Annotated in this window: 42 protein-coding genes, 4 tRNA genes and 1 pseudogene; 30 read left to right on the top strand and 17 right to left on the bottom strand. The window is 58.4% G+C overall.

Annotated features, from left to right (window positions below):
- Positions 1–208: 208 nt before the first annotated feature.
- Positions 209–994: a sulfite exporter TauE/SafE family protein gene (locus ACRC4F_RS27120; RefSeq protein WP_438662115.1), complete on the top strand. Its 786-nt coding sequence runs from the start codon at positions 209–211 to the stop codon at positions 992–994.
- A gap of 19 nt (positions 995–1,013) precedes the next feature.
- Here the strand turns inward: ACRC4F_RS27120 and ACRC4F_RS27115 are convergent, their stop codons facing one another.
- A complete protein-coding gene (locus ACRC4F_RS27115) occupies positions 1,014–1,382 on the bottom strand; it encodes a VOC family protein (RefSeq protein WP_438662114.1) in 369 nt (122 codons plus the stop codon).
- 180 nt (positions 1,383–1,562) lie between these two features.
- On the opposite strand from ACRC4F_RS27115, the gene ACRC4F_RS27110 reads away from it, so the two are divergent.
- Together ACRC4F_RS27110 and ACRC4F_RS27105 are read left to right on the top strand one after the other, a co-directional pair.
- Complete coding sequence (locus ACRC4F_RS27110; protein ID WP_438662113.1) at positions 1,563–2,126, top strand: DUF4174 domain-containing protein; 564 nt, start codon at positions 1,563–1,565, stop codon at positions 2,124–2,126.
- Between the two features lie 766 nt (positions 2,127–2,892).
- Complete coding sequence (locus tag ACRC4F_RS27105) at positions 2,893–3,270, top strand: DUF6124 family protein (protein ID WP_438662112.1); 378 nt, start codon at positions 2,893–2,895, stop codon at positions 3,268–3,270.
- Positions 3,271–3,487: 217 nt separating this feature from the next.
- Here the strand turns inward: ACRC4F_RS27105 and ampC are convergent, their stop codons facing one another.
- Complete coding sequence (gene ampC / locus ACRC4F_RS27100; protein ID WP_438662111.1) at positions 3,488–4,654, bottom strand: class C beta-lactamase; 1,167 nt, start codon at positions 4,652–4,654, stop codon at positions 3,488–3,490.
- A gap of 161 nt (positions 4,655–4,815) precedes the next feature.
- Here ampC and ACRC4F_RS27095 point away from each other — a divergent pair, with 161 nt between their 5' ends.
- On the top strand, positions 4,816–5,688 hold the full coding sequence (locus ACRC4F_RS27095) for a LysR family transcriptional regulator (RefSeq protein ID WP_438662110.1): 873 nt from the start codon (positions 4,816–4,818) through the stop codon (positions 5,686–5,688).
- Positions 5,689–5,719: 31 nt separating this feature from the next.
- On the opposite strand, the gene gudD is transcribed toward ACRC4F_RS27095, so the two are convergent.
- On the bottom strand, positions 5,720–7,063 hold the full coding sequence (gudD, locus tag ACRC4F_RS27090; RefSeq protein ID WP_438662109.1) for a glucarate dehydratase: 1,344 nt from the start codon (positions 7,061–7,063) through the stop codon (positions 5,720–5,722).
- 25 nt (positions 7,064–7,088) lie between these two features.
- Positions 7,089–8,435 (bottom strand): MFS transporter, encoded by a 1,347-nt coding sequence (locus tag ACRC4F_RS27085; RefSeq protein WP_438662108.1) that lies wholly within the window; start codon positions 8,433–8,435, stop codon positions 7,089–7,091.
- A 280-nt stretch (positions 8,436–8,715) separates the two neighbouring features.
- Between ACRC4F_RS27085 and ACRC4F_RS27080 the strand changes: the two genes are divergently transcribed.
- Both ACRC4F_RS27080 and ACRC4F_RS27075 read left to right on the top strand, forming a co-directional pair.
- Positions 8,716–9,429: a FadR/GntR family transcriptional regulator gene (locus ACRC4F_RS27080; RefSeq protein ID WP_438662107.1), complete on the top strand. Its 714-nt coding sequence runs from the start codon at positions 8,716–8,718 to the stop codon at positions 9,427–9,429.
- Positions 9,430–9,521: 92 nt separating this feature from the next.
- A complete protein-coding gene (locus ACRC4F_RS27075; RefSeq protein WP_438662106.1) occupies positions 9,522–9,752 on the top strand; it encodes a hypothetical protein in 231 nt (76 codons plus the stop codon).
- Positions 9,753–9,783: 31 nt separating this feature from the next.
- Here ACRC4F_RS27075 and ACRC4F_RS27070 read toward each other — a convergent pair whose 3' ends face one another.
- Both ACRC4F_RS27070 and ACRC4F_RS27065 read right to left on the bottom strand, forming a co-directional pair.
- Complete coding sequence (locus ACRC4F_RS27070) at positions 9,784–11,217, bottom strand: hypothetical protein (RefSeq protein WP_438662105.1); 1,434 nt, start codon at positions 11,215–11,217, stop codon at positions 9,784–9,786.
- An 87-nt stretch (positions 11,218–11,304) separates the two neighbouring features.
- The gene (locus ACRC4F_RS27065) at positions 11,305–12,210 is read right to left on the bottom strand and encodes a DMT family transporter (RefSeq protein WP_438662104.1); all 906 of its coding nucleotides are present in this window, start codon (positions 12,208–12,210) and stop codon (positions 11,305–11,307) included.
- 96 nt (positions 12,211–12,306) lie between these two features.
- Between ACRC4F_RS27065 and ACRC4F_RS27060 the strand changes: the two genes are divergently transcribed.
- Both ACRC4F_RS27060 and ACRC4F_RS27055 read left to right on the top strand, forming a co-directional pair.
- Positions 12,307–13,170 (top strand): LysR substrate-binding domain-containing protein, encoded by an 864-nt coding sequence (locus ACRC4F_RS27060; protein WP_438662103.1) that lies wholly within the window; start codon positions 12,307–12,309, stop codon positions 13,168–13,170.
- A 237-nt stretch (positions 13,171–13,407) separates the two neighbouring features.
- Complete coding sequence (locus ACRC4F_RS27055; RefSeq protein WP_438662102.1) at positions 13,408–14,469, top strand: AI-2E family transporter; 1,062 nt, start codon at positions 13,408–13,410, stop codon at positions 14,467–14,469.
- Here ACRC4F_RS27055 and ACRC4F_RS27050 read toward each other — a convergent pair.
- From ACRC4F_RS27050 to ACRC4F_RS27040, 3 genes are all read right to left on the bottom strand, one after another.
- The gene (locus ACRC4F_RS27050) at positions 14,466–14,648 is read right to left on the bottom strand and encodes a hypothetical protein (protein WP_095128871.1); all 183 of its coding nucleotides are present in this window, start codon (positions 14,646–14,648) and stop codon (positions 14,466–14,468) included. The two genes, ACRC4F_RS27055 and ACRC4F_RS27050, sit on opposite strands and share 4 nt — an antisense overlap.
- Before the next feature lie 100 nt (positions 14,649–14,748).
- Positions 14,749–14,943, bottom strand: coding sequence for a hypothetical protein (locus ACRC4F_RS27045; RefSeq protein WP_003179723.1), 195 nt, complete (start codon positions 14,941–14,943; stop codon positions 14,749–14,751).
- Between the two features lie 235 nt (positions 14,944–15,178).
- Complete coding sequence (locus ACRC4F_RS27040) at positions 15,179–15,544, bottom strand: hypothetical protein (protein ID WP_094468152.1); 366 nt, start codon at positions 15,542–15,544, stop codon at positions 15,179–15,181.
- A gap of 246 nt (positions 15,545–15,790) precedes the next feature.
- Between ACRC4F_RS27040 and ACRC4F_RS27035 the strand changes: the two genes are divergently transcribed.
- Together ACRC4F_RS27035 and ACRC4F_RS27030 are read left to right on the top strand one after the other, a co-directional pair.
- A complete protein-coding gene (locus ACRC4F_RS27035; protein ID WP_438662101.1) occupies positions 15,791–16,609 on the top strand; it encodes a shikimate 5-dehydrogenase in 819 nt (272 codons plus the stop codon).
- 242 nt (positions 16,610–16,851) lie between these two features.
- Entirely contained in the window at positions 16,852–17,370 is a 519-nt protein-coding gene (locus ACRC4F_RS27030; protein ID WP_438662100.1) for a cupin domain-containing protein, read from the top strand.
- A gap of 185 nt (positions 17,371–17,555) precedes the next feature.
- Here the strand turns inward: ACRC4F_RS27030 and ACRC4F_RS27025 are convergent, their stop codons facing one another.
- A complete protein-coding gene (locus tag ACRC4F_RS27025; RefSeq protein ID WP_438662099.1) occupies positions 17,556–18,203 on the bottom strand; it encodes a YceH family protein in 648 nt (215 codons plus the stop codon).
- A 139-nt stretch (positions 18,204–18,342) separates the two neighbouring features.
- Here ACRC4F_RS27025 and ACRC4F_RS27020 point away from each other — a divergent pair, with 139 nt between their 5' ends.
- Positions 18,343–18,852 carry a DUF1993 domain-containing protein gene (locus tag ACRC4F_RS27020; protein WP_109629256.1) on the top strand — a complete coding sequence of 170 codons (510 nt, stop codon included), beginning with the start codon at positions 18,343–18,345 and terminating at the stop codon, positions 18,850–18,852.
- Between the two features lie 200 nt (positions 18,853–19,052).
- Here the strand turns inward: ACRC4F_RS27020 and sstT are convergent, their stop codons facing one another.
- Positions 19,053–20,285 carry a serine/threonine transporter SstT gene (gene sstT / locus ACRC4F_RS27015; protein ID WP_438662098.1) on the bottom strand — a complete coding sequence of 411 codons (1,233 nt, stop codon included), beginning with the start codon at positions 20,283–20,285 and terminating at the stop codon, positions 19,053–19,055.
- A gap of 279 nt (positions 20,286–20,564) precedes the next feature.
- On the opposite strand from sstT, the gene ACRC4F_RS27010 reads away from it, so the two are divergent.
- Complete coding sequence (locus tag ACRC4F_RS27010) at positions 20,565–21,719, top strand: MFS transporter (protein WP_438662097.1); 1,155 nt, start codon at positions 20,565–20,567, stop codon at positions 21,717–21,719.
- Positions 21,720–21,723: 4 nt separating this feature from the next.
- Here the strand turns inward: ACRC4F_RS27010 and nhaR are convergent, their stop codons facing one another.
- Positions 21,724–22,623 (bottom strand): transcriptional activator NhaR, encoded by a 900-nt coding sequence (gene nhaR / locus ACRC4F_RS27005; RefSeq protein ID WP_438662096.1) that lies wholly within the window; start codon positions 22,621–22,623, stop codon positions 21,724–21,726.
- Between the two features lie 135 nt (positions 22,624–22,758).
- On the opposite strand from nhaR, the gene ACRC4F_RS27000 reads away from it, so the two are divergent.
- From ACRC4F_RS27000 to ACRC4F_RS26980, 5 genes and pseudogenes are all read left to right on the top strand, one after another.
- Entirely contained in the window at positions 22,759–23,001 is a 243-nt protein-coding gene (locus ACRC4F_RS27000; protein WP_438662095.1) for a hypothetical protein, read from the top strand.
- 28 nt (positions 23,002–23,029) lie between these two features.
- The gene (locus ACRC4F_RS26995) at positions 23,030–23,779 is read left to right on the top strand and encodes a TerC family protein (protein ID WP_438662094.1); all 750 of its coding nucleotides are present in this window, start codon (positions 23,030–23,032) and stop codon (positions 23,777–23,779) included.
- Between the two features lie 412 nt (positions 23,780–24,191).
- Positions 24,192–24,919: pseudogene (locus ACRC4F_RS26990) on the top strand (peptidase C39 family protein).
- 93 nt (positions 24,920–25,012) lie between these two features.
- Positions 25,013–25,219, top strand: coding sequence for a DUF6021 family protein (locus ACRC4F_RS26985; protein ID WP_010458694.1), 207 nt, complete (start codon positions 25,013–25,015; stop codon positions 25,217–25,219).
- Between the two features lie 17 nt (positions 25,220–25,236).
- Positions 25,237–25,452, top strand: coding sequence for a hypothetical protein (locus ACRC4F_RS26980; protein WP_438662093.1), 216 nt, complete (start codon positions 25,237–25,239; stop codon positions 25,450–25,452).
- A 54-nt stretch (positions 25,453–25,506) separates the two neighbouring features.
- On the opposite strand, the gene pbpG is transcribed toward ACRC4F_RS26980, so the two are convergent.
- Positions 25,507–26,445, bottom strand: coding sequence for a D-alanyl-D-alanine endopeptidase (gene pbpG / locus ACRC4F_RS26975; protein WP_438662092.1), 939 nt, complete (start codon positions 26,443–26,445; stop codon positions 25,507–25,509).
- Between the two features lie 236 nt (positions 26,446–26,681).
- Positions 26,682–27,536, bottom strand: a complete 855-nt coding sequence (gene folD, locus ACRC4F_RS26970; protein ID WP_438662091.1) for a bifunctional methylenetetrahydrofolate dehydrogenase/methenyltetrahydrofolate cyclohydrolase FolD — start codon at positions 27,534–27,536, stop codon at positions 26,682–26,684.
- 275 nt (positions 27,537–27,811) lie between these two features.
- Between folD and ACRC4F_RS26965 the strand changes: the two genes are divergently transcribed.
- From ACRC4F_RS26965 to ACRC4F_RS26915, 11 genes are all read left to right on the top strand, one after another.
- Positions 27,812–27,888, top strand: a tRNA-Arg gene (locus ACRC4F_RS26965).
- 32 nt (positions 27,889–27,920) lie between these two features.
- Positions 27,921–27,996 (top strand) — tRNA-His (locus ACRC4F_RS26960).
- A 54-nt stretch (positions 27,997–28,050) separates the two neighbouring features.
- Positions 28,051–28,135, top strand: a tRNA-Leu gene (locus ACRC4F_RS26955).
- Between the two features lie 78 nt (positions 28,136–28,213).
- A tRNA-His gene (locus ACRC4F_RS26950) sits at positions 28,214–28,289 on the top strand.
- A gap of 401 nt (positions 28,290–28,690) precedes the next feature.
- The gene (gene tig, locus ACRC4F_RS26945; protein ID WP_150653066.1) at positions 28,691–30,001 is read left to right on the top strand and encodes a trigger factor; all 1,311 of its coding nucleotides are present in this window, start codon (positions 28,691–28,693) and stop codon (positions 29,999–30,001) included.
- Positions 30,002–30,094: 93 nt separating this feature from the next.
- Entirely contained in the window at positions 30,095–30,730 is a 636-nt protein-coding gene (gene clpP, locus ACRC4F_RS26940) for an ATP-dependent Clp endopeptidase proteolytic subunit ClpP (protein ID WP_438662090.1), read from the top strand.
- 112 nt (positions 30,731–30,842) lie between these two features.
- Entirely contained in the window at positions 30,843–32,126 is a 1,284-nt protein-coding gene (gene clpX / locus ACRC4F_RS26935; RefSeq protein ID WP_007946893.1) for an ATP-dependent Clp protease ATP-binding subunit ClpX, read from the top strand.
- 163 nt (positions 32,127–32,289) lie between these two features.
- Positions 32,290–34,686 (top strand): endopeptidase La, encoded by a 2,397-nt coding sequence (gene lon, locus ACRC4F_RS26930; protein ID WP_010458711.1) that lies wholly within the window; start codon positions 32,290–32,292, stop codon positions 34,684–34,686.
- Between the two features lie 147 nt (positions 34,687–34,833).
- Complete coding sequence (locus tag ACRC4F_RS26925; protein WP_002552737.1) at positions 34,834–35,106, top strand: HU family DNA-binding protein; 273 nt, start codon at positions 34,834–34,836, stop codon at positions 35,104–35,106.
- A gap of 233 nt (positions 35,107–35,339) precedes the next feature.
- Entirely contained in the window at positions 35,340–37,211 is a 1,872-nt protein-coding gene (locus ACRC4F_RS26920) for a SurA N-terminal domain-containing protein (RefSeq protein WP_438662089.1), read from the top strand.
- Positions 37,212–37,442: 231 nt separating this feature from the next.
- Positions 37,443–38,282 carry a DUF2242 domain-containing protein gene (locus tag ACRC4F_RS26915; protein WP_438662088.1) on the top strand — a complete coding sequence of 280 codons (840 nt, stop codon included), beginning with the start codon at positions 37,443–37,445 and terminating at the stop codon, positions 38,280–38,282.
- Positions 38,283–38,629: 347 nt separating this feature from the next.
- On the opposite strand, the gene ACRC4F_RS26910 is transcribed toward ACRC4F_RS26915, so the two are convergent.
- Positions 38,630–39,670: an AraC family transcriptional regulator gene (locus ACRC4F_RS26910; protein WP_438662087.1), complete on the bottom strand. Its 1,041-nt coding sequence runs from the start codon at positions 39,668–39,670 to the stop codon at positions 38,630–38,632.
- A gap of 3 nt (positions 39,671–39,673) precedes the next feature.
- Positions 39,674–40,804, bottom strand: coding sequence for a carbon-nitrogen hydrolase family protein (locus ACRC4F_RS26905; RefSeq protein ID WP_438662086.1), 1,131 nt, complete (start codon positions 40,802–40,804; stop codon positions 39,674–39,676).
- Positions 40,805–41,012: 208 nt separating this feature from the next.
- Here ACRC4F_RS26905 and ACRC4F_RS26900 point away from each other — a divergent pair, with 208 nt between their 5' ends.
- Together ACRC4F_RS26900 and ACRC4F_RS26895 are read left to right on the top strand one after the other, a co-directional pair.
- Positions 41,013–43,052, top strand: a complete 2,040-nt coding sequence (locus ACRC4F_RS26900) for an oxidoreductase (protein ID WP_438662085.1) — start codon at positions 41,013–41,015, stop codon at positions 43,050–43,052.
- 156 nt (positions 43,053–43,208) lie between these two features.
- A complete protein-coding gene (locus ACRC4F_RS26895; protein WP_438662084.1) occupies positions 43,209–44,135 on the top strand; it encodes a 1-aminocyclopropane-1-carboxylate deaminase/D-cysteine desulfhydrase in 927 nt (308 codons plus the stop codon).
- Positions 44,136–44,299: 164 nt separating this feature from the next.
- Here the strand turns inward: ACRC4F_RS26895 and ACRC4F_RS26890 are convergent, their stop codons facing one another.
- The gene (locus ACRC4F_RS26890; RefSeq protein WP_438662083.1) at positions 44,300–44,848 is read right to left on the bottom strand and encodes a cytochrome b; all 549 of its coding nucleotides are present in this window, start codon (positions 44,846–44,848) and stop codon (positions 44,300–44,302) included.
- Positions 44,849–45,073 lie beyond the last annotated feature (225 nt).

The raw sequence follows: 45,073 nt of genomic DNA, 5'->3' as shown, positions 1-45,073 counted from the left end.
CGAGCCTGCTCGCGATAGCGGTGGCACATTCAATATCAATGTGACTGAAACACCGCCATCGCGAGCAGGCTCGCTCCCACAGGGAATTGGGGGCCTAGAGAAAATGGTGTGTTGTGGAATAACGATAGTCCGCATCGATATAAGTGGTTATAAGAAAAATCGCTATGCTGCGGGCCAGTTTTTTCATGTGTTTTTTGTGGGCGTGTTAATGGATTTCGTTAACTTCGGGTTGGTGGTTGCAGGATTGGTCGTGGGCTTCATCGTCGGCATGACCGGCGTGGGCGGTGGTTCGTTGATGACCCCGATTCTGCTGTGGTTCGGGATCAACCCGGCCACGGCGGTGGGCACCGACTTGCTGTACGCGGCCATTACCAAATCCAGCGGTGTGCTGGTTCATCGCAAGAACAACAACATCGACTGGGCAATTACCGGCTGGCTGACGCTCGGAAGCGTGCCTGCGGTGGCACTGACGCTGTGGTTCCTGAGCAGTTTGCAGACCTCGCCCGATGCGATGAACGCTGTCATCAAACAGGCGCTAGGCTTTGTCCTTTTTGCCACGGCGTTGGCGATTTTCTTCAAGAAACGCCTGCTCGACTTCGCCCACAAACGTGCGGGCGGCCAGTACAACCCCAGCGGTTCGCGCCTGAATGTATTGACGGTCATCACCGGCCTGGTGCTGGGCACCATGGTCGCGCTGACCTCCATTGGTGCCGGCGCCCTCGGCACCGTGGCGCTGTTCATCCTCTATCCGCTGTTGCCGACGCGCCGCCTCGTCGGCACGGAAATCGCCCACGCCGTTCCCCTGACCCTGGTCGCCGGCCTGGGCCATGCGAGCATGGGCAACATGGATTGGCATGTGCTGGGTTACTTGCTGATCGGTTCGCTGCCGGGGATTTACCTGGGCAGCCATTTGACCGGTCGCATCTCTGACGAAGTGCTGCGCCCGTGCCTGGCCACGATGCTGGTGCTGATCGGCTACAAACTGGCGTTCTGAACCGCCACGACTTGCCGCGTCAGGGACGCGTGAGAATCTCCAGCAGATGCCCGTCCGGGTCATCGAAATAAATCCGCCGGCCACCGCCGTAATCATTGATCTCGTTCGGCCGTTGCTTGCCGGGATCGGCCCACCAGGGCTGCTCGCGCGCTTGCAGGCGAGCGAAGGCCGCATCGAAATCCTCCTCGGCGATCAAAAACGCATAGTGCTGGGAGGTGATCGGCGGGTCGTTGTCGTAGAAATCCAGCGACACGTCATTGTCGAGCTTGACGATCAGCATCGGTCCGAATGGCTCGGGACCGGGCAGGCCAAGGATCTCGGCGAGGTAATGGGCGGAGATTTGCTTGTCTCGGCACCAGACGATGGTGTGGTTCAACTGAGCGCTCATGGCAGGGTCCTCACGGCGGGTCAGGCGGCTCATTATGAGCGATGAGATTAGCTCAACCTGTTGCGCAATGACCGCCCTGACCTAAGCTTGGGTCAAGGCGGAACACAATTGCGGTGCGTCACCCGGAACGATCGCCGCGATGCGCAATCATTAGAGCGTGGATATCAAAAGGAGATGCGCATGCTCATCAGGTCTTTGACCCTGACTACCTTGCTGGCTTTCGCCGGCCCCTTGCTCGCCGCCGAAGACGGCTCACCGCTGGACATAGACAAGGGCAGGGCACGGCCACTGATTGTGATTGCTCCCAGCACCGTTGACCCGGTCTGGACGGGCCTGAAAAAGTCGCTGAATGATCCGGCCAACAAGGAAGGTATCGCCCAACGCAATATCAGGGTCTACACGGTGCTGAATATGTTCGGTCAGCTCGACGGCAAGGACCTTGGCCAACAGGACACCATGGCACTGATCCGCTCGCTGAAACTCGGTGCGGGGGCGTTACCCAAAGTCATCCTGGTGGGCAAGGACGGCGAGAAGAAGTTCGAGAGTTCGGGGGATGAATCAAAGTCGGTCGATCTGAAGAAAATCTTCGACACCATCGACGCTCTTCCGGCAACCGAGAAAGAAGCCGCACCGCCGACAGTCGTGACACCCGTTGTCGCCGAACCGGCCGCCAAAGGCGTCAAAGGTGCAAAACCAGGTAAACCGGCAAAACCCACCAAGCCCCCGGAAATGCCCGACGATTAAAGATTCATTTGAACAACTCCAAACCTGTGGCGAGGGAGCTTGCTCCCGCTCGGCTGCGTAGCAGTCGTGAATTCAGGCGGCGCGGTCATTCTGAAAGATTTTGGCGGCAGGTTTGGGGCCGCTTCGCAGCCCAGCGGGAGCAAGCTCCCTCGCCACAGCTTTGCGCCAACGCGGTTACCAGGTGTAGCGATAACTGACTGTCACAGGCCAAGGCTGTTCGATGTTGCTGCCTTTGGTGTAGCCCGCCTCGGCGAAGAAGTTGTGCTGTTCAGTTGCCGTGATGGTTGTGATTTGATGGATGTGATCGGGCGACGATAGCAGGCGCAGTGAAGATGATGGGCGACCTTAATGGGTCGCCCTTTTTTTGCTGCGCAGATCTGTAGCAGCTGCCGAGCCTGCGAGGCTGCGTTCGGCTCGGTCCGCGCTCGGGCGAAGCAGTCGTGAAATCAGGCACTGCGGTCTATCAGGTAAACCGCGTGCGCAGAATTGGCGACTGCTTCGCAGCCGAACGGGGATAAATCCCCTCGCCACAGCGCGTTGCTCGGCAGCTGCTACAAAAAACGCGTGCTCCGCGGGGGAGATGTGTTGATTTCATTGGTCTCGGAAATTTCCTGCAAGTCCTGTCGGACTTCATGAACTGGTTTCTGTCAGAGCGCGTCGTTAGCCTTTGTCAGCCACCGCAAAACTCGCGGTCGGACGTGGGAGTCCGCAACACTGAGGGATCCAGGGACGAACAATACCAATGACCAAAAAAGGAGCCTCGTCTATGAAGAAGTTCGGCAAAAATGATGCGCAAGGCACAACCGATGCCAGTCACCTGAGGCTTGTACGGCTTGGCGATACGACCGGGCGCGACACCAGCATTCGTGTGCGCAAGCCCAGACGTTCCGTCCCGATCAGCGAGATCTTGTCTGTTGCCCCGGGCGTCGACACCATTACCCTCTTGCGTCAGGCCAGCGAAACCCTTGCTTCCCTGAATGCCGTGATTGCAAATTTTGCCGGCAAGCTGGATGGCTCGAACCGTATTGTGCTCGGGGCGATTCAGCAGTTGGCGGGGATTGCGGAGTTGTTGGTAAAGCAGGCTCGGGACAATCTTGATTCGGGGAACGATGGGCCTGACGTTCAGCCGCCGACTCGGCATTGAGCCGACGTAATAACGAAAATGGGCGACCTCAAAGGAGGTCGCCCATTTTTATTGCCAACATTGACCCCCTGTGGCGAGGGAGCTTGCTCCCGTTGGGTGGCGCAGCCGCCCCAAAACAATTCAGCACGGTTCATCAAATATACCGAGGTCGTCGGTTTTGGGGCCGCTTCGCAGCCCAACGGGAGCAAGCTCCCTCGCCACAGTTAAGCAGCGTGGTTTATTCAGTCAGGGCGCTCAGTATTTTGTGGGCGATTTTGATTCGCTCCGCATTCGGGTAATTCTTGTTCGCCAGGATAACGATGCCGATGTCTTTCGACGGCACGAACGCGACATAAGCACCGAAACCGCCCGTTGACCCGGTCTTGTTGAACCATGCCGTGTCTTTCGCAGGTTGCGGCGGGTTCAGCCACTTCACTTCATGCGCCTGCATCGCCATTTCCGTCGAGTTGCCACTGAGCAAGGTATCGAGGCTGACCGGATAGTTGTAGTGCTCCCAACCCAACCCTTGCGTCATCTCGCCCACGGTGTAATAGCCGCTGTGAGTGAGAGCGATCGCTTGCTGCAATGGCTTCTCCAGTGTCGCCGGTTTCAGGTTCGCTTCAACATACCGAAGCAGATCCGCAGCACTGGTCTTCACCCCGTACGCCTCCGAATCCAGCGCTCCCGGGCTCACCCGCACCGGTTTGCCGTCCTTGCCGTAACCCTGGGCGTAAAGCGCCATCTGATCCTGCGGCACCTTGAGGTAGGTGTGCTTGAGCCCGAGTTTCGGCAACAGAGTCTTTTCCATCAATTCATCGAACGGCTGGCCCATGCTTTTGGCCGCCAGGTAACCGGACAGCCCCAGGCTGGGGTTCGAATACTGACGGTGGGTGCCCGCTGCATACACAGGTTTCCACTGCTTGAAATAGGCGAGCATTTTGTCTTGATGATCGGCCTCATCGGGGAACTGCAGCGGCAGCCCGCCCGCAGTGTAAGTGCCGAGTTGCAACACGCTGATGTTGTCGAACGCACTGCCTTTCAACTCAGGCCACACCTGGCTGGCCCGGTCAGACCAAGACAGTTTGCCGCTGGCCTGGGCGTAAGCAGCCAACGTGGTGGCAAAGGTTTTACTCACCGAACCGATTTCAAAAAGCGTGTCCTTGCTGACCTCTTTACCGTCCTCTTTCGAGGCCACGCCGTAGTTAAAGTAATGCTGCTGACCATTCACGGTGATCGCGACCGCGACGCCAGGGATATTCTCCTGCTGCATCACCGGCCCGATGGCGGCTTTGACCAAAGCGTCGAGTTGATCGTCGGATTTTGTTGCGGCCATACAGTGACTTGCACCGAGCAATAGGGCGAAAACGCTGAAGGACGCCAGTCTTGGCAGATGAAATTTGTACATGATTGGAACCACTCTCCATGAGTTGCCATTACTTTACCCGCTACACTCCGAACGGATTTCAAAACCGGACGGCTAACGGTCGCGCCAAATCTAGGCAGTCGAACGACAATCGACAAACGACGATATTTCGGGTTAGCCATTAGAAAAATTTGGGAGTGGGCATGATTCGTCCTCATCTGCCGCTGAATGCGTTGCGCGCCTTCGAGGCTTCCGCACGCCATTTGAGCTTCACTCGGGCGGCGGTGGAGCTGTTCGTGACGCCGGCGGCGGTCAGTCATCAAGTCAAAAGCCTCGAAGCCCAGCTTAACGTAACCTTGTTCAAACGCTTGCCCCGCGGGCTGATGCTGACCAGTGAAGGGGAAACCTTACTGCCGGTATTGCGCGAGTCCTTCGACCGGATTGCCGAAACCCTTGAGCGATTTGAGGGCGGGCATTTTCGTGAAGTGTTGACCGTGGGCGCCGTGGGGACATTTGCAGTGGGTTGGCTGTTGCCGCGGCTGGCGGACTTCCAGTCGAAACATCCGTACATAGATTTGCGCCTGTCGACCAACAACAACCGGGTGGACGTGGCCGCCGAAGGGCTGGATTACGCCATCCGGTTCGGCGCAGGAGCCTGGCACGGGATTGAAGCTTCAAAGCTGATTGAGGCGCCGTTGTCGGTGCTCTGCGTTCCGGAAATCGCCGGGCAGTTGCAAGAACCCGCCGACCTGCTCAAGCAGACGCTGTTGCGTTCCTACCGCACGGACGAGTGGCCCGAGTGGTTTCTGGCCGCCGGGTTGCCGGCCAATACGCCGCCACCCAAGAGCATCGTGTTCGACTCCTCGCTCGCCATGATGGAGGCGGCGTTACAGGGCGCCGGCATCGCCCTGGCGCCGCCACTGATGTTCGCCAGGCAACTGGCGGCAGGGGCGATCGAGCAACCGTTCGACATCGGCATCACCACCGGCAGCTATTGGCTGACGCGCTTGCAATCGCGCCCCGAAACGTCGGCGATGACCATGTTCAAGGAGTGGCTGCTGCAAGCGTCGGGCTGATACAAAAACCTGTGGGAGCGTTTCGAGGGGATTAGCGCACAAGACACGGCCGTTTGTTATCGAACTTCCAACCCGGAATCAGGAACTGCATGGCCACGCTGTCATCCCGCGCGCCCAGTCCCATGCCTTTGTACAGCTCATGGGCCTTGGCCAACTGATCCAGATCCAGCTCAACCCCCAACCCCGGTTTCTTCGGAACCTGCACGCAACCACCGACAATTTGCAGTGGAGCCTTGGTCAGGCGCTGGCCGTCCTGCCAGATCCAGTGCGTGTCGATCGCCGTGATTTCACCCGGCGCCGCCGCCGCGACATGGGTGAACATCGCCAGGGAAATATCGAAGTGATTGTTGGAGTGCGAGCCCCAGGTCAGGCCCCATTCGTGGCACATCTGCGCCACGCGAACCGAACCCTGCATGGTCCAGAAGTGCGGGTCGGCCAGCGGAATGTCCACCGATTGCAACTGGATCGCGTGGCCCATTTCCCGCCAGTCGGTGGCGATCATGTTGGTCGCGGTTTTCAGGCCTGTGGCGCGACGGAACTCAGCCATCACTTCGCGGCCCGAGTAACCGTTTTCTGCCCCGCACGGGTCTTCGGCGTAAGCGAGCACATGATGCTGATCGCGGCACAGCCGAATGGCTTCCTTGAGTGACCACGCACCATTGGGGTCGAGCGTGATGCGTGCATCGGGAAAGCGTTCTGCCAATGCGGTGACCGCTTCGATTTCCTCGTCGCCACTGAGCACGCCGCCCTTGAGTTTGAAGTCCTTGAAACCGTAACGGGCGTGCGCGGCTTCGGCGAGGCGCACCACGGCGTCGGCGGTCATGGCTTTCTCGTGGCGTACGCGGAACCAGTCGTTGTCGGCGTCCGGTTCGCTGCGATAAGCCAGATCGGTTTCGGTGCGATCACCGACATAAAACAGATAACCGAGCATCTTCACTTCGTCGCGCTGCTGGCCTTCGCCAAGCAGGGCCGCGACCGGTACATCCAGATGCTGGCCGAGCAAGTCGAGGAGGGCAGCTTCCAGGCCCGTGACCGCGTGAATGGTGATGCGCAGGTCAAACGTCTGCAAACCACGACCGCCGGCATCGCGATCGGCGAAGGTTTGACGCACCTGATTGAGGATCTTCTGATACGTACCGATCGGGCTGCCGACCACCAGCGAACGTGCGTCTTCCAGCGTCTGGCGAATACGTTCGCCACCCGGCACTTCGCCGACCCCGGTGTGACCGGCGTTGTCTTTGAGGATCACGATGTTGCGAGTGAAAAACGGGCCGTGGGCGCCGCTCAGATTGAGCAGCATGCCGTCGTGACCAGCCACCGGAACCACCTGCATGCTGGTGATGATCGGGGCTTTGGCGGTGTCTTGTGGGTTCATTTTCTTGTCCTTCAAAAACAGTGGTTCAGGCGTGATTGGGCGCGGGTTTGCCCAGTGCAACGGCAGGTGCGGTTTTCGGTGTATTGCGCGCGGCGAAGACAATGATCGCGGCGATGATCGACGTCGCGGCCAAACCATACAGTCCGCCCTGAATCGAGCCGGTGTGTTCTTCGAGAAGACCGAACGTGGTCGGTGCAACGAAGCCGCCAAGGTTGCCCACCGAGTTGATCAGCGCGATCACGCCCGCCGCGATTCGCGCATCCAGATAGGCCTGAGGGATCGGCCAGAACAGTGACGATGCAGACTTGAAGCCCAGCGCCGCGAAGCAGATCGCAACGAAGGCAAAGACCGGTCCGCCAGTGGTGGACATGAACATCCCGGCCGCCGCGATCAGCAGCGCAGCGGCGACCCAGGCCTGCTGGTTTTTCCATTTCGCCGACAGCGAAGCGAAGGCGTACATGCCGACGATCGACAGCAACCAAGGGATCGAGTTGAACAACCCGACCTGAACGTCGCTGAGGTCGCCCATCTTCTTGATGATGCTCGGCAGCCAGAAGGTCGCGGCGTAAATAGTCAGCTGGATGAAGAAGTAGATCAGGCAGAACAGGATGATCTGCCGATCCTTGAGCAGCGTGCCCAGCGACGGCTTGACCGGTGTCGCAGCTTCGCGGGCCAGTTGCTCGTCATCGATGGCTTTGACCAGCGCATCTTGTTCGGCGCGGGTCAGCCATTTGGCGTCGTGGGGTTTGGAATCCAGCCAGAACCACACGAACACGCACAGCCCCACGGAGAACATCCCTTCAATGAAATACATCCACTGCCAGCCGTGCATGCCGAATCCGCTGATCTGCAACAGCAACCCGGACAACGGACCGGAGATCAGCGAGGCAATGGCCGAACCGCTGAGGAAAATCGCAATCGCCTTGCCGCGCTCGACACCCGGCAACCAGCGCGTGAAGTAATAAATCACCCCGGGAAAGAACCCGGCTTCCGCTACGCCCAGCAGGAATCGCAGGATGTAAAAGTGGGTTTCGTTCTGGATGAAGGCCATGCACGCAGCAACCAGGCCCCAGGTCAGCATGATGCGGGTCAGCCAGATGCGTGCGCCGACTTTTTGCAGAAGGATGTTGGAGGGGACTTCAAACAGCGCGTAACCGATGAAAAACAGACCTGCGCCCAAGCCGTAGGCGGCAGCACCAATGCCCAGGTCGTGTTCCATGTGGGCGCGGACGAAGCCGATGTTCACCCGGTCAATGTAATTGACGATGAACATGATCACGAACAGCGGCAGGACATGACGTTTGACTTTCGAGATGGCGGACTTCAGGACCGAATCGGCGCCATCGTGCATCCCGGAAATGGATGTATTCACTTGGTTTTCTCCCACTGATTATTTTTATGCGGGGTGTAGCGGAGTGTTGCGATGTTGATAGACATCATACAACTAGTTTTTTTTGACCTGCAAGCGTTCTTGTCCAACAAAATGGAGCTAATTCTCAGATTCTTTATTATTTTTGAGGTTTTGCTTGCTCTGTTAGGTGGAGGTTTATCGGCAGTTGTTGAGTGTTGTCATACAAGTAGAGCGTTTTTTCTTGAGATTCCAGTCGGGCACGGTGCTACGATTCCGTCAGCACTGCTTATGGATGATCACCATGCAAGAAGACTTCGACGCGCCCGCGCGCAAGCGCACCCATAACCTGGCCCATGACCTGGTGGCCAAGCTGAGCCAAAGCATCTTGCTCGGGCAAATGTTGCCGGGAGACAAGCTGCCGTCGGAGAACACGATTGTTCAGGAGCACGGGGTCAGCCGTACGGTGGTGCGTGAGGCGATCTCGAAATTGCAGGCTTCAGGCCTGGTGGAAACCCGTCACGGCATCGGCACCTTTGTGCTGGAGCGCGCACCGGAACAGGGGTTGCGGTTGAATGTCGATACCGCACTGGGGGTGCGCAGCATTCTGGAGTTGCGCATGGGCCTGGAAACCCAGGCCGCGGCGCTGGCGGCGAGTCGTCGCACCGATCATCAGTTACTGCAGATGCGCGAAGCGCTCGATGATTATCAAAGCCTGCTCGCCAACAACGACAGCTGCGTCGAGGCCGACAAGCGCTTCCACCTGCTGATCGCCGAGGCCACCGGCAACGTGTGCTTCACCGAAATCATGCAGCACTTGGGCAGCGCCATGATTCCCCGGACCCGCGTCAATGCCGCCGAGCGTGGTGCGGCGGATCTGAGCAAGCTGGGGCAATTGGCAAACCTTGAGCATGAGGCGATTCTCAACGCGATCAAACGGCAAGACCCGGACGCCGCGCGCGCCGCCATGTGGCTGCACCTGACCAACAGCCGAGACCGGTTTTCGGCGGGCAGCTGACGACCGTTTGTCCATTCGATAGCACGCCATCCGGGCGCTCGCTTCCAACGAGTACGGCCCAGATTTGCTGGACCTCATCAATGAGGTGCGTCATGGCTAACGACTCAATGTTCCAGGGTGGAACACCCGATACCGACCCCACCAGACCCATGCCCGGCACCGATGAGCCGACACTGGATCAAGATGCTCCGCCCGGCAGGGACCCTTCGCTGGACCCGGCTGCCGCAGACGCTGATCGACCTGAAGACTGGAAGGATCCAGCCGCTGATGAGGACGTGCCGCCAGCGGATGAGCCAACCCCTTTATCCGATGACAGGCGATAAAAAGAACCCGGCCAATGTGCCGGGTTTTTCTTTATTCCTCGGCCTTGATCAGCGTTACGAGACTCGATGTGCCCCCTCGACCGGACGAGGACGCAAAGAAGTAAGCGTAGTCTTCAAGGTAGTAAATCTTGCTGTCGAGTTCGAGTTTCTGGCCAAGGTCAAACTGGCAGCGCAATTCTTTGGCAGCGCCTTTCAATTCGCTGTTGACCTGGGCGGCGTCAAGCACGCGCTGCACGGTGCAGCGCACACTTTCCAGGTTCATTTTTTCACCGTCGATGTTGCTTCGTTCCCGCTTGGTGGCGTGCAGTTCCAGCGACGCACCGACCGGCATGCGCTGCCAGTCTCCGGTGAAACTCAATTGCCGGGTGTCGGTGACTTTGTATCTCGGTGGTCCGCGCTTGCTGTCGGTGTGCGAGGATTGTTCTGCCAGAGGCAACAAGCCCCTGAAACTGACGGTGTACCCGTCGGATGGAGCCTTGTCCCGATGCTCGCGCAATTGTCCGCTTTGAGCGTCGGTGTCGAACACCAACGTGGCCTCCGCGCTCGATTTCGATAGGTAAAAGTGTGTGATATTGAGTTTCGACACCGTGCGCTTGAGTGTCCGGCTGGGGGGCGCAAGTTTTAAGTCGGCGATGGCCTTCAGGACCGAAGCGGGGACAGGTTCTATCTGATAGCTCAGCGCACGTTTCTCGCGGGCGGCGTATACCGGCAGCGTCGAGCGCTGCGATGGCGCGCTGCACGCGGCGTTCAGCAGGGTCTGGGTGTCCGCGAGGCCTTGGGCGAAGACTTGTTGCGGCGGGTCGTTGAGCACTCCGCCCATGGATATCCGATTGTTCGGGCCGAGCTGGAATGAGCTCAGCACCCGATAGGTCTTGCGTGCGCAATCGACTTCATAACGCTCGCGAATCTGCCCGAACAGTTGCAGGTCGGGCTTGTCGCTGAGCAGCGCGGGGTCATCGAATCCACCCCAGAACCGGCTGATGTTGCCCTCGGTTTTCAGGCTGTTGATGTCGATCATCACCCAGCGTGCTGTTTCGTTGCGATGGACAATGCGCCAGTCCGACGGTGCCGTGCGCGCACAGGCTTTGACAAACTCTGGCTTGCTGGCCAGCGTGGCTGCCAGTTCTTTGGGAATCGGTAGCGTCAGCGGTGTGTGCTCGGGACTGCCAGCAAACATCGTGAGCCGGAAATTGTCGAGAAACAGCAGTTTGACATCCGGCACCTTGCAGTCCGCTTGCAGCTGCACAACGCTCGGTACGCCATCGCGAGTGTAAGCCGGGGTATGAACCTGATAGCTGAGCGTATCGCCGTTACGCATCACTGAGTTGTCCAGTGGCGTTTTATTAAACACTTCTTGCACAGTCAGAACCGGCTGCCGGTACGGCGGTGGGGTGGGTGTCGGTGGTGGCGGGCTGGCGCAGCCGGACAATATCCCTAGCACACAGGCAGCAGCGAAACGGTTCATAAGCAATTCCAGGCGATGACGTCACGTTCATGTGAACAGAGGACGTCGGCATCGCAGGGCATTTCTTTAATCGTGCATTGCTGGCAGTCATGGCCGGGCGCGCTGCGCGGGGATCACAGCGGGGCGCCGCTCCAGATTCAACGCCAGCACACTGATCAGCACCACCAGTGCACCGATCCCGATCATCAACGTCGGCTGCTCACCCAAGGCAAACGCCGCAATGGCCATGGCGGTCGGCGGAATCAGGTACAGCGTCATGGTCGCCCGACTCAGGTCGATGTGGGCCAGCACAAATGCCCAGGCGAGATAGGCGAGGGCGCTGGGAAATACGCCCAATGCCAACACCGCCCATTGCACGGGCATCGGTGCGCTGACGACCTTGCCGGCCAACCCCGGCAGATAAATCAGCAACAACGCCGTGCCCGACCAGACCGTGTAACAGACCAGCGTCAAACCGTCGTAGCGCCCGGAATGATGCTTCTGCAAGGCGAAGTAAAAACTCCAGGACACCGCCGCCAGCAAGATCAGCAACCCGTGCGCATCGATACTGCCCAGCCCGCGATCACCGGCTACCACAATCACCACGCCGATCAATCCCGATAAAACACATCCCCAACGCCAGGCGCTGACCCGGTCCTTGAACACGAACCGCGCGAGCAAGGTACTGAACAATGGCGTCGATTGCGCCAACACACTGGAAGCGCCGGCGCTGACACTTTGCTGGCCGATGTTCAGGGCGACGTGGTGCAGGCTCACGGCAAAGAAGCCGAGGACAAAAAGTAACGGCAGATCCCGAAGCTTCGGCAAGCTGATGCCTTTGAACGCAGCAACGACCGCCATAAAGACCGAGGCAATCAGAAAGCGCAGCAGTGCCAGGTGACCGGGGTCATAGGCCTGCAAACCGATGTGGATGCCAGTCGGTGAGTAACCCCAGCAGGCGACGACAAACACCATGGCCAGGAGAATTTTGAGGGTGTGCGTGGAGGGCTTCATGGTCGATCACCGGTGGGTTTAAGCACCGAGTATCGGAAGTCGAACCGTTCGCCACAACTGACTTATACTGCGTCAACTGTTCACTTTGGGTGATGTATGGAATTGGCGCAGATTCGCATGTTCAAGACCGTCGCCGACGTCCGCAGCATCGCCCGGGCGGCGGAGCTGTTGCATTGCGTGCCGTCAAACATCACGGCGCGCATCAAGTCGCTGGAAGCGGAGTTGGGTGTGGCGCTGTTTCTTCGCGAGGGACGAGGTTTGCGCATCAGCCCGGCGGGGCAGACGTTCCTGACTTACGCTTCGAAGATTCTGGCGTTGACCGTTGAAGCCAAGCGCGCGGTGGACCCTTCGGCCGAACCGTCCGGGCCGTTGCGCATTGGCGCCATCGAGTCCTCGGCCACCGGTCGCCTGCCGCGTCTGCTGGCGAAGTTTCACAAGCGTTATCCCGGCGTCGCGCTGGAACTGACCACCGGCACATGGAGCCAACTGCTCGATGACACCCTCAACCATCGACTCGACGGCGCAATCGTCGCGGTGGATGTCGAGCGCTCGCAACTCAAGCGCACGCCGATGTACCGCGAAGAGCTGCTGCTGATTGCCTCGACATCCCTGGGGCCAGTGCGCGATATCACGGATTTGCAGGACAAGACCGTGTTCATGTGGCCGCAGGGCTGTCCTTACCGGGCGGCGCTTGAGCATTGGTTGTTGCGCCAGGGGCAGGCGCTGCCGATTGTCAGCCTGGCCAGTTATGGGGCGATTGTCGGGTGCGTCAGTGCCGGCGCCGGGGTCGCGCTGGTGCCCAAAGGCGTGTTCGATCAGTACGCCAAAGGGGCGGGGTGCGCGGGGTTTGAGTTTCCTGAGCTGACGGCCATCGACAACCTGTTTTACTGGCATGCAAACGCCGGGGTTCACCCGGCGCGGGAAGCGTTTGTGGCGATGTTGCGTGAGGAGTTCGCTTAGCCGATTACCGGTAGCGATCTTGCTCGCGCAAACCGTTCAATGCTGGAGCAAGGAGAGTCATGGCGCTGTCGGTCGCAAAAAGTCCACGAGGCTAATCGGCTTGCCGACGGGGTTCATTAATCTGGATCTATGCTTGATGAACAAACGGATGGCACTCGCGCGAACCGTGGCGGACTAAGCATCAGCACCGCTCTTCACGAGAAGGGCATTGCTCCTGCGCACTGACATGGATCGGACATGAACGAAGAGACCGTACAAAACAAATCGCTGGTGATCTTGCTTGGGGTGGTCACTGCCGCCTTCATCTGGATTTTGCTGCCGTTCTACGGCGCGGTGTTCTGGGCGGTAATCCTCGGGATTCTGTTCGCACCGCTGCAGCGCCGGATACAACTGAAGTTCGGCTGGCAGCGCAACTTCACATCGCTGCTGACCCTGAGCGTCTGTCTGGTGAGCGCAATTCTGCCGGTGATCATCCTCAGTATCTTGCTGGTCCAGGAAGGGGCCACGCTTTACAAGAGTATCGAAAGCGGCGAGCTGGACATCGCCGGGTACGTGACGCATTTCAAACACAGCTTGCCGCCGTACTTCCAGCATTTGCTTGATCGGGCCGGCGTCGGTGAGCTGGACGGGCTGCGGGAGAAAATCATCAAGAGTGCGGTGACGGGCAATGAGTTTGTCGCCACGCAAGTCTTCAGTTTCGGTCAGGGTACGTTCGATTTTGTAGTGGGCTTTTTCATCATGTTGTACTTGCTGTTCTTCTTCCTGCGAGACGGCGCTGAACTGGCCCGTAAAGTTCGCGCCGCCATACCGCTGCAGGAACACCAGAAACGCCGTTTGCAGCTCAAGTTCAATCGCGTGGTCCGGGCGACCGTAAAGGGCAACCTGCTGGTGGCAATCACGCAGGGCGCGCTGGGCGGTTTGATTTTCTGGTTTCTGGACATCCCGAGCGCGTTGCTCTGGGCAGTATTGATGGCGTTTCTATCGCTGTTGCCGGCGGTGGGGGCGGGGATTGTATGGGCACCGGTAGCGGCGTTTTTCCTGTTCACCGGAGCGATCTGGCAGGGGGTGGTGCTGGCGTTGTTTGGTGTGTTCGTGATCGGGCTGGTGGATAACGTGCTGCGCCCGATCCTGGTGGGCAAGGATACGAAGATGCCGGACTATCTGATCCTGATCTCGACCTTGGGCGGTCTGGCGATTTTCGGCCTGAACGGCTTTGTCATCGGGCCGCTGATCGCGGCGCTGTTCATGTCGAGCTGGGCCATCTTCATCGAAACCAAGCCAAGGGTGCAGCTGCCTTAGGCGCTGAGCTGCCCCTGGCCGATTCGTTGCGACAGTGCCTGGGCGGCCGGCAGCGAGGTGAGCGGTCCGCTGATCGGTTCGCCGTCCTGCACCAGATACCAACAGGCGAGCAATCCTAGCTCTCTGAGCGGTGCGGGAACGGCGCTGCCGATAACGGACATGATTTGAACCTGGGACATAAGTACCTCCATCGATCTATGGAGCTACCTTACGGACCTGCCTCTTGGACGGACAATCAACACTTTCGATAGTCGTCATTGACGCGAGTGAGTGTTGGGCTCAGTCGACCACCAGATCAAGCATATGGACCACTTCCTGCTCGTTGAGCAGGCCTTTGCGCACCAGGTTTTCTGCCAGCAGCGAAAGAAACTTGGCGCTGCGATGGCCTTCCAGGTGCTTGAGTTCGGTCAGCGCGTTGTACACCTTGCTGGAAGTGCACAAGCCGACAATGCGGTGCGGGTTTTGCGTGGGCATGAGGTCGTCCTTGTTTTTATCAACCTGTTGTTTACGGACCGGTCCAAGCTTGCGGACCTGGCATGACATAAATATGACCGTTTTCCCCGATACGGGGGAAGGGCGGTCGAGTCAATCTTGCCAACTTGAACCGTAATCACTGTCCCGACAGCGACCTTGACGCGATTTTTCCAGACCTTTGCCGACGAACGGTCACAAAAAAGCCCCGCTGATAAGGCGGGGCCTGATGAGTCTGTTACCAGCGACCATAACCGTGGGGAGGGCCGTAGTAACCGCGCGGTGGACCGTAATAACCACGTGGCGGGCCGTAGTAGACGGGCGGCGGTGCGTAGTAGACCGGTTGCTGCACGTAGACCGGCGCCGGCTGGTAATAAACCGGTGGCGGCTGTTGTATATAGACCGGCTGTGGCTGGGCGTAGACCGGTTGCTGTACGTAGACCGGCCGGTTGCTGTTGATGATGGCCGAGCCGACGATTGCCGAACCAACGATCGCGCCAAATACCGCTGGACCCTGCCAACCGTGACCGCCGCCAGCCTCTGCCTGCCCTGTGATAGCAAGAGCGCCGAGCAGCAAGGCAACTGTGGGGATTTTACGGATCATGATAATTCCTCGGTTCTTCGACCCGGCGCTTGCGTCTGCAATAGACCCAAGGATTGTCGCGGGGATACCTCTAAGACAGCGTTTTTTTGAAAATCAGCACAGCCGTTGGGTAAATTTTGTGTAAGGTCTGTACCGGCTTCCTGACGGTCCCGCGATACCTCGCGCAGACACGTCGTCATGATCGAACAGACCCGATGGATTGGCTAATCCCGTCCATCTGAAAGTGCTTATAGAAGGAGAAGTTTCATGCAGATGAATCCCAACAGAGACACCCAGCTGTGCATGTCGCTGTCCGGACGTCCCGGCAACTTCGGCCTGCGGTTTCATAATCATCTGTATGAACAGTTGGGCCTGAATTTCTACTACAAGGCGTTCAGCAGTCAGGATCTGCCGGGTGCCGTTGGCGGCATTCGAGCATTGGGCATTCGTGGTTGTGGCGTGTCGATGCCGTTCAAGGAAGCCTGTATTGCACTGGTTGATGAACTGGATGCTTCCGCCGCGGCCATTCAATCGATCAATACCATCGTCAACACTGATGGCCACCTCAAGGCTTACAACACCGATTACATCGCCATCGCCCAGTTACTGGAAACCCATCAGGTGTCGAAGGAGTCGACCTTTGCCCTGCGCGGCAGCGGCGGCATGGCCAAGGCTGTGGCCAGTGCCTTGCGCGATGGCGGCTATAAAAACGGCCTGATCGTGGCCCGTAACGAGCGCGCCGGGCGGGCGTTGGCTGAATCGCTGGGTTATCGGTGGCAGGCGGAGCTGGGCGCTGAGCGTCCGCAGATGCTGATCAACGTCACGCCGATCGGCATGAGCGGCGGGCCGGAGGCCGATCAGCTGGCGTTCGATGCTGAAACCATTGCTGCTGCCGAGACTGTCTTCGATGTGGTGGCGATTCCCTCGGAGACACCACTGATCGTGCGCGGTCGGGCCGAGGGTAAGCGGGTGATTACCGGGCTGGAAGTGATCGCGATCCAGGCGCTGGAGCAATTTGTCCTGTACACCGGCGTGCGGCCGACGGATGAGCAGTTCAAGAAAGCGGTGGAGTTTGCTCGGGGTTGATCCTTCAGATTATTGGTTGGCTGTACTGTCCTCATCGTGAGCAGGCTCGCTCCCACAAGGGATCTGCGTCGTACACACATTTTGTGTCCGACACAGACCCTGTGGGAGCGAGCCTGCTCGCGATGGGCGCACCTCGGTCCCCTGGCATGCCCAATCAGGTGCCGCACATTTCCCCGCCTATACTCCCCGCCAGCAAGCAAAGACTTGCCGCCCCAACAAACAAAACCGTGACCGAGGTTCCCATGCATCCCCCCATCCTCAACCTGCATCAGGTCGAACTCGAATCATTGCCCGAAGCCCTGGCGCCCACCGGTGAAACCGCCGGCCGCTATCAACAGCGGATAGCCCGCGTCGGTCAGCAGCTGGGTGCACAAAAGCTCGGTTATCGGTTGTACGTGCTGGAACCGGGCATGCGTGGCAGCCCGTTTCACAGTCATCGGGTCAACGAGGAGATGTTTTACGTGGTGGCCGGGGAAGGGGAGGTTCGGCTCGGTACCGAGCGTTTTCCGATTCGCGCCGGTGATGTGATCGCCTGCCCGCCGGGCGGTCCTGAAGCGGCGCACCAGATCATCAACACCAGCAATGACGAGCTGCGCTACCTGGCGGTCAGCACCCAGCAATCACCGGAGATTTGCGAGTACCCGGATTCCGGCAAATACGCGGTGATGGATGACTTCAAGATCGACGCCGAAGGCAATGCCACAGGCTTCGTCGCCATCGCCCGGCCGGGCGATGGCGTGGATTATTGGGATGGCGAATAACCTTCCAGACATGGCGCAGACCCCTGTAGCAGCTGCCGAGCCTGCGAGGCTGCGTTCGGCTGCGCAGCAGTCGTGAAGTCATGCTCTGCGGTGTGTCAGGTAAACCTTGCTTACCAGGTTTACGACTGCTGCGCAGCCGAACGCAGCCTCGCGCTGCTCGGCAGCTGCTACAGAGATCGTGGTGGTTATTCGAGGCGGGCCAGGCGTTCTTCCAGCGCTGCGATCCGCGCTTCCAGCTCTTCGATCCGCTCAACCGACACGCCGCTGCCGGCGCCGCGTTCGGCCGGGTTTTGTCGGGCGGCGAGGATGACCTCGATATCCGCCGGATCCCCCAACGCATGCATGTAACGGTCTTCGCGCTGCCCGGCCTGACGCGGTATCAACAACGCCAGCCCACGAGCAATCAATCGTTCCAGCTGATGCACCACCTGTTCGGCGTCTTCAAAATCATGCATGCGGCCGCTGCGGGTCAGCAGTTCATTGACCGTCTGCGGACCGCGCAGAAACAGCAGGCCCGCCAGAATCACCTGGGCCGGCACCAGTTCCAGTGCCTTGTCGACCTTATGCTCCCAGCGGTCGGCCCGGCTGCCCATCACCAGCTTGGTAAAGCCGCGACCTTCGAGGGCGCGCAGGCTCTGGCCGACCTGACCCTGGGTGAGGTTCATCACCGGTTCGCGGCTGGTTTTCTGGTTGCAGGCAATCACCAGCGCATTGAGGGTCAGCGGATAGGTTTCCGGGCTGGTGGCCTGTTTCTCGATCAAAGAGCCCAGAATGCGGATTTCCGTGCTGTTGAGCCGCGGCTCGTCGAAGGTCGTTTCTTGCTCAGTGCTCATCGCGCTTTTCCCTTTGCCGTGAAAGCATGCAGTCGAAGCCGCCTAGCCTAATCCTTGCTGGATAAAAGACAAGCCGCAGGAGGGGCGGGCATGGCTATAATCGGCCCACGTTTCCCTCCTGTCACCACACGAGACTGTCATGACTATTTCCCTGTACGCCGCTTCTGTTCCTGTTTTCAAACAAATGCTCAACGCCCTGAGCGACGTTCTGAACAAGGCCGAAGCCCACGCTACTGCCAAGAACATTGACCCGAACGCTTTCCTGCAAGCCCGTTTGTACCCGGATATGTTCCCGCTGGTGCGTCAGGTGCAGATCGCCGTTGATTTCGCCAAAGGCGTCTCCTCGCGCCTGGCCGAAATCGAAGTGCCGAAATACGACGACACCGAAACCACCTTCGCTGAACTGCAAGCCTTGATCGCCAAGGTTCTGGCCTACATCGGCGAGATCAAGCCTGAACAGATCGACGGCAAGGAAGGCATCGAGATCGTGACCCGTCCAGGCACACCGAAAGAGAAGCGCTTCAGTGGCCAGGCTTACCTGCTGAGCTACGGCCTGCCGCAGTTCTTCTTCCACGTCACCACCACCTACGCACTGCTGCGTCACAACGGCGTGGAAGTGGGCAAGCGCGATTACATGGGCGCGTTCTAAACCGCTCAGGTACAAAAAAGCCCCCGCAGCCTGAGGTTGCGGGGGCTTTTTCATGGATGCACATTGTTCATTTGCACCGCAGATCCTGTAGGAGTGAGCCGGCTCCGGGCGGCGTTCCGACGATGAGGGCCTTACATTTAACATTGATGTTGGCTGACAGTGCGCTATAGCGAGCAGGCTCACTCCTACAGGGTTAAGTGTTACGCCAGGCGTTCTGCTTTTGCTTCTTCACCAAGGCAAGCGGCGGCAGTGAACAGCACGTCAGTGGACGAGTTCAGCGCAGTCTCCGCAGAATCCTGCAGCACACCAATAATGAAGCCGACCACCACCACCTGCATGGCGATTTCACTCGGAATACCAAACAGGCTGCACGCCAGCGGAATCAGCAACAACGAACCACCGGCCACGCCGGAAGCGCCGCACGCACAGATCGCCGCCACCACACTGAGCAGAATGGCGGTCGGGATGTCCACGGCGATGCCCAGGGTATGCACGGCCGCCAGCGTCAGCACGGTAATGGTGATCGCCGCGCCGGCCATGTTGATGGTCGCACCCAGCGGGATCGATACCGAATAAGTATCTTCATGCAGGCCCAGACGCTTGCTCAATTCCAGGTTGACCGGAATGTTCGCCGCCGAGCTGCGGGTGAAGAACGCGGTGATGCCGCTTTCACGCAGGCACATCAGCACCAGCGGGTACGGGTTGCGACGCAGTTTCCAGAACACAATCATCGGGTTCATCACCAACGCCACAAACAGCATGCAGCCCAGCAGCACGGCCAGCAGATGTGCGTAGCCAATCAACGCGCCGAAGCCAGACGTGGCGAGGGTCGACGCGACGAGGCCGAAGATCCCCAGCGGCGCGAATCGAATGACCAGGCGCACGATCAGCGTCACGCCATTGGACAAGTCGCCGAGCACCTCGCGGGTGGTGTCACCGGCATGGCGAATCGCAATGCCCATGCCAATCGCCCAGGCCAGAATGCCGATGAAATTGGCGTTCATCAGCGCACTGACCGGGTTGTCGACCACGCTGAGCAGCAGACTTTGCAGCACTTCACTGATGCCACCCGGTGCCGTCACCGCGATGTCTTGGGTGGACAGCACCAGACTGGACGGGAACATCATGCTCGCAACCACCGCGACCACCGCGGCGGCAAAAGTACCCAGCAGGTACAAAAACAGAATTGGCCGGATGTGGGTTTCCTGGCCGTGCTTATGGTTGGCGATCGACGCCATGACCAGCACGAACACCAGAATCGGCGCGACAGCTTTCAGTGCCGAAACGAAGACCTTGCCGATGAACGCCGTGGACTTCGCCACGTCCGGCGCAAACAGCGCCAAGGCAATCCCGGCGATCAGGCCGATGATGATTTGCGTGACCAGGCTGGTGCGTTTCAAGCGGTGCAATAGGGAAGGGGATGAAGCGGTCATAAAACGGCATCTCTGATTATTAGGTGCGGGGGTATCGCGACATCAATGCCATTGAATGGCCGATGAACAGTGTGTACGTATCGCAGGGCGCGGACTTTATCACAGCGTGGTCTTGATCCTTCAGACCTGTGACGATCTGCCGCCCGCGAGATCAACAAGATCGGCAGGTTCGTGCAACCCTGATCGGAAACACTCTGTTAAGATTGCGCATCCTCATTTTCAAGTCATGCCAGTGAGCCCTCGGGCTATCGCTGGTGTCGTCGTTTTCTGGAGTTCTGCATGCTGTTGCCCATCCTTCTGTTGTCAGCCGCCGGTTTTACCGTGCTGACCACGGAGTTCATCATCGTCGGCCTGTTGCCGGCGATCGCCCGAGACCTGGCGGTCAGCATTCCACAAGCGGGTTTGCTGGTGACCTTGTTCGCCTTCAACGTCGCCGCATTCGGACCGTTCCTGACCGCGTACTTCGCGCGGTTCGAGCGGCGCAAGCTGTTCATCTCGGTGCTGATCATGTTCGGCCTGGCCAACACCTTGGCGGCGTTTGCGCCGAACATCTGGGTGATGGCCATCGCCCGGCTGATCCCCGCGTTGGGATTGCCGGTGTTCTGGGCGCTGGCCAGTGAAACCGCAGTGGACATCGTCGGGCCGGACTACGCCGGGCGCGCGATCGCCAAGATCGGTTTCGGTATTGTCTGCGCCACGGTGTTCGGCATTCCGGTGGGTACGCTGATTTCCGACGCGTTCGGCTGGCGCAGTGCCTTTGGCATTCTGGCGGTGATCGCGTTTGCCAAGGCGTTGCTTCTGTTTATCTACCTGCCGAAAACCAATCTGCATCAGCATCAGGTGAGCTTCCGCTCGCAGTTCAAAATCCTGCGCAGCCCGTTGATGCTGGGCCATGTGTTGCTGTCGATCCTGGTGTTCAGCGGCATGTTCACCGCTTATACCTACCTGGCGGACATCCTCGAGCGCCTCGCCGGTTTCAACGGCACGCTGGTCGGCTGGTGCCTGATGGGCTTCGGCGCGGTCGGTTTGATCGGCAACTCATTGGGCGGTCGTGCGGTGGATCGTCATCCGCTGATGGCTTCGATGATGTTCTGCGCATTCATGATCGCCGGCATGGTGGCGTTGGTGCCGAACATTCATTCGCCCCTCGGTCTGGCGGCGGCGATGGGGATTTGGGGCGTGACCCAGGCCGCATTGTTCCTGGTCAGCCATGTGCGATTGATGAAGGCTGCGCCTGAGGCGCCGGCCTTTGCCGCGTCGCTGAACATTGCCGGGGCCAACCTCGGCATCGGCTTGGGCGCGATGGTAGGCGGACGGGTGATCGACAGTGTTGGCCTGGGCGGGCTGGGTTTTGCCGCAGCCGCGTTTATCCTGGTTTCGATTCTGCTGGCCATGGCGCTGATGACCATGAAGCCGCGCGAAGTCTGCGCCTGACCTTTCACACCTCGGTGAACAGCTCGCGTCGGGCACCTTCGGTAATCGCCACAATGCCGGGGTGCTTGACCTTGCGTTCCACTGAAATGGCATAGAACGACTCCGTCACAGCGTCGGTCTGGCCAATCAACTCCACGCCATATTGGCGTTTCACTTCGTCGGCAATGACGCTCGGGCCAATGAAAATCCCGCTGCCCGATTGACCGAAAGCCTGCATCAACGCGCTGTCGTCGAACTCGCCGACGATGCGCGGCTGAATCTGCTGCTCGGCAAACCAGCGCTGCAAGCGACTGCGCACCACGGTTTCCGGCCCGGGAATCAGCAACGGTGCACCGTGCAGGCTGCGGGGGAAATCCTGGCCGTACTGCGCCGCCAATTGCGCGGTGGCGAAGAAACTGATTCCGCATTCACCGAGCTTCTGGCTATAGCCTTTGATGTCCAGGTGCGACGGCATCGGGCTGTCGGAAATCACCAGGTCCAGGCGCTGGATCGCCAGGTCGGCGAGCAAGCGTTCGAGTTTGTCTTCGCGACAGGTGATGCGCAGCGGCTCGCTCAATTCCATGGTCGGCGCGATCAGTCGATAGACGATGGATTTGGGCACGACATCGGCGACGCCCACCCGGAACAGGATCTGCTGCTCGTTGGGTTGCGCGCGCAGCATCAACTCCAGTTCGCCTCCCAGCTGAAACATTTGCTCGGCGTAGGGCAGGGTCTGACGCCCGGCTTCGGTCAGTTCAAGTTGCCGACCGACCCGTCGGAACAGCTCAATGCCATAGGTTTGTTCGAGCAGAGAAATCTGCCCGCTGATGGTCTGCGGCGTCAGATTCAACTGCTCGCAGGCGCGCACGATGCTGCCGGTCTTGGCCACCACCCAGAAGTAATGTAATTGCCGATAGTTGAGCATGACGACCTACAGTTCGTAAAAATCGAAGTATAACCGCTGAAAATACGAATTTTCCTGAAGTGTTTGCCTCCCTAGAATGCCTCGCTATCAACGGGCCATCGTTTAGGCCCGTTCTGTTCTATCGAGGAAAGCATCATGAAGCTTAAAACCACGGCGTTGCTGATCACGTCTTTACTGGTACTGGCCGGTTGCGACCAAGCTGAGAAAAGCGCTCAGCAATTGATGGGCAAGGCCGCCGAAACCGCCAAACAGGCGATCGACGACACCCACAAAGCCGCCGAACAAGCGATCAGTGATGCCACCGGCGGCCTGATCAGCAAGAAAGAACCATCGGCCGAAGACAAGCGCAAAACCGAATCTTCGTCCCAGGAAATCTAAACCGTTTACAACGAGTCAGGACTGACCCATGGAATACCTTTTAGAACTTGCTGCAAGCCCCACCGCCTGGGTTGCCCTGGCCACGTTGATCGTCATGGAAATCGTGCTCGGCATCGATAACCTCATCTTCATCTCGATCCTGACCAACAAACTGCCCGAGCAGCATCGGCAGAAAGCACGCCGCATCGGTATCGGCATGGCGTTGATCCTGCGACTTGGCCTGCTGAGCACCATCGCGTTCATCGTCCAGTTGACGGAGCCGGTGATCGATATTCTCGGCCATGCGTTCTCCTGGAAGGACATGATCCTGATCGCGGGTGGCCTGTTCCTGTTGTGGAAGGCGACGACCGAGATCCATCACAGCATGGACCCGGCCCCGGATGATCCGACGTCGGCGACTTCGACCGTGACTTTGGGTTTTGCTGCCGCGATCGGTCAGATCCTGATGCTGGACATGGTGTTTTCCATCGACAGCATCATTACCGCTGTCGGCATGACCGAGCACTTGCCGATCATGATCATCGCGGTGGTGGTGTCGGTGCTGGTGATGTTGCTGGCGGCTGATCCTCTGGCCAAATTCATCAACGACAACCCGACGGTGGTGATGCTGGCGCTGGGCTTCCTGATCATGATCGGCATGACGTTGATCGCGGAAGGTTTCGGTGCTCACGTGCCTAAAGGCTACGTCTATGCGGCCATGGCCTTCTCGGCAACGATCGAAGGTTTGAACATGATGTCGCGTCGGGCCAAGCAGAAGAAAATAGCGGCTGAAGCTTAAGCCGCGAAACAAGAAACGGCCGCCTGCGCTCGAAAGAGCTCAGGCGGCCGTTTTTGTTTGCGAATCCGAAAGGATCAGTGCGCGGTCGCGTGATGTGCAACGGGTTTATCGGTCTTCGCCACGGGCGCCGATTGAACGGGGTGGTGATGGTGCCGACGGGTAATCCGCAAGACGCCCCACAACATGGCGGCGGCCACAGCCAGCCAGCCGGAAATCAACATCACGATTGTCATTGTCAGGCTCATCAGTGCCTCCTCTTTGCCCTGCCGCGGGCACACACTCTTTGCAAATGACAGTCTAGTCGCTGCCGTGTTTCAGGCTATTGACCAAAGGTCGCCTGTCATCAATCAGTTCGCTCTATCGAATGCACGCAACTGCGGGTTAAGGCTATACCGGCGTCGCGTGGCGTCCTATGATCGACGGCCAAGCCGGGAGCGTGTTGCCTGGCGTCTGAACAAGAGAGTGATGATGGAGCGGGTATTTTCTCGAATTCGAACGGCGGCGCTGATTGTCGGCTGCGTTGCAGGATTGGCAGGATGCGCGGGGAGTGTGGCGCCGGAGATCAAGCGATTGCCGGAACGGGTCGAGCTGAGTGGCACGTTCTATCGGGGCCAGGACCATCAAAGCGGACCTCAGGTGCTGGCCAGCATGCTGGCGCAGCAAGGCATCGTGATTACGCCGGGATTACTCGAAAAACCCCTGCATTTGCCGGGGGCTGAAGCGCAGTTGCAGCAGAACATGCAGAACCTTGCTCGTGAGTACGGGATGGTAGTTTATCCCCTTGACAGCAATCTGCCGGCGCTGCTGACCCAGGTCGCGGCCGGCTATCCGGTCATGGTGCGCTTCACTGAAGGCTCGGCGCTGTGGGCCGAACCGCGTTATGCCATTCTCGCCGGTTACAATCGTCAGAAGCAGACAGTCCTGTTGCGGGCCGGGATGAATCGCCGGAATCTGATGAGTTTCAGTTCGTTTGAGTCTTCTTTCAAAGACGCGGGCGGCTGGGCTGTACTCATCCAGAAACCTGATCAGATCCCTGCCAATGTCGATCAGCAACGCTGGCTGAACGCGGCGAGCGATCTCGCCAAGGCCGGTCAGGAGCAGGCCGCTGCACGCGCGAAGAAGGCGCTGACCGCGCAGTAAGTTTCCGTTCGTCATCTGCCCGGCACCGTCGGGCGCGACGGGTCTCTAAAGGACAAGGCCCGGTTTCTCCGGGCCAGATCTCAGGAGGCGCCCATGGCACATTCCAATACCCCCGACGGCCCGCATTCATCCGAACATTCTTCGGGCGACGAGTTGGGTTTCGACCCCGATTCGCCGGACCTCGCCGACCCTCAGGTCGATCCCATCGGGCCCGCCAAGGCGCCGAGGGATGTGAAGCCGGGCGACAATCCCAAGGCGCCGGCGAAGCCTTATGACCCACTCGCTGATCTGAAACCCTGACCCTTGATGAGGTGCGTATGTCTACTGATTCGAGTTTCAACGATAAACGTCCGGACAGTGTGCCCACGACGCCCGAAGAAGGCGTTGATCCGGTGCAGGATCCGAACGATCCGTTAAGAGATCCTTTGGCGCGTCCGATGGTGGTCCCTACGGAGCATCCCCATGGCATGAAAGATCCAAGCGCCGGGGATGGCATTCCGGATGACGACCAGATGCCGTTGCCCAACGACTGACGCCAGACGAAAAAAGCCCCGAATGATCGGGGCTTTGTTTTTTCTGTTGCGGACTTATTTCGACGCTTCAACCACACCGCTCTGACGGTGCTTGAGATTCTTGTCCGATTTGTACTGCAAGGCTACCGACGGCACTTCTGCGCCTTTGCCAGTTTCCACCCAACTGCGGATGCGGGCGGCATCGGCAAAATGCGTGTACTTGCCGAAAGCATCGAGGATCACCAGCGCCACTTGGCGATTGCCCATGCTGGTCACCAACACCAGGCAGTGACCCGCTTCATTGGTGAACCCGGTCTTGGTCAGCTTGATGTCCCAGTTTGGCTTGCGGACCAAATGGTCGGTGTTACGGAAACCCAGGCTGTAGTTGGGTTTGCGGAACGTGACGGTTTTTTCCTTGGTGGTGCTCAGCTCGGTCAACAACGGATATTTATGTGCGGCGATCAGCAATTTGCTCAGGTCGCGTGCGGTAGAGACGTTTCGAGGGGAGAGGCCCGTCGGCTCGACGAAGTGGGTGCTGGTCATGCCCAGCGCCTTGGCCTTGGCGTTCATCGCGGCAATAAACGCGACATAGCCGCCCGGATAGTGATGGGCCAGGCTCGCGGCTGCTCGGTTTTCCGAGGACATCAGGGCGATCAGCAGCATTTCCCTGCGCGGTAATTCGCTTTTGAGTTTGACCCGGGAAAACACGCCTTTCATTTCTGGCGTGTCGCTGATGTTGATATTGATGTACTCGTCCATGTTCTGCCTGGCTTCGACCACGACCAGGCCGGTCATCAATTTGCTGACGGAGGCGATAGGGACAACCACATCGGGGTTGCTGGCATAGATGACTTTGTTGGTCTGCATATCCAGCAGCAAAGAGCTGCCGGAAGCGAGCTTGAGTTGTTTCGCTTCTCGGGGGGCCGCAGTCGTTTCCGCGGCATTGACCGTTGGCGTGATGAACGTCCCTGTAAATGCAAAAAATAGGCTCAGGATGGAAAGAGGGATTTTCACGCTGGCAGACTCATAAGGTGTTGATAAGCCGTTATGTAACGGGCTATTTCGTAAAAGCGCGACATTCTGGAGTATGGCTGAATAACTGTCGATGGTTGTTCAAGCAGGACGTAAAAGTCATTGGGAACATGAAAAAAAAGTCATTTTCCGGCGGATGGTAGAGCTTTCACTTCAGGCAAAAAGAACCCCGCCATTGGCGGGGTTCTTTTTCTCATCGCTTATGCCGAAACGGGCACTCAGCTGTGCAGTGTTTCTGCTGCATACAACGTGTTTTCCAGCAAGCAGGCACGCGTCATCGGGCCGACACCGCCCGGTACTGGTGTGATCCAGCCCGCGCGGGGCAGGGCGGTTTCGTAGATCACGTCACCGACCAGCTTGCCGTCTTCCTGGCGGTTGATGCCGACGTCGATTACGATCGCGCCTTTCTTGATCCACTCGCCTTTGACCAGGCCCGGTTTGCCGGCGGCCACGACGACCAGATCTGCACGGCCGACATGGCCGGCCAGGTCCTTGGTGAAGCGGTGGGTGACAGTCACGGTGCAACCGGCGAGCAGCAGTTCCATCGCCATCGGGCGACCAACAATGTTGGAGGCTCCGACGACCACGGCGTCCATCCCGTAAAGGTCAGCACCGGTGCTTTCCAGCAGGGTCATGATGCCTTTGGGCGTGCATGGGCGCAGCAGCGGAATGCGCTGGGCCAGGCGACCGACGTTATAAGGGTGGAAGCCGTCGACGTCTTTGTCCGGACGAATGCGCTCCAGCAACCTGGAGGCGTCCAGGTGTTCAGGTAAAGGAAGCTGAAGCAGAACGCCGTCAATCGCCGGATCGTCGTTCAGGCGATCGATCAGGTCGGTCAGTGCTTCTTGAGTGGTTTCGGAAGGCAGGTCGTAGGCTTGGGAAATGAAGCCGACCTCTTCACAGTCTTTACGCTTGTGCGAGACATAAACCTGAGAGGCAGGATCGCTGCCGACCAGGATCACCGCGAGGCCCGGTGTGCGCAGGCCTAGCTCGCGGCGCTCGGTGACTCGTTTGGCGATCTGCTGGCGCAGGCTGGCGGCGATCGATTTGCCGTCGATTAGTTGTGCAGTCATTGCGCGTGATTAACCATCGAGAGGGGAAAAAAAGAGAACGCATTCTCGCATGTCATGAGGTGAGGGCAAAGGCGCTTGGTCTGCAAATTCCCCTAACCCCTTTAATTAAATGAATTTTTTTTAAAAAGGATTTGACGCCCTACGGGGGGCTCTATACTATTCGTCGCACTTGTCGGGCACAGCCTAGCACTGGTTAAGAAGGTCAAGCGGAATAACGATTCTGCAAGACTGGAAAGCACTTAGTTTGTAGTCCTTCAAGGGTACAGATTAAAAAGGCGCCCGTAGCTCAGCTGGATAGAGCATCCGCCTTCTAAGCGGATGGTCGCAGGTTCGAGTCCTGCCGGGTGCGCCATTAGGCAGCTTTGGCACAAGTAGCGCAATATGGTGGGCGTAGCTCAGTTGGTAGAGCACGGGATTGTGACTCCCGTTGTCGAGGGTTCGATCCCCTTCGTCCACCCCATATTTCGAAAGGCGCCAGATTAACAGTCTGGCGCCTTTGCTTTAACGGCTACACGCGGATGTGGTGGAATTGGTAGACACACTGGATTTAGGTTCCAGCGCCGCGAGGCGTAAGAGTTCGAGTCTCTTCATCCGCACCAAATAAAGCTTCATTCATGCCGGTTGGTCTGGCTGGAGCTCGACGAAGAAGCTGTTTGGCTTCTTTGTTACGCAATATGGTGGGCGTAGCTCAGTTGGTAGAGCACGGGATTGTGACTCCCGTTGTCGTGGGTTCGATCCCCATCGTCCACCCCATATTCCGAAAGGCGCCAGATTTAACAGTCTGGCGCCTTTTTTGTTTCAGGGTTTTGAGTGTTTGGCGGCTGCAGGTTCTGGGTCGCAGGGCAGGGCGTTTCGTCGTATTTATGTATCTCGATGATGCCGCGTTGCCCGCCGGCCTTGTTCGCAAGATCGGCTGTCAGGGAGATGATTGGCAACCTGTTCCATACATGGAAGGGTTGGCGCAGAGCTCTGGCGTGAATGGCTGTATTTGTCACCGGGGCGAGATGCTTTCGCGCATTCGCACCTATAAATTGCCTGCTGCGTTTTTACCCGTTTTCAGTAGGGTGACTTCTTGAGTTTGACCTACTAGAATGCATGCCCTTGATTCTGGGGTCGGAAACGGCCGGCCAACGTCTGTGCAACGAGGAATATCCATGCAAGTTTCTGTTGAAAATACTTCTGCTCTTGAGCGCCGCATGAGCATCACCGTGCCGGCTGAGCGCATCGAGACTCAGGTCAACAAGCGTCTGCAGCAGACCGCCCAAAAAGCCAAGATCGCTGGTTTCCGTCCAGGCAAAGTGCCGATGAGCGAAATCAAGCGCCGTTTTGGTGCTGATGCACGTCAGGAAGCTGTCGGCGACGTCATCCAGTCCTCTTTCTATGAAGCAGTCGTCGAGCAGAAGCTGAACCCGGCTGGCGCTCCTTCGATCGAGCCGAAATCCCTGGAAGCTGGCAAAGACCTCGAATACGTCGCTATTTTCGAAGTGTTCCCTGAGTTCACCGTTGCTGGCTTCGAAGGTATCACCGTAGAGCGCCTGAGCGCTGACGTGGCTGATGCCGATCTGGACAAGATGCTGGACGTGCTGCGCAAGCAGAACACCCGTTTTGAAGTGGCCGATCGCGCCGCTCAGAATGACGACCAGCTGAACATCGATTTCGTCGGCAAGGTTGACGGCGAAGTGTTCGCTGGCGGTTCCGCCAAAGGTACTCAGCTGGTGCTGGGTTCCGGCCGCATGATCCCTGGTTTCGAAGACGGTCTGGTCGGCGCTAAAGCCGGCGAAGAGCGTGTTCTGAACCTGACCTTCCCAGAGGACTACCAGAACCTCGACCTGGCGGGCAAAACCGCTGAGTTCACCGTGACTGTGAACACTGTTTCCGAGCCAAAACTGCCAGAGCTGAACGAAGAGTTCTTCGCTCAATTCGGCATCAAGGAAACCGGTCTGGAAGGCTTCCGCACCGAAGTTCGCAAGAACATGGAGCGCGAGCTGCGTCAGGCAATCAAATCCAAGGTCAAGAATCAGGTAATGGACGGTCTGCTGGCCACCAACCCGATCGAAGTGCCAAAGGCTCTGCTGTCCAACGAAGTTGACCGTCTGCGCGTTCAGGCTGTTCAACAGTTCGGCGGCAACATCAAGCCTGATCAACTGCCGGCCGAGCTGTTCGAAGAGCAAGCCAAGCGCCGCGTTGTGCTGGGTCTGATCGTGGCTGAAGTGGTCAAGCAATTCGACCTCAAGCCTGACGAAGCCCGCGTTCGTGAAATGATTCAGGAAATGGCTTCGGCCTACCAGGAGCCTGAGCAGGTTGTGTCCTGGTACTACAAGAACGACCAGCAACTGAACGAAGTCCGTTCGGTTGTGCTGGAAGAACAAGTTGTGGATACTGTTCTGCAGAAAGCTAGCGTGACCGACAAATCGGTCTCTTACGAAGAAGCGGTCAAGCCGGTAGAAGCTCCACAAGCCGACTGATCGTTTTTGCGGTAAGAAGCACACACCATAAGCCAGCCTTCGTGCTGGCTTATGCGTATTCAAGACATAACTATTTGGGAGTGACTGCAGAGCATGTTCCGTAATTCGTATATTCAGCAGAACTCTGATATCCAGGCCGCAGGCGGCCTGGTCCCGATGGTTGTCGAGCAGTCCGCTCGTGGCGAGCGCGCCTACGATATCTACTCGCGTCTTCTCAAGGAGCGAGTGATCTTTCTGGTTGGCCCGGTAGAGGACTACATGGCTAACCTGATTTGTGCGCAACTGCTGTTCCTTGAAGCGGAAAACCCGGACAAGGACATCCATCTCTATATCAACTCCCCGGGCGGTTCGGTGACGGCAGGCATGTCGATCTACGACACCATGCAGTTCATCAAGCCAAACGTGTCGACCACCTGTATCGGTCAGGCATGCAGCATGGGCGCGTTTCTATTGACCGCTGGTGCCAAAGGCAAGCGTTTCTGCCTGCCGAACTCACGCGTGATGATTCACCAGCCACTGGGCGGTTTCCAGGGGCAGGCGTCGGATATCGAAATCCATGCCAAGGAAATCCTCTTCATTCGTGAACGTCTCAACACGCTGATGGCCAAGCACAGCGGGCGCACGCTTGAAGAGATCGAGCGCGATACCAACCGCGACAATTTCATGAGTGCAGAAGCCGCGCGTGACTACGGGTTGATCGATGAAGTGATCACTCAGCGCCCCGCTTAAAATAAGCAGCTCAAAATAAGGCGGGTCGGCTGGTCCGATCACCAGCGGGCTTGAAAAAGCCCGCAATAGCCTTCATCTTGTGTTGCAAGCCTATCGGATTTGGATCGAACGAATGACTGACACCCGCAACGGCGAGGACAACGGCAAGCTGCTCTATTGCTCCTTCTGTGGCAAAAGCCAGCATGAAGTGCGCAAATTGATTGCCGGCCCCTCGGTCTTTATCTGCGACGAGTGCGTCGACCTGTGCAATGACATCATCCGAGAGGAGGTGCAGGAAGCCCAGGCCGAAAGCAGCGCGCATAAATTGCCTTCGCCTAAAGAAATCAGCGGCATCCTTGATCAGTACGTGATTGGTCAGGAGCGTGCGAAAAAGGTTCTGGCCGTAGCGGTGTACAACCACTACAAGCGTCTGAACCAGCGTGACAAAAAGAATGACGACGTCGAACTCGGCAAAAGCAACATCTTGCTGATCGGCCCGACAGGCTCGGGTAAAACCCTGCTTGCCGAAACACTGGCCCGCTTGCTGAACGTTCCGTTCACCATCGCTGACGCAACCACCCTCACCGAGGCGGGTTACGTGGGTGAAGATGTCGAGAACATCATTCAGAAGCTGCTGCAGAAGTGCGATTACGACGTAGAAAAAGCCCAGATGGGCATTGTCTACATCGATGAGATCGACAAGATTTCGCGCAAGTCTGACAACCCGTCGATCACCCGGGACGTTTCCGGTGAAGGCGTGCAGCAGGCCCTGCTCAAGTTGATCGAAGGCACGGTCGCTTCCGTTCCGCCGCAAGGTGGTCGCAAGCATCCGCAGCAGGAATTCCTTCAGGTCGACACCCGTAACATCCTGTTCATCTGCGGCGGCGCATTCTCCGGTCTGGAAAAGGTTATTCAAAACCGTTCCACCAAGGGCGGCATCGGTTTCAACGCAGAAGTGCGCAGCAAGGAAGAAGGCAAGAAAGTCGGTGAGTCCCTGCGTGAAGTCGAGCCTGACGATCTGGTCAAGTTCGGTCTGATCCCGGAATTCGTCGGTCGTCTGCCGGTTCTTGCCACGCTGGACGAGCTTGATGAGGCTGCGTTGATGCAGATTCTCACCGAGCCGAAAAATGCTCTGACCAAGCAATATGCCAAGCTGTTCGAGATGGAAGGCGTGGACCTGGAATTCCGGGCCGACGCACTGAAATCGGTCGCCAAACGTGCCCTGGAACGCAAGACCGGTGCCCGTGGACTGCGTTCGATTCTCGAAGGTGTATTGCTCGACACTATGTATGAAATCCCCTCGCAGTCCGAGGTGAGTAAAGTAGTGATCGACGAAAGCGTTATAGAAGGCAAGTCCAAGCCACTGTATATCTACGAAAACAGTGAGCCGGCTGCCAAGGCTGCGCCAGACGCTTAAGCGTCAGGCAGCTGGAACAAAGAAGGGGCCTTCGGGCCCCTTTTCTTTTAAAGCATTTTTTAACTCCCTCTTTGTGCTTGTTTTTTTTCAAAGCAGCCCCCATCTTGGTTTCAAGCTTACTTCCATCTGTTTACGGCCATATGGCCGCCGTAGAGGCGAAATCATGAAGACAACCATCGAATTGCCTCTCCTGCCATTGCGTGATGTTGTGGTTTATCCGCACATGGTTATCCCGCTGTTCGTGGGGCGCGAGAAATCCATCGAAGCCCTCGAGGCTGCGATGACGGGCGACAAGCAGATCCTTCTGCTGGCTCAGAGAAACCCTGCTGACGACGATCCCGGTGAAGATGCACTTTATCGCGTAGGTACCATTGCTACCGTTTTGCAGCTGCTGAAGCTGCCTGATGGCACGGTCAAGGTTTTGGTCGAAGGCGAGCAGCGGGGCGCCGTGGAGCGCTTCAGCGAAGTGGACGGCCACTGCCGTGCCGAAGTGTCGCTGATCGACGAAGTCGACGCGCCTGAACGCGAGTCGGAAGTGTTTGTGCGCAGCCTGTTGGCTCAGTTCGAACAATATGTGCAGCTGGGAAAGAAAGTCCCGGCTGAAGTCCTGTCGTCGCTCAACAGCATCGACGAGCCAGGTCGCCTGGTCGACACCATGGCCGCCCACATGGCCCTGAAGATCGAGCAGAAGCAGGAAATCCTCGAAATCATCGATTTGTCGGCCCGGGTCGAACACGTTCTGGCGTTGCTGGATGCCGAGATCGATCTGCTGCAAGTCGAAAAACGCATTCGCGGTCGCGTCAAGAAACAAATGGAGCGCAGTCAGCGCGAGTACTACCTGAATGAGCAGATGAAGGCCATTCAGAAAGAGCTCGGCGACAGCGACGAAGGCCACAACGAAATCGAAGAGCTGAAAAAGCGCATCGATGCCGCCGGCCTGCCGAAAGATGCCTTGGCCAAAGCCCAGGGCGAACTGAACAAGCTGAAACAAATGTCGCCAATGTCCGCGGAAGCGACCGTGGTGCGTTCGTACATCGACTGGCTGGTTCAGGTGCCGTGGAAGGCTCAGAGCAAAGTCCGTCTGGACCTGGCTCGCGCAGAAGACATTCTCGATGCAGACCACTACGGTCTGGAAGAAGTCAAAGAGCGGATCCTCGAATACCTCGCCGTGCAAAAGCGCGTGAAGAAAATTCGCGGTCCGGTGTTGTGCCTGGTCGGTCCTCCGGGGGTGGGTAAAACCTCTTTGGCGGAATCGATCGCTCACGCCACCAACCGTAAATTCGTCCGTATGGCCCTTGGCGGCGTGCGTGATGAAGCGGAAATCCGTGGTCATCGACGGACTTACATCGGTTCGATGCCAGGAAGATTGATTCAAAAGATGACAAAAGTGGGCGTCCGCAACCCGCTGTTCCTGCTCGATGAAATCGACAAAATGGGCAGCGACATGCGTGGCGATCCAGCGTCGGCGTTGCTGGAAGTGCTCGATCCTGAGCAGAACCACAACTTCAACGATCACTATCTGGAAGTCGACTACGACCTGTCCGATGTGATGTTCCTTTGCACCTCCAACTCCATGAATATTCCGCCGGCGCTGCTCGACCGGATGGAAGTGATTCGTCTGCCGGGTTACACCGAAGACGAGAAGATCAACATCGCCGTCAAATACCTTTCGCCCAAGCAGATTACGGCCAACGGCCTGAAGAAAGGCGAGCTGGAATTCGACGCCGAAGCGATTCGCGACATCATCCGCTACTACACCCGTGAAGCCGGTGTGCGTGGGCTGGAGCGCCAGATTGCCAAGGTCTGCCGCAAGGCGGTCAAAGAACACGCACTGGAAAAACGCTTCTCGGTGAAGGTCACGGCCGAAATGCTTGAACACTTCCTGGGTGTGCGCAAATTCCGCTACGGTCTTGCCGAATCTCAGGATCAGATTGGTCAGGTTACCGGGCTGGCATGGACTCAGGTGGGTGGCGAGCTGCTGACTATCGAAGCCGCTGTCGTGCCGGGCAAGGGCCAGTTGATCAAGACCGGTTCGTTGGGCGATGTCATGGTCGAATCGATCACTGCCGCGCTGACCGTTGTCCGCAGCCGTGCGAAAAGCCTGGGGATCCCTCTGGACTTCCACGAGAAGCGTGACACGCATATCCATATGCCCGAAGGGGCTACTCCGAAAGACGGCCCTAGCGCTGGCGTAGGCATGTGCACGGCCCTGGTGTCTGCATTGACCGGGATCCCGGTTCGTGCGGATGTCGCGATGACCGGCGAAATCACCCTGCGTGGTCAGGTGTTGGCGATTGGCGGTTTGAAAGAAAAACTGTTGGCCGCTCACCGTGGCGGGATCAAGACAGTGATCATTCCTGAAGAGAACGTACGCGATCTGAAGGAAATTCCTGACAATATCAAGCAAGATCTGCAGATTAAACCGGTTAAATGGATTGACGAGGTCCTGCAAATTGCGCTGCAATACGCGCCGGAGCCGCTGCCTGATGTGGTTCCAGAGATAGTTGCAAAGGATGAAAAACGCGAGTCTGACTCTAAGGAAAGAATTAGCACGCATTAGTACGCATTTGCCTGAGTGGCTTGTTGACAGCTTTTTAGAGCCCTTGTTATAAAGCGGCTCTTAAGTGTCTGTAGGCCATTCAGCACTCGTTTTTGCTTTCACCAAAAAACTTAGAATCATACTCAAATAGATATAAGGGGACTTAGAGTGAACAAGTCGGAACTGATTGATGCTATCGCTGCATCCGCTGATATCCCGAAAGCTGCTGCTGGCCGTGCGCTGGACGCTGTAATCGAATCCGTCACTGGCGCTCTCAAGGCTGGCGACTCCGTTGTTCTGGTTGGTTTCGGTACCTTCTCCGTTACCGATCGTCCAGCTCGCATTGGTCGTAACCCACAGACCGGTAAGACGCTGGAAATCGCTGCAGCCAAAAAACCAGGTTTCAAAGCCGGTAAAGCACTGAAAGAAGCTGTCAACTAAGTTCGATTCAGGTTTTTGCCTATCCGGGTCGGGGTCATGCCTGACCTGGCAGCGGAGCGGTAGTCCAGTCGGCAAGTTGCCGGTCCGAGACACCGAGGGTCGCAAGTTCGAACCCTCGGTCCGCTCCGCCAGTTACGAGAAGGCGCATCCCCGGATGCGCCTTTCTTCTATCCGGATTCTACCCACGCTCCACGGTTGCCTAATTTTGAAGTTCAACCGTTTCTGGGGGACGCATGCTGCAGAATATCAGGGACAATTCACAAGGCTGGATTGCCAAGACCATTATCGGGGTCATCGTTGCACTGATGGCTTTGACCGGTTTCGACGCCATTTTTCAGGCCACGACCAGTCGTAATGACGCGGCCAAGGTCAACGGTGAAGAAATCAGCCAGAACGAGCTGAGCCAGGCGGTCGATATGCAACGCCGTCAGCTCATGCAACAGCTCGGCAAGGATTTCGATGCTTCCTTGCTCGACGAAAAAATGCTGCGCGAATCGGCCCTCAAAGGCTTGATCGACCGCAAGCTGCTGCTGCAAGGCGCAGAAAAATCGAAATTCGCTTTCTCCGAAGCGGCTTTGGACCAAGTGATCCTGCAAACGCCTGAATTCCAGGTCGACGGCAAGTTCAGTCCTGAGCGTTTCGATCAGGTGATTCGTCAGCTCGGCTACAGCCGCATGCAATTCCGCCAAATGCTGGCTCAGGAAATGCTGATCGGTCAGCTGCGTGCTGGTCTGGCGGGTAGCGGTTTTGTGACCGATGCACAGGTTCTGGCCTTCGCTCGTCTGGAAAAACAGACCCGCGATTTCGCTTCCCTCAACGTCAAGGTTGACCCGGCAGCGGTGAAGGTGACTGATGATGAGGTCAAGGCCTATTACGACGAGCACGCCAAGGAGTTCATGACACCGGATCAGGTCGTCATCGATTACCTCGAATTGAAGAAGTCTTCCTTCTTTGATCAGGTCGCCGTCAAGGACGAAGACCTGCAAGCGGCGTATCAGAAAGAAATCGCCAACCTGTCCGAGCAACGCCGGGCTGCGCACATTCTGATCGAAGTGAACGACAAGGTGACCGAGGCGCAAGCCAAGGCCAAGATCGAAGAAGTTCAGGCGCGTCTGGCCAAAGGCGAGAAATTCGAGGCGTTGGCCAAGGAATTCTCCCAGGATCCAGGTTCGGCGAACAACGGCGGTGACCTGGGCTATGCAGGCCCTGGCGTCTACGATCCTGCATTCGAAACCGCGCTGTATGCGTTGGCCAAGGATCAGGTGTCGGCACCGGTTCGCAGCGATTTCGGTTTCCACCTGATCAAGCTGTTGGGCGTTGAAGCACCAGAAGTTCCGACGCTTGCCAGCCTGAAAGACAAGCTGACCCGCGAGCTGAAAACCCAACAGGTCGAGCAGCGTTTCGTCGAGGCGACCAAGCAACTGGAAGACTCCTCGTTCGAATCTTCCGATCTGGCCCAGCCGGCACAAGACCTGAAGTTGACCGTTCACACCTCCAAGCCGTTTGGCCGTGAGGGTGGCGAAGGTGTTTCGGCCAATCGTGCCGTGGTCACCGCTGCGTTCAGTCCTGAAGTGCTGGATGAAGGTGCCAACAGCACCGCCATCGAGCTGGACCCGGAAACCGTGATCGTGCTGCGCGCCAAGGAACACCTGAAGCCTGCGCAATTGCCACTGGAAAGCGTGAATGCCAGCATTCGTGCGCAGTTGGCCAAGGAGCACGCCAGTGCTGCCGCCAAGACCAAGGCTGATGAGCTGATCGCCAGCCTGCGCGATGGCAAGACCCCGCTGAACAAGGCGATCGACGGTCAGAACTGGAAGGTGACTGAAGGCGCGACCCGCGCTCAGGAAGGGATTGACCCGACTGTGCTGCAAGCGCTGTTCCGTATGCCGAAGCCTGCCGCCAAGGACAAACCGACCTTCAGCAGCGTGACCCTGGCCGATGGCAGCTTGGTGATCGTGCGCCTGAACGGCGTGAACGAAGCCGCAGCGCCGACCGACGAAGAGAAGGCTCAGTACCGTCGCTTCCTCGCCTCGCGCATTGGCCAGCAGGACTTTGCGGCCTACCGCAAGCAGCTCGAAGCGGAAGCGGACATCAAGCGTTTCTGATGCCTGAATGAGTTTCCCGCGACATAAAGACCCCGGCCGAAAGGCCGGGGTTTTTTATGGGCGTGGGGAAAATTGAGAGGTGCTACCCGTCGCCTGGAGGTTTTACCGAACGACTTTTTCCTGTCAAAGGCAGTCATTACACTTGTAACTGTTTCAATACACTAATCGATGCTCCGCTAAGCATCGATCTGTTGCACAATACGCCCCGGATCGTTTTCCTCAGGATGTTCAATGTTTAAATCAATTCCCATGCGTGTTGCCGGGCTGGCGCTGATGCTGGCCACTGCTGCCGGCTGCTCGTCGAAGAAAGCCCCCATCTATGAGCATGAGAACTTCGATGACTCCGGGACGTTTTCGCGCAATTACCCGGTAACGGATGCGCAAACCTGCGAAGCCGCCCGTCGGGCGTTGCTCAGTCAGGGCTACATCATTACCAGCGCCGACCCGAAACTGGTCAGCGGCCACAAGAGCTTCCAGCAGACCGGCGAGACCCACATGGAGATCAGCTTCAGTGTGGTCTGTGCCGACGACGGTAGCGAAGGGCATCATGCGACCATGTTCGCCAACGCCCTGCAGGACCGCTATGCGCTGAAGAAGACCAACAACTCCGCCAGCGTGGGTGTGGGTGTACTGGGTTCGGTGTCGATGCCGATCGGCTCGTCCGACGATTCGATGGTCAAGGTGGCCAGCGAAACCGTCTCGTCAGCCAAGTTCTATGAGCGTTTCTTTGCGCTGGTCGAGTTGTTCCTGCCGGCGGAAGCGAAGAAGGCTGCGCATATTCCCGAGAAACCCAAGACCGACCTGGGCATGCCTGAGGCCAAGGCTGTTCCGGCGTCTTTGGCACCGGCCCCTGCGACGGAACCTGCGCCAGCGCCTGCGCCAGCGCCTGCGGCTGAACCTGCTCCAGCCCCTGCAGCCTCGGAGCCTGTAGCACCGCCGCCTGAAACAGCGCCGATCACCCCGGTTGAAAATCCGGAACCGGCTCCGTCCCCGGAAACCGTTACGCCACCTCCGCAATCCAGCCTGCCGCCACCGAGCGAGCCTATTTCGGCCATGCCTGCGAACCAGTAATCGCACTACATCTCGGGACCGTGTCAGATGACACCGTTCCCGAAATGGCTTCTTGATTGATCCGCGTCAACCCGGGCTGTAGTCCTCCAGCTTCTATCGAAAAAATCCTGTGATAAATGCCTGACCGCCTGCTACGTTTTATAAGTAGCCGTTGAGCGGTATGCCCGCGTCATTTTTCTTTCATGCGGGCACTTTATGCTTAAGGCGTAGGTCATTTATTCAGGCATTTTTTAAACGAGTGGCAGGGGGATTTCACAATGGACGATTATCAAGAAGAGCTGCTCGAGTATCAGGCGTTTGAACTGGACCCGTTGGAGCCAGCGGAAGACGCTACCGAGCTGTAGGCATCACGCGGATTGGCGATGACTGCGGCGAAACTCGCCGGGTGTCTGGCCGTTCCAGCGTTTGAAGGCTCGCTGGAAAGCTTCGGCTGAGGCAAAACCCAGCAGGTAGGCGATTTCACCGAACGCCAGTTCAGTGTCACGAATGTAGGTCATGGCCAGGTCGCGGCGAGTGTCGTTGAGAATGGCTCGAAATTGTGTGCCTTCCTCGGCGAGCTTGCGACGCAAGGTCCACGTCGGCAGCTTCAGGCGTGCCGCCACTTCTTCCAGGTCGGGTTCCCGGCCACCATTGAGCAACGGCCCCAGCAACTGAGTGATGCGTTCACGCAAGCTGCGGGTGCGTGTCAGTTGCTCCAGTTCCCGTTCACAGAGTTGCAGCAAATGTCGCCAGGTACTCGGGCAATGCTCCGGGTTGCGCTGGGCGAGGCTGGCCAGACTCAGGCGCAGTTGATTCTGTTCGGCACCGAACTGAATCGGGCAGTCACCCAGCACCGCATACGCCTCACGGTAATCCGGCTCGCAGAACTCGATCTCGATCCGTTCTGCGCGAAGCGGGGCAGGGCTCACGCTGGATAATTGGTGCAACCACCCGGCGATGATCGAATCCACCACGAAGCGGTTGTAGGCGTTGTAAGGGCTGATGGAATAGAACCGCAGCCATGCGCCCTGAGCGTCTTCATGAAAGCTCGACTGGCCACGATAGTTGGAGCCATACAAGGCTTCAAAGCGAATCAGGCAGCGTGCCGCTTCTCGAACCGTCGGTGCCTGGGCGGCGGTGACCCCCGCCAGCCCGGCCTGACTCAAGCGACTGAGCTGGCCCATGCGCAAACCCAGTGCCGGGTCGTCGGTCAGTTGAATGGCACCATGTCCCAAACGCATGTAGCGCGGGATCGACAGCCGGGCGCCTGCCTCGGCCAGACGCGCTGCATCGAGGCCGTATTGCTCAAGCAGCGGTTGCGGGTCCACGCCATGGCTGCGCACGGCGTCGGCCAGGCTGTGAACAAAGCCCACCGACAGATCCCCAAGGCGCATCGGCAGCGGTTTCATGGTCTACAACCAGAGGTTCAGCAAACGCGCGCCACGGGCGTTGCCGTCGGCGAACTGTTGCCCGTTGTTGCTGAGAAAACTTTGCCCCGCGCTGCCCTTGTCCCAGAACTGACCGCGCAGGAACACGCTCATGCCGGCAATCGCCTGGCTGCTCGGCGGCTGGCCGGTCAGTGTCAGGCGATGCCAGGCCTGGCCTTCGCTGAGCTCACCGGCCTTGAGGCTGACGGAGCCGGGTGTCGACAGCCCCTTGTAACCCCGCCATGGTTTGTCCCAAGTGTCGCGGCCGACCACATAGGCGGGGACCGCCACCAGATGGGCGCCCTGAGCGTCGAGTTTGCGGTAATTGTCCGGGTACCAGCTGTCGCTGCCGATCAGTACGCCCAGGCGTCCGGCCGGGGTGTCGACGACGTTGAGCGTATGCTCGCCATTGGCTTCGATAACGTCTTTTTCAGCGAAGACCGGATGCATCTGGCGTTGCGGCTGGCCGACCGGCCGACCGTCGCGACCAAACACCACGCTGCTGTTATACAAAGCGCCGCGACCGACTTTCAGCGTGCCGTCGATGATGCTTGGCTCGGGCAACACAATCGTACCGGCCACCAGTGTCACGTTGAACGCCTTTGCCAGCCCGCCAAACAATGCCTGATAGTCCTTGGCCATGTCTTTGGCCTTCATCCGCAGGTGAGCGTCGTCGAGACGGCTTTCGCCCTTGGCGCTGATCAGCGCGCGGACGAACTGCAGGGGATTGCTCACCGCCAGCCAGTTCATCGCTTCCTTCAGCGTGGTCGCCTGGTACAGCTCATCTTTCTCGCCGCTGACCATCAGCCAGGTGCCGATGTGTTCAGGCAGCACGACGATGGTCTTTTCATTGAGCAGGCCCTGGTCCTGGGCCTGCTGCAAATAGGCGGCGAGTTTGCGGTGCAGGCGTTCGGGGCTTTGATAGTCGGTGGGGAACAGCTCGGGCTGGATGCCCAGCAGATTGCCGCGGTCGGCGGGTGTGCCTTGATCGACCGCGAGATTGATCCGCAGGTCCGACAGGTAATGACCCACCGGACGGTCCGCGGCCCACATGGCGTAGGTCGTCAGGGCGGCGATCAACGCCATGGAGAAAGTCAGGTACAGAAGTTTGCGCATGGGAAAGCAGTCGACAGCCGTGTGCAGGGTTCGCGACTAGGGTAGGGCCCATACCGGCGCTTGCCAAGGGGCGCTGCACATTTGGATCAATAAGTTGTCAGTTTGGGTCATTGAGTGACAGGGGCGCGACTCTTAGTCTGTCCAGCATGACTGATGGGAGCCGAAGAGCTCCTGCATATTTCCGTGATCGCTCGATGTGGAGTTACAAATGGCCGCCGCTCATTACCCGCACCTGTTGGCCCCGCTGGACCTGGGTTTCACCACGCTGCGCAACCGCACCCTGATGGGTTCGATGCACACCGGTCTGGAGGAAAAGCCTGGTGGCTTCGAACGCATGGCGGCGTACTTCGCCGAGCGTGCTCGCGGCGGTGTCGGCCTGATGGTCACTGGCGGCATTGGCCCGAACGATGAGGGCGGGGTGTATTCCGGCGCGGCCAAACTGACCACCGAGGAAGAAGCGCTCAAGCACCAGATCGTGACCCGTGCGGTGCATGAGGCGGGCGGCAAGATCTGCATGCAGATCCTTCACGCCGGCCGTTATGCCTACAGCCCGAAACAGGTTGCGCCGAGTGCCATTCAGGCACCGATCAACCCGTTCAAGCCTAAAGAGCTGGACGAGGAAGGCATCGAGAAACAAATCAGCGATTTTGTCACCTGCTCGACCCTGGCGCAAAAAGCCGAGTACGACGGCGTCGAGATCATGGGCTCGGAAGGTTATTTCATTAACCAGTTCCTCGCCGCACACACCAACCATCGCACCGACCGTTGGGGCGGCAGCTACGAAAACCGGATGCGCCTGCCGGTGGAAATCGTCCGCCGTGTACGCGAAGCGGTCGGCCCGAACTTCATCATCATCTTCCGCCTGTCGATGCTCGACCTGGTGGAAGGCGGCAGCACCTGGGAAGAAATCGTGACCCTGGCCAAGGCCATCGAGCAGGCCGGCGCGACCATCATCAACACCGGCATCGGCTGGCACGAAGCGCGGATTCCAACCATCGCCACCAAGGTGCCGCGTGCGGCGTTCAGTAAGGTCACGGCCAAGTTGCGTGGCTCGGTGAACATTCCGCTGATCACCACCAACCGTATCAACACTCCGGAAGTGGCCGAGCAGATTCTGGCTGAAGGCGACGCCGACATGGTGTCCATGGCGCGGCCGTTCCTCGCCGATCCGGACTTCGTCAACAAGGCGGCCGCTGGCCGTGGCGATGAAATAAACACCTGCATCGGTTGCAACCAGGCGTGCCTGGACCACACCTTCGGCGGCAAGTTGACCAGTTGCCTGGTGAACCCGCGTGCGTGCCATGAAACCGAGCTCAACTACCTGCCGGTGCAGCAGATCAAGAAAATCGCCGTGGTCGGTGCCGGTCCTGCGGGTTTGTCCGCGGCCACTGTGGCGGCGGAGCGTGGGCATTCGGTGACGCTGTTTGATTCGGCCAGCGAGATTGGCGGTCAGTTCAACATTGCCAAGCGTGTACCGGGCAAGGAAGAGTTCTTCGAAACCCTGCGCTATTTCAACCGCAAGTTGCAGACGACCAACGTCGAGGTGTGCCTGAACACCCGTGTCGATGTGGCGAAACTGGTGGAGGGCGGTTACGACGAAATCATCCTGGCCACCGGCATTGCCCCAAGAACGCCGGCGATTCCCGGCGTGGAAAACGCCAAAGTGTTGAGCTACCTGGACGTGATCCTTGAGCGTAAACCGGTCGGCAAACGCGTCGCGGTGATTGGCGCGGGCGGTATCGGTTTCGACGTGTCGGAATTCCTCGTTCACCAGGGCGTGGCCACCAGTCAGGACCGCGAAGCATTCTGGAAGGAGTGGGGCATTGATACGCACCTGGAAGCGCGCGGTGGTGTTGCCGGCATCAAGGCTGAGCCTCATGCACCGGCTCGGGAAGTGTTCCTGTTGCAACGCAAGAAATCCAAGGTTGGCGACGGGCTGGGCAAGACCACGGGCTGGATTCACCGGACCGGTCTGAAGAACAAGCAGGTGCAGATGCTCAACAGCGTCGAATACCTGAAGATCGACGACGAAGGCCTGCACATCCGCATCGGCGAAACCGGCGAGCCGCAGGTGCTGGCGGTGGACAACATTGTGATCTGCGCCGGGCAGGATCCGCTGCGTGAATTGCAGGACGGGTTAGTGGCTGCAGGGCAGAACGTGCATTTGATTGGCGGCGCGGACGTGGCGGCGGAGCTGGATGCCAAGCGGGCGATCAATCAGGGGTCGCGGTTGGCTGCTGAGTTGTAATCTGCAGGTCGAGCGTGCCAATGGCTATCGCGAGCAGGCTCGCTCCCACAGTGGATCTTCAGTGCGGCATAGATCCAGTGTGGGAGCGAGCCTGCTCGCGATGGCTGCCTATGAGCGACTAGAATGCCGGACCTTTCCGAGCACAATCAGACGCCCATGCTTCTCCCTCCCAACCACTGGCTCCCTCAAGCCCCGCTCCAACCCCTGCACCTCGACTGGCTCACCTCAGCCAATATCGAAGTCGCCATCCTGCGCCTCGACCAGATCGACCCACTGATCAGCGGCAACAAGTGGTTCAAGCTCATCGAACATCTTAAAGCCGCAGACCAGATCGGCGCCCAAGGCATCATCAGCCTCGGCGGAGCGCATTCCAATCACCTGCACGCACTGGCCGCCGCCGGCAACCGGTTCGGTTTCAAAACGGTTGGCCTGCTGCGCGGTCATCCGCAAGAAACGCCGACGGTAATGGACTTGCAAGCGTTCGGCATGCAGCTGCACTGGTTGGGTTATGGCGGGTATCGCGCGCGGCATGAACCGGGTTTCTGGCAGCCATGGCAGGCGCAGTATCCCGACCTGCATCCGGTGCCCGAAGGGGGCGGCGGTCTGCCGGGTGCGCAGGGTTGCATGCAGTTGAAGGCAATGGTCCTCGATCAACTGGGCAACCTCGGTTGGAGCGATTACGACGGTTGGTGGCTGGCCTGCGGAACGGGCACGACCCTGGCCGGCCTGGTGCTGGCCGAGGCGGGGGAGCATCCGGTATATGGCGCGCTTGCAGTGCCCGACGATCATGGTGTGGCGCAGCAGGTCGAATCGATTGTACGAGAGGCGGGTGTGAAGGAAACGGCTTATGAGCTGCTCGACGCCAGCCGTGGCGGCTTTGCCAAAGTCGATCCGCAGTTACTCGACTTCATCGACCAGACCGAGCAAGTCACAGGTATTCCGCTTGAACCGCTGTACACCGGCAAAGCACTGCTGATGCTCAAGCAGCATGTCGAAGCTGGAAAATTTGAAAAGGGCACGCGGCTGATTTTCATCCACTCCGGCGGCTTGCAGGGCTGTCGGGGGTTCACCTCAACACTGTAAAAGTTACCGAATGCTTTTGTGGCGAGGGAGCTTGCTCCCGCTCGACTGCGCAGCAGGCGCAAAACCATTGAACGCGCTGTGCCAGAGCGGATGCGGTCGCAGGTATTGGGGCTGCTTCGCAGCCCAGCGGGAGCAAGCTCCCTCGCCACAGGGATCGGTGTTTTTCAGCCGCGCTTGGGCATCATCCGCAGCAGTGTGTTATCGCCCACGACATAGTGGTGATAAATCCCCGCCACCGCGTGCAGGCCGATCAGCCAATAGCCGAGGGTGCCGCCCAACACATGCCAGCCCTCGATTTGCCTGGCCAGCGCCTTGTCCTCCGAGACCAGCAACGGCAGGTCAAAGCCATAGAACATCACCTGATGTCCCTTGGCGCTGGTCACCAGCCATCCGAGAATCGGCATCGCGATCATGAATAGGTACAAGGCCCAATGCATCAACCTGGCAAGCGTGGTCTGCCAGCGAGGCGAAGCCGGGAAAATCTGCGGCGCGGGGCCCAGGCTGCGCGCGAACAGCCGCAGCCAGACCAATACGAACACCGTCAAGCCGAGCATGAAGTGCGATTCGGTGATCAGCGTCCGGCCACCGCTGCCCTTGGGGAAGATCCCGCGAAACTCGATACAGGCGTAAACCAGCGCCAGCAGAACCAGCATCAACCAGTGCAGCGTGATCGACACGGTGCTGTAGCGTGAGTCGGAATTCTTCCACGGCATACGGTGTTCCTCACAGGTCGGCCACCGTTCTTGGTCGACGGTGTTCCTTAACTGTAAGCCTGATTCGATAGGTCTGCCTGATCCAGGTAATGGTTCAATGCGCTGGTTCAGGCAACAGACAGAAAAAAGCACCGCAGTCCTCTGTAGGAGCGAGGCTTGCCCGCGAAGGCGTCCTGCCATCCGACATCCCTGTTGAATGTTCAGACGTCTTCGCGGGCAAGCCTC

This window comes from Pseudomonas sp. (assembly GCF_051660785.1).
GTDB lineage: Bacteria > Pseudomonadota > Gammaproteobacteria > Pseudomonadales > Pseudomonadaceae > Aquipseudomonas.
The sequence above is the reverse complement of the archived record's forward strand: the minus strand, read 5'-3'. Positions and strand labels throughout refer to the sequence as shown.

Bases quoted from the DNA above. Each gene is read 5' to 3' on its own strand.
- ACRC4F_RS26895 (WP_438662084.1), top strand. From the start codon at position 43,209: ATGCTTCTCCCTCCCAACCACTGGCTCCCTCAAGCCCCGCTCCAACCC.
- ACRC4F_RS27075 (WP_438662106.1), top strand. From the start codon at position 9,522: ATGGCTAACGACTCAATGTTCCAGGGTGGAACACCCGATACCGACCCC.
- ACRC4F_RS27110 (WP_438662113.1), top strand. From the start codon at position 1,563: ATGCTCATCAGGTCTTTGACCCTGACTACCTTGCTGGCTTTCGCCGGC.
- ACRC4F_RS27070 (WP_438662105.1), bottom strand. From the start codon at position 11,217: ATGAACCGTTTCGCTGCTGCCTGTGTGCTAGGGATATTGTCCGGCTGC.
- ACRC4F_RS27020 (WP_109629256.1), top strand. From the start codon at position 18,343: ATGACTATTTCCCTGTACGCCGCTTCTGTTCCTGTTTTCAAACAAATG.
- ACRC4F_RS26995 (WP_438662094.1), top strand. From the start codon at position 23,030: ATGGAATACCTTTTAGAACTTGCTGCAAGCCCCACCGCCTGGGTTGCC.
- ACRC4F_RS26985 (WP_010458694.1), top strand. From the start codon at position 25,013: ATGGCACATTCCAATACCCCCGACGGCCCGCATTCATCCGAACATTCT.
- ACRC4F_RS27055 (WP_438662102.1), top strand. From the start codon at position 13,408: ATGAACGAAGAGACCGTACAAAACAAATCGCTGGTGATCTTGCTTGGG.
- folD (WP_438662091.1), bottom strand. From the start codon at position 27,536: ATGACTGCACAACTAATCGACGGCAAATCGATCGCCGCCAGCCTGCGC.
- ACRC4F_RS27000 (WP_438662095.1), top strand. From the start codon at position 22,759: ATGAAGCTTAAAACCACGGCGTTGCTGATCACGTCTTTACTGGTACTG.
- ACRC4F_RS26980 (WP_438662093.1), top strand. From the start codon at position 25,237: ATGTCTACTGATTCGAGTTTCAACGATAAACGTCCGGACAGTGTGCCC.
- ACRC4F_RS27045 (WP_003179723.1), bottom strand. From the start codon at position 14,943: ATGCCCACGCAAAACCCGCACCGCATTGTCGGCTTGTGCACTTCCAGC.
- ACRC4F_RS26890 (WP_438662083.1), bottom strand. From the start codon at position 44,848: ATGCCGTGGAAGAATTCCGACTCACGCTACAGCACCGTGTCGATCACG.
- clpP (WP_438662090.1), top strand. From the start codon at position 30,095: ATGTTCCGTAATTCGTATATTCAGCAGAACTCTGATATCCAGGCCGCA.
- ACRC4F_RS27060 (WP_438662103.1), top strand. From the start codon at position 12,307: ATGGAATTGGCGCAGATTCGCATGTTCAAGACCGTCGCCGACGTCCGC.
- ACRC4F_RS26905 (WP_438662086.1), bottom strand. From the start codon at position 40,804: ATGCGCAAACTTCTGTACCTGACTTTCTCCATGGCGTTGATCGCCGCC.
- gudD (WP_438662109.1), bottom strand. From the start codon at position 7,063: ATGAACCCACAAGACACCGCCAAAGCCCCGATCATCACCAGCATGCAG.
- ACRC4F_RS27030 (WP_438662100.1), top strand. From the start codon at position 16,852: ATGCATCCCCCCATCCTCAACCTGCATCAGGTCGAACTCGAATCATTG.
- nhaR (WP_438662096.1), bottom strand. From the start codon at position 22,623: ATGCTCAACTATCGGCAATTACATTACTTCTGGGTGGTGGCCAAGACC.
- ACRC4F_RS27115 (WP_438662114.1), bottom strand. From the start codon at position 1,382: ATGAGCGCTCAGTTGAACCACACCATCGTCTGGTGCCGAGACAAGCAA.
- ampC (WP_438662111.1), bottom strand. From the start codon at position 4,654: ATGTACAAATTTCATCTGCCAAGACTGGCGTCCTTCAGCGTTTTCGCC.
- ACRC4F_RS26915 (WP_438662088.1), top strand. From the start codon at position 37,443: ATGTTTAAATCAATTCCCATGCGTGTTGCCGGGCTGGCGCTGATGCTG.
- ACRC4F_RS27035 (WP_438662101.1), top strand. From the start codon at position 15,791: ATGCAGATGAATCCCAACAGAGACACCCAGCTGTGCATGTCGCTGTCC.
- ACRC4F_RS27050 (WP_095128871.1), bottom strand. From the start codon at position 14,648: ATGTCCCAGGTTCAAATCATGTCCGTTATCGGCAGCGCCGTTCCCGCA.
- ACRC4F_RS26920 (WP_438662089.1), top strand. From the start codon at position 35,340: ATGCTGCAGAATATCAGGGACAATTCACAAGGCTGGATTGCCAAGACC.
- ACRC4F_RS27010 (WP_438662097.1), top strand. From the start codon at position 20,565: ATGCTGTTGCCCATCCTTCTGTTGTCAGCCGCCGGTTTTACCGTGCTG.
- sstT (WP_438662098.1), bottom strand. From the start codon at position 20,285: ATGACCGCTTCATCCCCTTCCCTATTGCACCGCTTGAAACGCACCAGC.
- ACRC4F_RS27065 (WP_438662104.1), bottom strand. From the start codon at position 12,210: ATGAAGCCCTCCACGCACACCCTCAAAATTCTCCTGGCCATGGTGTTT.
- ACRC4F_RS27025 (WP_438662099.1), bottom strand. From the start codon at position 18,203: ATGAGCACTGAGCAAGAAACGACCTTCGACGAGCCGCGGCTCAACAGC.
- ACRC4F_RS27105 (WP_438662112.1), top strand. From the start codon at position 2,893: ATGAAGAAGTTCGGCAAAAATGATGCGCAAGGCACAACCGATGCCAGT.
- ACRC4F_RS26900 (WP_438662085.1), top strand. From the start codon at position 41,013: ATGGCCGCCGCTCATTACCCGCACCTGTTGGCCCCGCTGGACCTGGGT.
- ACRC4F_RS27120 (WP_438662115.1), top strand. From the start codon at position 209: ATGGATTTCGTTAACTTCGGGTTGGTGGTTGCAGGATTGGTCGTGGGC.
- ACRC4F_RS27095 (WP_438662110.1), top strand. From the start codon at position 4,816: ATGATTCGTCCTCATCTGCCGCTGAATGCGTTGCGCGCCTTCGAGGCT.
- lon (WP_010458711.1), top strand. From the start codon at position 32,290: ATGAAGACAACCATCGAATTGCCTCTCCTGCCATTGCGTGATGTTGTG.
- clpX (WP_007946893.1), top strand. From the start codon at position 30,843: ATGACTGACACCCGCAACGGCGAGGACAACGGCAAGCTGCTCTATTGC.
- ACRC4F_RS27040 (WP_094468152.1), bottom strand. From the start codon at position 15,544: ATGATCCGTAAAATCCCCACAGTTGCCTTGCTGCTCGGCGCTCTTGCT.
- ACRC4F_RS27080 (WP_438662107.1), top strand. From the start codon at position 8,716: ATGCAAGAAGACTTCGACGCGCCCGCGCGCAAGCGCACCCATAACCTG.
- tig (WP_150653066.1), top strand. From the start codon at position 28,691: ATGCAAGTTTCTGTTGAAAATACTTCTGCTCTTGAGCGCCGCATGAGC.
- ACRC4F_RS26910 (WP_438662087.1), bottom strand. From the start codon at position 39,670: ATGAAACCGCTGCCGATGCGCCTTGGGGATCTGTCGGTGGGCTTTGTT.